Genomic DNA, 56,369 nt, shown 5'->3' with positions numbered 1-56,369 from the left:
CGAGGCCGACTTCGTCGCCCCCGACGACTCGCTCGCGGTCGCCCGCGAGGAGGAGCGCTGGACCGAGCACTGGGACGTCGACGAGGAGGCGTTCCTCGAAGTGACCGAGGGCGACGAGCTGAAGGTAGGCGAGTTCACCGTCCACGTCGTCGAAACGCAGGACGCAGACGCGACGCACCCGGTTGGGTACGTCATCGAACACGACTCGGGTACCCTGTTCCACGCCGGCGACAGCAAGCCTTCGGCGTCGTTCGAGGGGCTCGCCGAGGAGTTCGACATCGATCTCGGGATCTTGGCGTTCGGCTCCGTCGGCAGGATCCCGGACAAGGAGACGGATGACCCCGTCGAGACGAAGTGGTACAGCGACGAAAACGAGATTGCCGCCGCCGCCGAGGATCTGGCGCTCGACCGACTCGTCCCCACCCACTGGGACATGTGGAAGGGGTTGACCGCGGACCCGACCGCGCTCCACGAGCACGTCCGGAGTCGTTCGCACCCGAACCGCTTGGAGGTCGTCGAGATCGGCGACCGGATCGACCTGTAAGCCAACGGCCTCAGACCCGCCGACACCGCGGTATTTCACCGATCGGTGGTTATCAGCGCCGAAACGCGGCCCGTGGATTTTAAGCCCCTGCTCCGGGAGGTTTCCGTATGAGCGAACGGACGGCAGAAGCGACGACGACCGTCGACGAGGACGGTATTCGCGTCGAGAAGTCCTTCACGGACGACGCGTTCCCCGTGCCCGCGGTGATGTACGAGCTCTCCTCAACCCGCGAGGACCCAGTGCGCGTGCGCATCGTCGACCGGATCCCCGAGTCGTTCCCGATGGACCGGATCGGGTTCCACCCGGAGTACGAAAGCGAGAACTGGACCGCCTACAAGGACCACCGGGTGGAGTTCGAGCGCGTGATCGACCCCGGCGAGGAGATCGAGACGGTGTTCGGCATCCGCGACGACGATCCCGACCTCGACGGCTTCCTCGGGACGCCCGTGATCGAGCACGTCCCGGTCGGCGAGGAGATCGAGGACGTTCTCGGCGCCGGCGACACAGACGCCGTCAGAGAGGTACTCTCCGGGGACCGCGCGACGCTGCCGGGAATGGACGAACCGCTCCCCCCCGAAGATGACGCGTCCGAACCGGTCGGTGAGGAACCGATCGGCGAGGGCTCGGTTGACGAGGAACCGATCGACGAGGAGTCGGCCGACGAGGAACCGGCCGTCAGTGCCTCGGAAACCGACGACGGCGACGCCGAGGCGGTCGCTGAAGCGGAACCGTCGCCCGACACGGCGGACGCCGACGCACCCCCGACGGCCACGGAGGAAGACGAGGAGTCCGACCACGCGGAGGCCCCCGAACCGCGAGCAGTCGCCGCCGGAACCGCCGCCGTCACGTCGCGCGACGAGGCGTCGGTAGCGGAGGAGTCCGATACCGACGAGGCTGAAGCCACCGAGCCCATCGACGATAAGCGACACGAACAGACGGACACAACCCCAGCGCCTCCGGCGAAAGAGGGGCTCGCGGCGGCGCTCGCGTCGGAGATCCGCGCGGGCGAGGTGGACGATGACGACCTCGAAACCCTCCGATCCGAACTCGACGTTGGCGTTCCCCGCAGCGTGGACGTGCGGATCGCCCGGCTGCAGTCGAGCGTCGCCGACATCGAGGCGTACGCCGACGCGCTCGCGGAGTTCATCGACGGCGAGGGGACCGCCCGCGAAATCCTCGACGAACTCGACGAGAAAGTCGACGCCGTCGAGTCCGAGATGGCCGCGATCGACGACCGGTTCGCGTCCGCCGACGCGGACCGAGAGGACCTGCGCGAGGAGGTCTCGCAGGTCGACGAGTCGGTGGCGTCGGTGACCGACGAGGTCGATTCCGTCACCGATCGCGTCGACGGCATCGACGACCGGGTCGGTGGCGTGGAATCGGACGTGTCGGAGGTCGAAGAGTCGGTTTCCGGCGTGAAAGAGACCGTCTCCGGCGTCGAGGAATCTGTCGCGACCGTCGAGGAGACCGTCTCCGGCGTGACGGACGACGTGTCCCGGCTGGACGACGAGACGACGGGCCTCGACGAGGCGGTCGACGACCTCGGCGACGACATCGAGACGCTGTACGAGGAGGTCGACGACGCCGCCGCGGGGCTGGAGGCAACGGAGAAGCGCGTGGACGACGTGGAGGGGCGGATGGAGCGGTTCGACGAGGAGTTCGACGACCTCTGGGACGACCTCGCGGAGGTCGACACCCGCCTGACCGACATCGAGGAGCGGCTCGGCGAGGATCTCGACGACGTGGAGGCGGAGCTCGACGCGATCAACGACCACCTCGAAGAGCTCGAAGCCTTCAGAAAGCGGCTCAACGAGGCCTTCGGCCCCTGAATACGGGTCCACCGACCCCTCGAAATCGCACCGAACCGAAAGCGCAACCCGTTTTACTCGCGGCGGCCCAGTTCCGGTAATGAGCGAACCGGTACCGGTCGCCGTGCCGCGGAAAGGCCGCCCGCTCGAGGCGGTCCTCGAACGGATCGCGGCCGTCGGTCCCGACGACCGGCTCGACGCGCTCGCGGACCGCGTGAGCAACACGCTCCGGTACGAGAAGGCCGTCACGAAGGGGCGGGTCGACGCCGATGACGGCCCGTACGAGCGCCTGACCGAGTACTCCGACCCCGACCACCCGGCCCAGCCCGAGTTCACGCTGCTGCGCGACGATCGGGACGGCAAGCCCCGGCGGATCGTCTTCGACGCGGCTACCGTCGACCTCGGAGACGTGACGCTGAAGCTCGTCGGCCGCGAGGAGCCGTTTCGGGCCCTCCGGACCCACGAGTTCGCGATCGGATTCGACTCCGCGGACCTCGTGTTGGAGGAGGTCGTCGGGATCCGATCGAGCGGTCTCGGCCAGATCGCCGACATCAACGAGCGGATCGACCCCGTCGACACCGACGTGCGCGTGGTCAACGGGCTCGGAGATACGGTGTACCATACGCTGATGGGGCGACCGGAGGGGATCGACCCCGGCGTCGACCTCGACCGGGCGTTCGTCGCGGAGCACGAGGGACCGCTCTGTATCTCGCCGCGCTACGAGCGACTCGTCACCGCCGTGCTGGGGACGGATGCGCTGGAGGGCGTCGAGTTCGTTTACCCGAACGCAGACGAGGAGGAGGAGGCCGCTATCGCCCGAACCGGACTCGGCGTCTACCTCACGGTCACCGGCTCGACGGCCCGGGAACACGGGCTCGTCGTCGGCGAGCACCTGTTCCCCAGCGAGACCGTGCTGATGCGGAACGCCGCCGAACGCGACCCGGCCGTCGAACGCGCGCTCGACGCGATCGCGGTCGAGGAGTCGTCCTCCGAGATCCGGGTCTAACCCGGCGACGTGTTGCGAAGATAGGGAATAATGCACAGGTTCGACGCCGACCACTCACCTGATTGAGTGCTCTTATGTGCCTCTTCTCACCAGTAAACAAACCTACTATTCTGCTGAAATTCTATTCTTCAGACATATTCTAGCGTGAAACAGCCGGTCGATGGGAGCTGCTTATTGAATCCGGTTACGCGTCCTGTTCATCTCAAACCTCGCTGAAACCTCGTCCGATCAAGTACCCAACTACTGTAATCACGCCAGAGATGATTGCTCCACTTCCAACTGGGAATATGAAAGCGCCCGGCCCCGCCATGATCGGGATGAACAGATTGAGTGTAAAACCAAAACATGGGCCAAATGCGAGTATCCAATTCCCAACGAGATCTGCGCCCTGAAACGCCCGGAAGCCAACCATGGCGGTAATAAGTAGCGCACCCACCCAAACTATAGCCGATTGTACTGAAGTCGAGGGCTCCAAGTCCCAGACCCGCAACCCAGTCAACGTCCCAAGAACAAAGAGAAAGGCGGCTGTGGCCGCTAAAATCTCACTTGTTCGCTTGTCCAAAATCATATACATTCAAATTGTCCTACATTACGTATGTGCCTTGTGGGTCAAACTGAGATGGTCTAAGCGATCTGCGAGTCTCCTGTACTGTGTGGTTGAAGATGAGAAAACACCAATTGTAGATGATTCAAATAGAAGCGATATTTCTATCGATCCCACTCAAAACGCCTGTGCTTCAGAGGAGTACACGACGGGACCATGTGCCACCGAGAAAGGGCTCACGAATCGCTCAGTACAGATGACGCAACCGCCACTTCGTACAGTTACTCTGTCGCTCGATACGCTTGGCCGCCGCGATGGACGCCAACTACGCCGAGAAGGGAATAGAGAACTGTCGAATTCACGAGACCATGAGACCGGTACGCGAGAATGGCAAGCACAAGTGCGAGAGTTCCCGCTATTAGCATAGTAATCGAGTACGCTCTGTATCGTTTCAACAAAAAGAGCATGCCGGCCCCCGCGAATATCAGAAAGATGCCGGCTAAGTAGTACGCGTCCAGCCCGAAGAACGTCAAAACCGCTCCGAGGAGACTAAGAACGACGACTCCCAATTTCTTAAGATTCTCCCGCGATTCGTGGTTTGTCATTCCGAGTGAATATTATCCGGCCACGAAACGGTTTGGTTTTTTCGCACTCTTCAGCAATCGGCTGTTTCAGACGATAATCTGTCTGATGAATAGAATTTCAACAGAGCCGTTCCCTACTGTAACTGCGCTTTTATATACGAAGACGTATAAATTAACGAGCAGTGATAGCATGCGCAGGAGAAGCCCCAACGGGGTCACGGTGGGAGTACCTCGGTCCACGGAGGAATCTAGACAGCGCGGGCTATGAATCTACACCGAAAGATTACGAGGTAGACGGGCTTTACGCCACGAATTCTGGCGCGCTTGTCGAAGCACAATCCTTCGGCATGACGTTCCGTGAAATGGTTGACGGCGTTCTGTCAACCTTCCCGCGCGAGCAACAAGTCCGACACGATCGCTCAGCCACGCTAGAGGATCTTGTCACCGAAATCCCAGCCCGCTACCTTCGATTTTACGACACTCTTGACCACGAACAGGGCGACCCGAAACCTTGGGAGGCTGTCTTCCGAGCGCACGTGCTCCGCTGCGTGAAGGGCTGGAAGAGTGAAACGACTCTCTGGAAATATCTCAAACAGAAGCCGTTTCTCAGCACGCAGCTCGGCTTCGACGGTATCCCTGATCAGTCAACACTTTGGCGGGCATGGAACGGCCGTCTCGAAAGTGTCCGCGATGCCGTTCGGGATGCCGCTGAGGTCGTCGTGGATATCGCTCGCTATCACGACATTCCTGCGCCCGAACCAGCGTTTCTTCCCAACCAGCCGACGGATACAGTCACACGTTCAAAAAGCAAGGATACGCTCGCTCGTGAGAAGGCCCGCGAGGTTTGGAAGGGTGCGAAGCCCATTGTCGAGGACTGCTTCCACCTTGATCGCAGCGAGAACGCGAGTATTCCCGAAGGCGCATTCTGGGAACAGCAGTCATACCTCGGGATGCGAACTGATATGCATCCCAACGACGGCGCACAGTCCTTTGCCGCAGACTCTACCCGGACGAAGACGCCGTCTGGCGACTCCCACCGGCTTCAGACGAAAGATCTCGGTGTCGAACGTATTCGGACAATGCTCCGGGAGACTAACCAGACACTCGTTAAGCAGGCGAAATCGAAGGACAAGATGGGCCGCAAGCAGATGGCAGCCATCGACCTCACAAAAGGCAACCCGTGGGATGGCGAGATCACCCGAGATCGGAGCGGACAGAATCAGGAACCGTGGATTCTTGGGTACAAAGGTGACGAGGGCCCGTTCTTCCAGTGGGCAGTCATCAAACTCGTCGGTCACGATGTCCCGCTCATACTCGATGCCGTCCCAGTCGAACGCGGCCGGAAGCGAGCAGATCTCGTAGACGAGCTGCTTGATGGTGCGACAGATATTGTCCCCGATCTGGACCTCGTGATGATGGACCGCGAGTTCGCCGATGATGGCGTGAAAGACGCCTGCGAGAAGCACAACGTTCACTACCTGAATCCGGCTGTTGTGCGCTCCAGTAGCGACCACGAACACCAGATTGCTAAGCTCGCCAGCGAGAATAGGGACTTCGACGTGGTCAAGCAAAAGCGTCTGGACGACGGGCCTGCACGAAAGGCAGTCTACCTCCCGAAGCGCGAGTGGGAACGTGAGGACGAAGATGACGATGGGAATGACGTGACGGTTCGGCAGGAACTTATCGAGGAGTTCGAAGACATCGGCGAGACAACGCCGCTCTCAGAGGACCGCGACGGCAACTCACCGCTGGGAAATATCCTTGATGAGGTGCATGAGGAAGAAGAGATCGTGGAACCAGCGCGGATTGAAGCACCGACGGTACCGTTCGAGACGAACCTTCCGTGGATAGAGGTCAATCCTTCGAACGAACGGGAGATGAAACACCAGATTGGGCGGCTGATGGTCCGATACAAGCGGCGGTGGGGCATCGAAAACGGGTTTAAGAAGCTAAAGACGTTCCTCGCGGAGACACAGTCGCCAGACCACCGATTCCGATACTTCAACTTCGCGTTTGCTTGCGTGTTGTACAACTGCTGGCGACTCGTGGATATTCTCGTGCAATTGGAACTCCACGGTGAGGTCGGCGACCAGCCGGCGGTCTCTTCAAACTCGTTCCTGACATTTGCCAAGAAGAACTACGGTCTCGATCCACCCGACTAATTTCTCATCCCCTCTGAGTTTGCTCGATCGTGAGCGGCGGCGCTAGCCTCCCCGGCAATTTTCTATCGTATTTGTGAATACTATGTGATAGGTTTCTCAGAAGTGCGTCTCGAGACTCGCTCGGCTACTTCTTTCAGTTCACTCAGACTCGAAACCTGTGCATCATAGGCCCATCTTCGCAACATCAGTGGGGTGGAGACGATATAGCGAATGACGGTGTAAACGCGACGAGAGCGACAGCGTCGGCGGAGGGGACGAGATGATCGGTCATACGGTCATCCTCCGGTCTGCTGGCGGGATCGTGGAGCAGAACGTCGAGGCTGGGGTGCTGGCGACGGACGCGGCGATCGTCGACATGGCGCGGCGAGAGGCCGGCATCTCGGGAGGTGACTTCGTGAGTGGCGAGGTGGTGGCGAAGTGAGCCACGATCTCGCCGACCCTCGCGATCTCGACCTGCCACCGCGATGGATCAACTGGCGGTTCGGAGCTCGCACCGAGTACCTCACGGTGAACCTGTCGCGGGCCGACCTGTTCCGAGCGATCGTGCTGGAGGTCGACCCCGGCGATCAGGATCCCGAGGAGGTCGACGAGCAGTCTCGTTTCACGAAGAGCGATCTTGCGCAGATCGCGCTAAGACTCGGTCTGTACCGCCCATGAGTAATCTCGAAATCCCGACCCACGCCGATATGTACGCTAATCCCGAAATCACGACCCACGAGTACAGTAATCCAGAAACACAAGACCCCGACTCTCGCCTATGGACGGTCCCAGAACTGTGGATAAATTCACTTATCCCGAATTGTGGGGTAGATTGAAGATGGAGGCCCGAGTAGCCCGGATCGAACGATGAGCGACGACCGGCGCTCGGTGAAGACGTACGTCCCTGAACGGCAGAAGGCGACCTGGCAGGAGCACGCCGACGAGTTGGGGATGTCACAAAGCGAGTTCGTCAGAACGATGGTACAGGCCGGGAGACGCGGGTTTTCGATCGAGGCGAGCGAAACCCCCGCCGAACCCGATCCGACGGGGTCTGACCCCGGGGGTAGCGGCCTCGAAAGACGGGCCGAAGCGGCGCTCGCCGACGGCGTGCTCTCGTGGGAGGAACTCGTCGACGCGGTGTTCGACGACTTCGAGGGCCGGCTGGAAGACGCGCTCGATTCACTCCAGGACCAAAACCGAGTTCGGTACAACGGACGGAAGGGAGGGTACACGCTGATCGATGAGTAGCACGCGAGCCCCGGCCGAGGTCGACGACCCGGTCGCGTACTTCCTCGAGGACCTCACCTACCACGGGAAAACTGAGCGGACGCGCGACTCCTACGAGCGCGTGCTTCGTCGGTTCGAGTCGTTTCTCGATCCCGGAACGACGCCGGCGTCGGCGACCCATCGCGACTGCATGGCGTTCGTCCACTCGCTGCGCGGCGACGTGGCCGACAGCACGGTGGCGACGTACGCCGCGTATCTGCACCGATTTTACGGGTACATGACCGAGGTGGGCGTCTTCGAGGGGAACCCGATGACGCTGGTGATGGAGGAGATGGACGAGACGGTGGATAAGGACCCGGCGCGGCGGGACGTGTCGATCCCGGCGATGCGCGAGTTCGTCGCCGGCGTTCGACACCCGCTCCACCGCGCGCTCGTCGTCACCCTGCTGAAGACCGGCATGCGGGTCGGCGAGCTCTGCAACCTCGATCTCCGCGATCTCGCGATCGACGACGAGGAGGTCGAGGCGGCGTACGCGCTCGGGACGCGACCGGCCCTCGCGGACCGCCCGAATTCGCTGTACGTCACGCCGGACGCCGCCGTCGGCGAGGAGCTGAACGGCGAGGTCCGCACCGCATCGAACAAGCGCAAGCGGGCCACCGTGATCCCGGTCGACGAGGAGCTGGCCCGGACGCTGAAACGGTGGCTCGCCGTGCGACCGGACGGCGCGTCGGCCGCGGACCCGCTGTTCGTCGGCACCGCGGAGGGGTGGGGCGAGCGACTCGACCCGCAAGCCGTCAGACACGTCGTCGAGCGCCACGCCCGAGACGCGGGCTGGTACCGCACGGGCGGCGGCGCCGCAGAGAACGTGACGCCGCACTACTTCCGTCACTTCTTCACGACCCATCTCCGGGACCGAACGGGGGACCGCGGCGTCGTCAAGTACCTCCGCGGCGACGTTGCCGACGACGTGATCGACACCTACACCCACAACTGGGGCGACCAGGTCCGAGAGACGTACGAAGCGAACGTGTACCGGCTGTTGGGATAGGACGGCACCGCAGTTGCGCTCGCACACCTTTCTGTCGTGACGATAGCAACACAGCCGTGTTCGATCGCAGTCGAATAAATCGTATATCGCTATACAGAAATGCCGCCCAGATTTCGAACCGACCGCGTTCATCGCTCGGCGATGGACGCGCTCGCGGTCGGCTTACGCTCGGATGCAGGTGTCAGCGTTTTCCGCGCGTATCGCGGTCCTCGCTGCGGTGTCGGCCATCCGTCGACCGCAGTTGACGGTCTGCCGGAGGGTCGAGAGCGCGTCAGCCAGCGCGACCGCTTCGGGAACGGTGCCCGAAACGGCGCCGTCGTACAGAGCCTGTTCGATCGCCTCGACGCCCTCCGTGGCCTCGTCGCACCGGCGTCTCGCGGCGTGCACCGTTTCCTCGTCGCCGTTGAGAACGGCGGTTACCGCGTCGTCGACGGCGCCCGCGACGTCGTCGGCTACGGCGCACACGTCCGCGGCCGTCCCGCCTGAGAGCGGCTCGGGGAGCTTTTCGCCCGTGCTTGCGATCCGAACGGCGAGGTCGGCGACCGCTTTGAGGCGCGAGGCGAGCACGGAATACGCGAACAGGTCGGGCCGGGAGACGCCCAGCGCGTCGAGTTCGGCGTGCGAGATCAGCGATCGCGAGAAGTGTCGGGTGACCATCTCCGCGGAACGGCGGGCCTCGTCGGCGCGGTCGCGGATGCTCGTGTGCGTGTCCGCGGCGTCGACGAACGCGTCGGTCGCGTCGCGGAGCAGCGCGACGACCACGTACTGCAGCTGGACGATCAACTGGCGGACGGAGACGGACGACGTGTCCAAGAGGTGTCTGATCGTGATCTCCGCGTCCGACTCGCTGAGGATGTTCGTCCCGACAAGGCCCCGCACCGTCGACCTGGCCGCCCTGCGCTCCGCGTCGGAGAAGGCCCCCGTCCGATGGAGCGTGATGGTCTCGAACCCGACCGCGTGAGCCGTCCGGACGGCGCGCTCGACGGCGTCGGCACCGCCGCCGTCGACGTCGACCGTCGCCTCGTTCAGACAGTTGACGTCGGCGTCCGAGGATCGGACGAGGAGCGACCCGTCGCGGTGGGTGTACAGCCGCAGCTCCATCCCGACCTCGAACCCGTGGGTCGTCGCCCATTCCTTCGGAATCGAGACGGTGTAGGTGCCGCCGCCGACCTCCTGCAGCTTTCTGGTCTCCATTGTCAGTAGATCAGCTCGGGGTCGCTCTCGTCCATGTACAGGGTCCGGGCGGCGATGTTGACGGCGTGGTCGCCGACCCGCTCCAAGTCGCGGATCGTGAGCAGCAGTCGCGACACGTCGTCGAGCAGCTGTTCGATCCCCCAGCGGTCGGACTCGCCGGCGATCAGCTCGCGAACGACGGCTTCGCTGGCGTTCTGACACAGCGTGTCGAGTTCGTCGTCGCGGTCGGCGATCGTTCGACACGCCTCGGGATCGGCGTCGGCGTAGGCCTCGATGGCCCTCCGGACCTGACCGGAGGCGGTCTCGCCGATCGTTTGAATCCGGCTCTCGGAGATGACCGTCGAACTGCCGGAGAGCGCGTACCGGGAGAGGTTCGTCGCGAGGTCGCCGATCCGCTCTAAGTCGGTGATGATCTTGAACGACGCGGTGACGAACCTGAGGTCGCTCGCGACCGGCTGTTGGAGCGCGAACAGGTCGACACAGCGGTTCTCAAGCCGCAGGTACCGCTCGTTTATCTCGTCGTCCCCGTCGATGACCGCCCGGGCCAGCGACTCGTCGTGGGTCGCGGCGCTCCGGAGGCTCTTGTCGAGCTGATCGATCACCTGTTCGCCCATCCCGATCACGTTGGCACGGAGCTCGTCGAGCGAGTCCTGATACCGTTCTCGAGGCATGAGATCACCCGAACTTGCCCGTGATGTAATCCTCGACGCGCTCGCTGTGTGGGTTCTCGAACACCTGGTCCGTGTCCCCGTACTCGACGAGCTCGCCGCCCGTGAGGAACACCGCGGTCTGGTCGGAGATGCGGGCGGCCTGCTGCATGTTGTGCGTGACGATGACGACGGTGTACTCCTCTGAGAGGTCGTCGATGAGGTCCTCGATCTTCGCGGTGGCGATGGGGTCGAGCGCGGAGGCCGGCTCGTCCATCAGGATGACCTCCGGGTCGACCGAGAGACAGCGCGCGATACAGAGCCGCTGCTGTTGCCCGCCCGAGAGGCCGAGGGCGTTGTCGTCGAGGCGATCGCTCACCTCGTCCCACAGCGCCGCGTCGCGGAGACACCGCTCCACGAGCCGGTCGCGCTCGTCGGCGTCGCTCCGGTTCAGCAGCCGAGCGAGCAGCCCGGTGTCGAGGTCGCCGTGTTTCTTCGGGCCGTAGGCGATGTTCTCCCGGATCGACTTGGGGAACGGGTTCGGCGACTGAAACACCATCCCGACCCGTTTCCGAAGCTCCACCAGATTGACGCCGTCTTGGTACACCTCTTCGCCGCCGAGGCGGACGGAGCCGTCGATCCTGGCGGAGCTGATCCGGTCGTTCATCCGATTGAGACACCGGAGGTACGTCGACTTCCCGCAGCCGGAGGGACCGATCAGGGCGGTGACGCTCTTTTCGGGAATCTCCATCGAGACCCCCTTCAGGGCGTGGTCGTCGCCGTAGTACACGTCAAGGTCCTCGACGGTCATCTTGGCCTCTCCCTGGAACTCGTAGTTCGTCCACTCGTCTCGGGTCTGCTCGACGGTCTCGCCGGTGGTCGTCGTGAGAGACTGGTCGCTGTCTGTCGTCGCGGTGCCGGTCTGCGGCTGTGGGTTTTGGTTTTCGCTCATTGGTGATCAGTTGTGCCGGAGCCGCCGTCGGAAGTAGTAGCGCGTCGCGATGCCGATCGCGTAGAACGAGAGGACGACGATCAGGAGGATGAGCGCCGTCGCCCAGCGGAAGGCGTTCGGGTCGGAGACGCTGCTCCCGAGTCCGACGCCGGCCGTGATCAGCGCGTACAGCTGGTACGGGAGCGCGGAGGTCGCCTCCAGCAGCGCCGGGTTGGCGACGAACGGCGGCGCCGACGTGAACTGGAAGCTGCCGATGACGTCGACCGTCTGCGACTCCGGAATGAACGTCCCGCCGGCCATCGTCAGCAGGATCGGCGCCGTCTCGCCGGCGATCCGGCCGACGCCGAGGATGACGCCGGTGACGACGCCCGGAAGGGCCGCCGGCAGGACGACGCTCCGGATCGTCTGCCACTTCGACACGCCGAGCGCGGCGCTCGCGTCGCGGTACTCGTCGGGGACCGAGAGCATCGCCTCCCGAGACGTGATCACCACGAGCGGGAGGAGCATGAACCCGAGCGTGATCATCCCGGAGAGCAGCGACTTCCCGTTGCCGAAGCGCGGGATCAGGAAGGCGAACCCGAACAGCCCGAAGACGATGCTCGGGGTGCTCCAGAGCCCGTTGGTAGCGACCTCGACGACCTGCGTGAACCGCCCGCGGTCGGCGTACTCGGTGAGGAAGACGGCCGCACCGACCCCGAGCGGAACCGCCAACAGGACGGCTCCGATCACGAGCCAGACCGTGCCGACGATCGCGGGGAGGACGCCCTGGAAGTCGTTGAAGAGGGCGACACCGTTCATCACGAACGGAACGGACACCGGCAGCGTAACCGACACGCCGAGGATCGTCGTTTCAGGCCCGGTTCCGAGGCCGATATCGGCCCCGTTCAACAGTCCCGGAACGCCCTGTACGACCACGTACGCGACCAGGGTGAAGAGGAAGGCGACGATCGAGATCGCGTTCAGATAGACGAGCACGTACGCGCCCATGTGTCGCCCTCGGGCGCCGAAGCCGCCGTACGCCTTCGCCGACGCCCAGCCGCCGTAGAGGGTGGTGAACAGCGTCGCGACCGGGATGAGGAACTCCGCCGTGATCGCGGCCTGCTGCGCCCAGCCCAGCTCCCACACCCACGTCGGGCCGATGACGCCGGTGAAGAAGACGAGCCCCGTCACGGCGAGGAGGCTCCCGAGGGGCAGCGTCGATCCGACGTCCTCGCGCGGGAGGACGGTGGCCGCGAAGGCGACCGCACCCGCGGCGACGGCGGCGACTGCGCCGACCGCCGTGCCGAACCCGAGCGTCTCGCTCGCCACGGCGCCGCCGATGACGACCCACGGGACCGCGGCCCCGCCCCCGGCGATGATGCCGGCGCTCGGGTCGGGGTCGGTTTCGACGGAGCCGAACCGCGACCCGACGCCGAAGGCGATCACCGCGACGCCCAGCGCGGTCAACAGCCCGCCGAGCAGCGTCACGGTCTCTACCCCCGCGAGCGTTCCGGTGAGGCTGATCCGCTCGAACATCGCCGCGATGGCGAGCGCGAACAGCACCGCCGAGAGCCCGATGGCCACCGCGGCGACGGCGTCCGTCTCGGTGGTCTCCTTCTCGACCAGATTACCGCCGGTTCGGCTCGCGCCCGCCATCAGATCTCACCTCCCAGCCGCTTGTGCATCCGCCACTCGATGTACTGCGCGCCCACGGAGATGACGAGGACGGTGACGAACAGGATCGCGCCCGCGACGAACAGCGCGTCCATCTGGAGGCCGTCCGCCTCGCCGTAGTTGCGCGCGATGATCGAGGTCAGCGTCTCCTGTCCGTAGAAGACGTTGACCAGCGGCTCCGTGAGTCGGGGGACGCCGCGGAGCATCACCGTCGCGGCCATCGTCTCGCCGATCGCCCGGCCGACGCCGAGCAGCACCGCCGCCGACACGCCGGAGAACGCCGCGGGCAGGGTGATCGAGGTCATCGTCTGCCAGTCGGTCGTCCCCATCGCCAGCGACCCGCTCTTCATCGACTCGGGCACGCTGCTCAGCGCGTCCTCCGCGACCGAGACGACCGTCGGGAGCGCCATCAGCCCGACGACGATGCCGACGAACAGGTACGACCCCTGTCCGGTCGTCTGGAACTGGTCGGAGGCCCACGGACCCAAGACGGTGAAGCCGATGAACCCGTAGACGATCGAGGGGATGCCGGCGAGGATCTCGACGCCGGGCTTGACGACCTCGCGAACGGTCGCGGGGGCGATCTCGGAGAGGAACAGGGCCGCCGAGACGCCAAGCGGGGCGGCCACGGTCGACGCGATCAGCGTCACCATCACCGTCCCGTGGATCATCGGAACCATCGAGTACCGGATGGGCGGCGAGACGGCGTCCCAGTTCGGCTGGATGAACATCCGGAGCCCGGGGACCGTGACCCCGTACACCGTCGCGCTCTCGTACCGGATCACCGGGACCGACTCCCGGAAGATGAACACGATGATCAGTCCGAGGATCAGGATCGTCGAGACCGTCATCGCCAGCGCGATGACGTACGCCGTCTCCTCCTGATAGCGGACCCAGCCGATCGCCGCGGTGCCGAGGAAGACGACGAAGGGAACGATGGTCAGGTCCGAGACGGCGAGGAACCCGACGAGCGCGGCGAACAGCGACAGCGTCATCACCGCGATAATCGCCAGCGCGGGCGGCTCTGTCTCGTCGACGAACTCTCGGGTCCGCCGGAGCTGCGTGCTGACCGCACTGGGTATTCCTCCGCTTTCGGAGTCCGTTACCGGCGCCATGAATCTGTTATGAGTGGCATTTTCGTGTTTCGTGTGTCATAGAAGTGGAATGTCGTCGAGAGCGGATCCCGGGTGTCTCGGGGGCGCGGACGACCGCGGGGTCGGTGGACGCCGACCGCGACGGGCGGCAGCGCCACAGCGGGCGACAGAAGATCGGGACCCGGCCGATCTACGGCATGAGGAGGTCTTCCGTCGCGACGGAGGAGACCTGCTCTTTCATCGACTGGAGGTCGCTCGTCGGGAGCGGAATGTAGTTGTTCCCCTCGACGAAGACGCTCTGCCCGAACTCGTTGAGGAACATGTTGACGAACGCCGCCTCGCGCCGGTCGTACCCGCCGCCGTCGGGGTTGTTCTCCTCGATGAGCGTGTACATGTGGAGGTCGCGGTTGAGCGGGTACTCGCTGTCGAAGATCGTGTTCTCCGCGTCGCGGCTGGTCTCGTACAGCGTGCCGTCGAAGTCGATGGCGATCGGCGTGACCTCCGGTCCAGTGAACGCCAGCGCCATGTACGCGATGGCGCCGTCGTTCTGGGCGACCGCCTGGGCGACCTGCTGGTTCTGCCCGAATCGGGTGTCGACGCCGGGCATCGCGGCGTCGGCGCCGCCGAGCATGTTCAGGCGGAACGAGGTGTCGGTGCCGGAGCCCTCGGCGCGGCCGATGACGTAGATCTCCTGGTCGTAGTCGATCCCGTCGATCTCGCTCCAGTTGGTGATCTCGTCCTGGTAGATCCCGCGAATGTCCTCGCCGGTCAACTGGGTGACGCCGGCGTCGGCGACGTCCGAGCTGATGACCACCGGCTGGCCGTCGCGACCGACGACGTTGTCGACGACCGTGTTCTGGGCCTTCTCGTCGCTCCAGCCGAGCTCTGCCGTGATCGGCCCGGAGGAGTTGCCGATGTCGACGAGCCCTTCGGTGACGGCCTCACAGCCGGTCCCCGAGTGGCTCAGGCCGACCGTCGTCGGGAACGGCGGCGAGGAGCGCTGCTCGGTCGCCTCGAAGCCGAACTTCGAGGCGAAGTAGTCGGCGATGAGCATGTCCTCGGCGCCGTCGGACGCGAGCTCGTCCCATCCGGGGACCGAGCTCTCCTCGTTGGCGCCCCAGTACTCGCCGTCGCTCGGCGGGGCGTTGGAGTTCCAGTAGGAGCTCCCCGTGTTCGAGATCGGGTAGACCGTCGAGGAGCCCTCGGCGTTGAGCAGCGCCGTGCTCGGGCCTGCACTGCTGTCGTCGCCGTCGCCGCTGGAGGTCCCGGAGCCGCCGTCGGAACCGTCGGAGTCGTCGGACTCCCCGGAACTGCCGTCGGAACCGTCGCCGCCGCCGCTTCCTCCGCAGCCGGCCAAGCCGGTCGTGCCGAGCGCTCCGGAGGTGATCAGTACTTTCCGCCGAGACACGCCGCCGTCAACCCAGTTACGGTCGGACATCACGCTAAGACAGAAAGAGTAGTTGAAAAGCCGTTTATATTTCTAATATATCTGAACACATATCGATTATATCTACACTATATCGATCTATTGTACAATATGCGGGAACGGACACTATATATCGAGGTATACCTCTCCGTAGCCAACTGTTTACAAACGATCAGATCTGACGGAAGGTATACACCGTCGTGTGAAATACGTCGAGCCATGAGTGAGACCGCGCTCGCGGAGACCCCGCTCGACGAGCTGGTCGACGATGTGGCCGACCGGACGGACGAGGAGCCGGAGTCGATCCGTCGGCGGCTCGACCCGTTCACCGACGACGGCACCGTCACTTCCGCGGCGATCGAATCGACCGTCACCGACGTGTCCCAGATCCTCGCCACCGCCGAGACGCGGGTCGACCTCGCGACGCGCGCACACGAGAAGGCGACGGGGGCCGCCGCCGCCGCCCCGGACCTCGCCGTCGTCGACGCCCGCCGCCGTGGGTTCGACGGGCGACTCAGCGACCTCAGAGCGGGCGTCGACGGGCTCGCCGAAGAGCTGGGGGACGCGAGAGGCGACTTCGACTCCCCGCTGGCGGTGTACCGGGCCGCGGTCGCCCTCCACGAGATCACGACGGACGCACAGCAGATCGTCCGGGTGGCCCACGACCTCGAAACCGACCTCGAGGCGTTCGAGGCGTGGCTCGGCTCCGCGAACCGGCGCCACGACGGACTCCTCGACGACGTGGAGGCCGCCGAGGAGTCCGTCGCGGAGGTCACCGGGACCGTCGATGCGCTTCGCGACGCGGACGACCCCGACCCGGAGCGGTGGTTCGAAGCGGCCGTCCAGGCGCGCGTCCTCGACCTCGTCGTCGACGACCTCCGGGTGGAGGCGGCCGACCTCCGCACGTGGGCGGACCGCCAGGGGCACTCGTTCCCGGACGGCGTCGCGGAGCGGATCGACGCCCTCGACGACGAGGCGGCGGCGACCGCCGAGGCGCTCGCTGACCGTCCGGGTCGGGACGACCGATTCGACGACCGGCTCGACGCGCTCGAGGCGGAGCTGTCGGCCATCGAGCCCCCCGTCGCGTGGGAGCGCGTCGACGAGACGGTCGCGGAGGCGCGCGCGGCGCTTTCGGCCGGCGAGCCGGACGCGGACGGGGGTTCGGTTGACGAGACCGCCGACCGATAGCCGCACCGCCTCCCGCCGAGGCCCGACCACCCGACACGGACGGTCGGCGCTGCTCGGGTCGTCGACGCGGGGCGTCAACAGCTTCATCGCTGAGGCGCGACGAGCGGTCCCACCCCTCCTCCTTCTCGCGGGGTGTGGCGGCATCGCTCCCGGGGGCCGTCGCCAGCGGGGCCCTCGTCGTCGCCCCCCTCGCCGGCCGACTCCTCGTCCGTCTTGACGCTCTCGGTCGCGAACGGGCTCTGTCCCTCCGACCGTGAACACGTTCGGGACAGCGTCCATAGGGGTCGGGCGGAAAGCGTCGACCGAGCCGATGTTCGACGACCTCGACACTGACCGGCGGCCGCTGGTGCTCATCTGGGAGGTGACGCAGGCGTGCGGGCTCGCCTGCCGTCACTGCCGCGCCGACGCGAAGCCGGCGCGACACCCCGACGAGCTGTCGACCGCGGAGGGGAAGCGGCTCCTCGACGACGCGGCGGCGTTCGGGGAGGGGCAGCTCGTCGTGCTCTCCGGCGGCGACCCGCTCGCCAGAGACGACCTGTTGGAGCTGGTCTCGTACGGGGACGACCGGGGGCTCCGCATGACGATCACCCCCAGCGGAACGCGGTCGCTGACGCCCGACCGGGTCGAGGCCCTCGCCGACGCGGGCGTCCGGCGGATGGCGCTCAGCCTCGACGGGGCGACGCGGGAGCGCCACGACCGGTTCCGTGGCGAGGAGAGCTTCGAGAGCACGCTGGAAGCCGCGGAGGCAGCGTCCGAGGCGGGACTGCCGCTGCAGGTCAACACGACCGTCTGCGCGGAGACGGTCGCCGAGCTCCCGGCGATCCGCGACCGCGTGCGGGACCTCGGCGCCGTCCTCTGGAGCGTGTTCTTCCTCGTCCCCGTCGGTCGGGGGCGGATCCTCGACCCCATCCCGCCCGAGCGGGCCGAGGACGTGATGGAGTGGCTCCACGGCGTCGCCGAGGCGGAACCGTTCGGCGTCAAGACGACGGAAGCGCCCTTCTACCGTCGCGTCGGGCTGCAGGCCGACGGCGACCAGAGCGCGATCCGGCGGCGCGGCGGGATCACCGCCGGATGCGGGTTCGCGTTCGTGAGCCACACCGGCGAGGCGTACCCGTCGGGGTTCCTCCCGGAGTCCGCCGGGAACGTCCGCGATCGGTCGATCGTCGACCTCTACCGGAACACCGACCTCTTCGAGTCGCTCCGCGATCCGGACCGGCTGAAGGGGAAGTGCGGCGCCTGCGAGTTCCGGCAGGTCTGCGGCGGGAGCCGGTCGCGGGCGTTCGCGGCGACGGGGGACCCGCTGGAGAGCGACCCCCTGTGTCCGTACGTTCCGGAGGGGTACGACGGTGCGCTGCCGGCGACGCTCGGGGGCGGGCCGAGCGAATCGTCCGGGGCGCCGGACGCTGCCGACTGACCCGCGGCGGCGTCCGACACGCACCGCTGAGTGGGTGTATCGAGTTTACCCCAAACAGACTAATATTATTAACCGTGTACATTACTGTGGCATGGTATCACAAGACAAGTTATGTGAACTGTACGCAGATATGCTCACGGCGCGGTACTACGAGGAGCGGCTCCAAGAGGAGTACCTCGAGGGCAAACAGCCGGCGTTCGACATCTCCGCGGGGCCGATCCCCGGCGAGCTCCACCTCGCGGCGGGCCAAGAAGCGGCCGCCGTGGGCGTCTGTCATCACCTCCGGGCGGACGACACCGTAACGGCACCGCATCGCCCCCACCACGTCGCCATCGCGAAGGGCGTCGATCTGAAGCGGATGTCCGCCGAGATCTTCGGCCGGAAGACGGGCCTCGGGAAGGGGAAGGGCGGTCACATGCATCTGTTCGATCCCGACGTGAGCTTCGCGTGTAGCGGGATCATCGCCGAGGGGTGTCCGCCGGCGGCGGGGGCGGCGCTGGCGGCGACAAAGCGGAACGAGGACGCCGTCGCCGTCGCGTTCCTCGGCGAGGGAGCGATCGACCAAGGGGCGTTCCTCGAGTCGCTGAACTTCGCGAGCGTTCACGACCTCCCCGTCGTCTTCGTCGTCGAGGACAACGACTGGGCGATCAGCATGCCCAAGGAGCGCGTCACCGACGTGGAAGACGGATCTGACAGGGCCGCCGGATTCGACATGCCGGGGATTCGCGTCGACCAAGACGACGCCATCGCCGTCTACGAGGCCGCCGGAGAGGCGATCGGCCGTGCGCGGGACCGGAACGGCCCCACGCTGTTGGAAGTGCAGGTCCACCGCCGGATGGGACACTTCATGGGCGACCCGCAGACGTATCGGTCCGACGCCGATGAGGAGGCGGCGCTCGCCCGCGACTCGATCGACAGGCTCGAAGCGGAGCTGCGAGATCACGGCGTCGACGACGACGAGCTCGACGCGATCCGCGACGAGGCGGAATCGCGGGTCGACGAGGCGATCGCGTGGGCGAAAGAGCAGCCGCACCCCGACCCCGACGACGCGTACGACGACGTCTTCGTGAACCCGCCATCGGGCGTGACGACGGAGGAACCGGAGTTCGAGCTCGCGGAGGTGAACGCCGATGAGTGAGACGGACGAGGTCATCGACCGCGAGCTGACGATGAGTCGGGCGATGGTCGAATCGATCGCCCACGAGATGCGCGAGGACGAGGAGGTCTTCTACATGGGCGAGGACGTCGCCGACTACGGCGGCATCTTCGACAGCACGCAGGGGTTACTCGACGAGTTCGGTCGCGATCGGATCATGGACGTACCGATCAGCGAGACCGCGTATCTCGGGGCGGCGGTCGGCGCCGCACAGGAGGGGATGCGTCCCATCGCGGAGCTGATGTTCGCGGACTTCTTCGGCGTCGCGATGGACCAGATCTACAACCAGCTCGCGAAGAACACGTACATGAGCGGCGGCAACGTGAACGTGCCGCTCGTGCTCACCGCCGCGGTCGGCGGGACGTACAACGACGCCGCCCAACACTCACAGACCCTGTACGGGACGTTCGCACATATCCCCGGGCTGAAGCTCGTCGTGCCGTCGACCGCATACGACGCGAAGGGGTTGATGCACAACGCGATACGGGACGACGATCCGGTGATGTACCTGTTCCACAAGCGGCTGATGGGGATCGGGTGGATGCCGGCGCCCTCGGGTCCGAAGACGCCGGTCCCGGAGACGGACTACACGATCCCCTTCGGGTCGGCGGACATCAAACGAGAGGGCGCCGACGTCACCGTGGTCACGCTCGGACTCCACGTCCACCGGGCGCTCGCCGCGGCCGAATCGCTCGCGGCAGAGGGGATCGACGTGGAGGTCGTCGATCTCCGGACGCTGGTGCCGCTCGACACCGACACGATACTCGAATCGGTTCGGAAGACGGGCCGGCTCGTCGTCGTCGACGAGGATTACCGCTCGTTCGGCGTCACCGGCGAAGTGATCGCGAGGGTCGCCGACCGCGACCTCGGGGCGCTCGATGCCGTCGAGCGGGTCGCCGTCCCGGACGTTCCGATCCCGTACGCCCGACCGATGGAGAACGAGGTGATCCCGGACGCCGACGACATCGAAGCGCGCGTGCGGGCGGTCGCGTCAGAGTGATGCCGGACCGACAGCGCGCGGCCGACGGCGGCTCCGGAGTGCGGGTCGCGGTCCGTGCGACCGGCGACTGGGAGGCGGACGTCGACGAGGACGAGGGGATCCTCGTCGACTGGTTCGCCCGCGAGGGGCGCTCGGTCGAGGCGGGCGACACCCTCTGTGAGATCCAGGTCGAGAAGGTGAGCGTCGACATCCAAGCGCCCGCGGCGGGGACGCTCGACGAGATCGTCGTGGGAGAGGACGACGCGTTCGCGATCGGGGAGACGCTCGGGTGGATCCAGTCCGAGTGACTCCCTCCTGCTTCGTTCGATGAAAACGTACCCTCGCGGGGGCGTTCTCGGGTGATACGAGCCACGGCTCCTCCGAGCGCGTCCGACCGCTACTCTCCGAGCGTGTCCGGGCGATAACCCTCTCTTGTCGGATCGGATTTTGGAATAGTGGAATTACCACACAATACTAATAGGGTCCGCCGTCAACTACCACTGTGAGACATCTATGACTACCATTGAACCCGACGAGACCGTCGATGCCAGAGGCGCGGCCTGCCCCGGACCGCTGATGGACCTCATCGGAAAGGTTCGGAGTGTTGACTCCGGTGACGTGGTCAGGCTCCTGAGCGACACCGACCAGTCGCACACCGACGTGCCCGAATGGGTCGAGGAAGCGGGCAACGAGCTGGTGGCCGTCGAAGAGCTTGACGACTACACCGCGTTCTACGTGGAGAAAGCATGACCGACCACGTCGTCATTGTCGGCGGTGGGACCGGGGGAACCGTCCTCGCGAATAACCTCGCGAACCGGCTCGAACCGGAACTCGACGCCGGCGACGTTCGCGTGACGCTGGTCAACGACGACCCCGATCACGTCTACAAGCCGGTCTGGCTGTACGTGCCGTTCGGGCAGCGCGAACCGGCAGACGGTCGTCGCGCGCTCGACGAGCTGGTCGACGACGCGATCGACCTGACGATCGACCGCGTGTCCGACATCGACACCGAGTCCCAGCGGCTCCAGTTCGAGGGTCGCACCCCGTCGGTCGACTACGACTACCTCGTGTTGGCGACCGGATCGACGCTGGAGCCCGACCAAATTCCGGGCCTCGCGGAGGGCGGGCACGACTACTACAGCGAGTCGGGCGCCACCGCCCTCCGCGACGAACTGCTGACGTTCACGGAGGGCGAACTGGTGTTGAGCGTCATCGGCTCTCCCCACATGTGTCCGGCGGCGCCACTCGAGTTCGTCTTCATGGCCGACGACTGGTTCCGCGAGCGCGGGCTCCGCGAGGATGTCGACATCACCTACACGTACCCGATCCAGCGGGTCCACGGCAACCCCCACATCGCGGAGTGGGCGCGCCCCATCATGGAGGAGCGCGACATCCAGGTGGAGACGTTCTTCAACGCGGACGCGGTCGACCCCGAGGCGGAGACCATCACGTCGATGGAGGGGACCGAACTCGACTTCGACCTCCTCGTCGGGATTCCGCCGCACGGCGGCGTCGACCTGGTCGAGTCGGTCGGACTCGGCGACGACGGCTGGGTCGACGTCGACAAGCACACGCTCGAGGCCGAGGCCGCCGAGCACGTGTACGCGCTCGGTGACACCGCCGACACCGGCGTCCCGAACGCGGGCAGCGTCGCGCACTACCAGGCCGGCGTCGTCGGCCAGCGCCTCGCCAGCGAGATCCGCGGTCGTCCGCCGACCGCGACCTACGACGGCAAGACGCTGTGCTTCATCGAGACCGGAATGGACGCCGCCTCGTTCGTCGAGTTCGATTACGAGAACCCGCCGTCGCCGGCGCCGCCCTCGGAGAAGCTCCACTGGTCCAAACTGGCGTACAACGAGTCCTACTGGCTCACCGCGCGGGGGTTACTCTGACCATGTCCGATACGCAGCAGTCCGAAGCGACCGACCTCGAGGAGGCGATCGAGCAGAACCCCGAGGCGGTCGCCGAGTTCGTGGAGCACCTCGACGCCGTCAACGAACTGCTGGGGGTGCTCTCGCTGGGTGAGAGCGCGCTCACCGACGAGATGGTCCGCGAGCTCTCGGCCACCGGATCGACACTCGCGGAGTCCGCGGACGGGCTGGCGACCGACGAAACCGCGGAATTAGCCGAGACGATCGGGGAGAACGGCGACGATCTGCGGGAGGCGATAGAGACGCTGATCCGCCTCCAGCAGAGCGGGGCGCTCGACGAGCTGGCCGATCTCGCGGGGGTCGCGTCGCTGGGGACCGCGGCGCTCGACGACGAGATGGTCGCGTCGCTGGCCGGCACCGGCGCTGCGCTCGGCGAGGTCGCGCAGACGGCGTCCGACGACGACACGCGTGACGGCATCGAGACGCTGCTGGCGAGCGTCGGCGAAGCGGAGCGAGAGCCCACTGAACGGGTCGGTCCCGTCGGATTGGTGCGGGAGCTCCGCGATTCGGATGTCCAGTACGGGCTCGGCTTCCTGCTGGCGATCGCGGGCGCGATCGGGCGGGAACGTACCGATGGCCGCGCAGAATAGCGAACGACTGCCGTTTCGCGCCCCGTCGGCGGTGTTTTCGTGCCGGGTGTTGCGCTCACGAACCCGCCTCGGGTCCGTGCGGTGACGCTGGTACTCTCGACCCCCGGCGCGTCGAGTTAACAACTCCAACTCCGAGTGTGCGTCACACGAGCAGTTGGATGTCGGCTTCCGCCATGTCCTGGAGGGCGGTGGCGGCGCCGACGCCGGTGGTGACGCCGTCATAGAAGTTGTCCTCGTCGTAGCCCATTAGATCGATGGTCATCTGACAGGCCTGGAACTCCACGCCCATGTCGAGGCTGGTTTCGATGAGCTCCTCGATGGTGGCCGTGTCGTTGTCGTCGATCTTTCGCTCCATCATCATCGTCGTCACGCGGTCCATACCGGGCAGCGCGGCGACGGCGTTCGGCACCGGCATGTTGGGGTTGCCGACGGAGCTCAGTTTGAGGTTCTTCGAACGCTCCTCGTGCAGGATGTCCAGCCCCCAGAACGTGTGGAAGACGGTCACCTCGTAGCCGAACGCGGCGGCGGTGCTGGCGAGGATGAGCGGGGGGTACGCCATGTCCAGCGTCCCCTTCGTCGCGATGATGCTCATCTTCTTGGTATCGTCCCCGTCGGTCGCCTCGGCGAGCGCGTCCTCGAGCTCGTCGACGCGCGCGGCTAGCTCCGCACGCGAGGGCGCGTCGTCAGCCGACCCGCCGGGGGTGTCCGTACTCATCGTTACTCCGTCTTCCGGACGTAGTGTTTGTACACGTCGTCGCCTTCCTCCTGATCGAGGAGTTCGACGCCGTCAGTTCCAGACGCCCAGCCGTCGATGTCGCTCATGCTTCCCGGATCGGTCGCCACCACTTCGAGGACCGCGCCCTCGGCGAGGTCGTCGATGGCGGACTTCGTCTTGACAACTGGCATGGGACACGATGCACCTGTGACGTCGAGCGTCTCCGTGATGTCGAATTCAGCACTCATTGGTAATCTGCTCCGGTAGTCTGTATTGGAGCTATCACACAATACCCCCTGGCTAAGTAAAAGATTGTCGATTCTTGTAGAAACTACAAACAACTACTCACGCGCGTATCCCGTCATCTGGCCCTAATGACTTCATTTTACGGGTTTGGGCGGTAATAGCGCAGGCGACATTGGCGACAGTATTGCCTAGAATAGGAATTACTATGCGAATGCTTTTGTACGTCCACCCAGTAGGGATGATTGCACAACATGAACGCCGACGACTTCCCGACTCCGGATGTCGACGTGGACTCTGTCGACCCGGAAACGCTGAAGGACCGTATCGACGCCGGCGAGGAGATCTCGATTCTCGACGCGCGCATGCAATCCGATTACGAGGAGTGGCGCATCGACGCCGCAAACGTGACGTCGATCAACGTCCCGTACTTCGAGTTCCTCGAAGACGACATCGACGAGAGCGTCCTCGAACAGATCCCGGACGACCGCGAGGTGACCGTCCTGTGCGCGAAGGGCGGCGCGAGCGAGTACGTCGCGGGCACGCTCGCCGAACGCGGCTACGACGTGAACCACCTCGAAGATGGAATGAACGGCTGGGCGAGCATCTACGAGGCCGTCGAAGTCGAACGCTACGACGGCGCCGGCACGCTGCTGCAGTACCAGCGCCCGTCCTCGGGCTGCCTCGGCTACCTCGTCTACGACGACGAGACGGCCGCCGTCATCGACCCCCTGCGCGCGTTCACCGACCGCTACCTCGACGACGCCGCGGAGCTCGGCGTCGAGCTCGAGTACGCGCTCGACACGCACATCCACGCCGACCACATCTCGGGGGTGCGCGACCTCGCCGACGAAGGCGTCGAGGGCGTCATTCCCGACGCCGCCGTCGACCGCGGCGTCACCTACGCCGACCAGCTGACGACCGCCGCTGACGGCGACACCTTCGAAGTCGGCGACGCCACCATCGAGACCGTCTACACGCCCGGTCACACGACCGGGATGACCTCGTACCTCGTCGACGACGGCCTGTTGGCCACCGGCGACGGGCTGTTCGTCGAGAGCGTCGCGCGTCCCGACCTCGAAGAGGGCGACGACGGCGCCCCCGACGCTGCCCGCATGCTGTACGAATCCCTGCAGGAGCGCGTCCTGACGCTCCCGGACGACACCCTGATCGGCGGCGCGCACTTCAGCGACGCGGCCGAGCCCGCCGCCGACGGCACCTACACGGCGCCGATCGGCGAGATCGTCGAGGAGATGGACGCACTCACGATGGACGAGGACGACTTCGTCGACCTCATCCTGTCCGACATGCCGCCCCGGCCGGCCAACTACGAGAAGATCATCGCGACCAACCTCGGTCAGAACGCCGTCGATGACCAAGAGGCGTTCACGCTGGAGCTCGGGCCGAACAACTGCGCCGCCAGCCAGAACTCCCTCGCGGGTGACTAACGACGCCGATGGTTGCTGACCCAGTACTGCTCCAGGCGGTCGCCGACTTCTTCCCGAACGGGATCAGTCGCTACGCCGTCGGCGGCCTGCTCGTCGGCCTCGGGACCGTCCTGATATACGCCGGCACGGGCATCCCGGCCGGGGCGAGCACGTTCCTGGAGTCGACGCTGTCGTACGTCTCCGACCAACCGCGGTTCCGGCGGTACGTCGCCTCCCGGGACTGGCGGGTCGTCTTCACGGTCGGCATCATCCTCGGCGGCCTGGCGTTCGCCGCGACGTTCCAGTCCGGCCTGGTCACGAGCTCGCTGTACGAGCCCGGAACGACCGGCCAGCTCTACGAGGTCGCCGGCGTGACCCTGTGGATGACCGACGTGCAGCCGTGGCGGCTGTTCTTCGGCGGGATCCTGGTCGGCATCGGGACCCGGGTCGGGAAGGGCTGCACCTCCGGCCACGGCGTCTGCGGCGTCGGCTCGGCGTCGAAGACATCGCTCGTCGGGGTGGTAACGTTCCTGGCGGTCGCTATCGGAACCGCACAGGTCGTCGCCGCGCTGGGGGTGAGCCCGTGACGGACCGTCATCCGCTGTTCAAGCCGCTGGTGTTCGTCGGCGGCCTGGTGTTCGGGTTCGGGCTCGGGTTCAGCCACATGGCGCGCCCGGAGGTCGTGTTGAACTTCCTCACGTTCGAGGACCTCGGCCTCCCGTTCGTGATGTTCGGCGCCGCCATCGTCTCCGGGATCGCGTTCACGCTGCTGCCTCGCATCCGGGACGCCGCGCCGCTCACGGGCGACCGCTACGAGCGCCGCCTGAAGCCGTTCGATCGGAACGTCCTCATCGGCGGCGCCGTCTTCGGCGTCGGTTGGGGGCTCTCGGGCATCTGCCCGGGCGCGGCGTACGCGAGCCTCGGCGTCGGTAACGTCACCATCCTCTGGGCGCTCGCCGGGATGTTCCTCGGCGCCTACGCGCAGGGGTACTGGCGAAGCCGGAGCCAGGTGCGCAACAGTAGCGCGACGGGCGCGGACTAACGACCCGCCATGGACCCCGCTCTCGTCGCCCTCTTCATCGGTGCAGCGCTCGCCAGCCTGTTTATGGCGTGGGTCATCGGCGCCGGGTCGAGCGGGGCCACCCCGTTTGCGCCCGCCGTCGGCGCCAACGCCATCGCGACCATGCGGGCCGCATTTTTCGTCGGCATTTTCGGCTTCGCCGGCGCCGTCACGCAGGGCGGGAACGTCTCGGAAGCCATCGGCAGCGGCCTCGTCGGCGGTATCAGCCTGCCCGTTACCGGCGTCATCCTCGTGCTCGTGTTGGGTGCGGGGTTGATGGCGGTCGGGATCACGACCGGCTACCCGATCGCGACGGCGTTCACCGTTACCGGGGCCGTCATCGGCGTCGGCCTCGCGCTCGGTGGGACGCCGGTCTGGCCGAAATACCGGCAGATCGCCGCCGTCTGGGTGCTCACCCCCTTCGTCGGGGGTGGCATCGCGTTCACCATCGCGAGCCTGCTTCCGCGTCCCGACGTCCCCGAACGGTACAGCATTCCGTTTCTCGCCGGCCTCGTCGGAGCCGTCCTCGTGAACGTCCAGTTCAGCTTCCTCGGGGCGGGCGGCACGTCGGGGACCATCCGCGGACTCGGACAGCGGACGCTGGGGGTCGACGGTGTCGCGTCGGCAGTCGGCGTGACGGCCCTCGCGGCGCTGGCCATCGCGGTGGTCGTCTGGCGGGACATCCGGCGCGACGAAGCCGGCGGCCTGCGGCGCGTGCTGCTCGCGCTCGGGTCGCTCGTCGCGTTCTCCGCGGGCGGAAGCCAGGTCGGTCTCGCCATCGGGCCGCTGCTGCCGCTGCTCGACGACGTGGAGATGGTCTCGACGTTCGCCGTCCTCGTTGGCGGCGGCCTGGGGATGCTCGTCGGGTCGTGGACGGGTGCGCCGCGGATGATCAAATCGCTCGCCCAAGATTACTCGTCGCTCGGGCCGCGACGCTCGATCTCGGCGCTCGTCCCGTCGTTCCTGATCGCGCAGCTGGCCGTCCTGTTGGGCGTCCCGGTCTCGTTCAACGAGATCGTCGTCAGCGCCATCATCGGGAGCGGCGCCGCGGTCGGCGGCCGCGAGGCGGTGGACGCGCGAAAGCTCCTCCTGACGGTCGGGGCGTGGGCGGGATCGTTCCTCCTCTCGTTTTCGCTCGCGTACGCTGCCGGCTCGATCCTCTTCTGACCACTCTGTCGCGGCTGTCCCTTCTCTAACCACAACCACATTGTGCGCAACTCCGTGGTTACTCCGGGAAGCAGTGTACAGAATTGGAGCCGATCTCTCGGCCATCACCGGTTTATGAGTCGATCGCACGCGAGGGTGCCGTATGTTCTCTGTAAGTTATCGGTACTCCGGCGGAAGTTACCCGGATATAGTATTGTACAGTAAGCCCAAAACCGTTATAGGCACGAAGCAGGTAGAGGGTACTGAGTAGAAATGTGCCAACAGCGAATTTCCGCGTTCGGTAATCGGAGTGAGAATCGATGGCAGGATTAGAGATACCGACTTGGGACCCCGAGACGGCCTTGCTCATCGGGGCGATCCTCCTCGAAGCGGTCGTGCTGTACGTGGGGTACGGTGGCTTCGAACGGCTCTTTCAGCCCTACATCATGAAGCTCCTCATCGGAGGTGAATCGAATGCTCAATAGCGTTCTCGACTGGGCCGGGATCCTGGGAACGAGCCCCGAGATGTTGGGGCTGTTCGTCGGGTTCGGCCTCGTGGTCGGGGTCCTGTTCGGGTTCTTCGGCATGGGGGGATCGTTCCTCGTCACTCCCGCCCTGCTGATGCTGGACTACCCGGCGCCCGTCGCGGTCGGTAGCGGGATGGCGTTCGTCTTCGGGACGGCCGTCATCGCGACCCTGAAACACCACGACCTCGGGCAGGTCGACTACAAGCTCGGCGTAATCATGATCACGGGGACGACCATCGGCATCGAGGCCGGGCGCGCGAGCGTCTACTACCTCGAGTCGCTGGGACTCGCCGGCGGCATCATCAGCGTCGCCTACGTGGTTCTGCTCGGCGGCGTCGGTGCGATGGTGACCCGTGACGCCATGAAGGGTGACGGCGGGGGCGGGGTCGACCACGAGGCGGCCGACAAAGACCTCGACGAGTACGAAATCCCCGAGATCGCGAAGAAGATTCAGCAGACCGTTCGGATTCCGCCGATGGTGACGCTCCGCGGCGACGTCCGCGTCTCCGCGTGGGTCATTACGGCCGTCGCCTTCGCGACCGGCCTCCTGTCCGGCTTCCTCGGCGTCGGTGGCGGCTTCATCCGGATGCCGGCGATGATCTACGCCATCGGCGTCCCGGTGCCCGTCGCCGTCGGGACTGACCTCTTCGAGATCGTCTTCTCCGGTGGTCTCGGGAGTTACCTCTACGGCCAGGGCGGCGGCGTCGATCTCGGGATCGTCGCCCCGCTGCTGTTCGGGAGCGCACTCGGTGCGCGTATCGGGTCCGCCGCGACCGCCGTCGTCGACTCCGACGGAATTAAGATCTACTTCGGCGGGATGCTGTTGATCGGCGCTGTTGCAGTGGGCATCGGCGAGATCGGCTCCTACATCGGCAGCCCGGCTCTCGAACTGCTCGGACTGGTGCTCGTCATCGGTGCGGCAGTCGTCGTCGCCTTCGCAATCCTCTACACGACGGTCACGTCGCTCCGTAAGACGCAACGTCAGGGGACTGCGATGGCGGACTGAACCGCGGTACTCCGTTCGGGTCGCGTGTTCGTCGTCTGACTGGTTTTGTCGTGTTAATAGGCGGATGACTGCGCGTGCGTCGTCCGTCTGCTCAGCGAGGCTCTGTGCAGAATTGTGCGAACCGTACAAAGTCTTTTAACCGCCCAACGCCTACGAGACAGCGATACCAATGCCTGATTCGATGTCTGAACAACTCCATCGGGATATGACGTGTGACGGACTGTTGGGGTGCTTCCACGGTCTCACGGAGCTCGACAAGGAGTGTTTCCGAGCCCTCGTCGAGGCCGAAGAACCGCTGACCGTCGACGAAATCGCCGAGGCCGTCGATCGCGAACGCTCGACCGCCTACCGTGCCGTGCAGCGGCTGCTGCAGACCGGGTTCATCGAGAAAAACCAGATCAACTACGACCAGGGCGGCTACTACCACGTCTACTCCCCGACGGACCCCTCCAAGATCGCCGATGACATGCAGCGGCTGCTCAACGACTGGTACGCGAAGATGGGACAGCTCATCCACGAGTTCGAGGCCACGTACGACCAGTCCGAGACTGCGGCCCCCGCCGCCGAAAGCTGACGCTCTCTTCTTGGCTGACGCTGCGACGAGTCGACTGCGTGCCGCCGCTGTCGCGATCGACCCGCAATTCGGCCCCGCGTCTCCGAGCGGTTCGCGCCGCGACCGGCGCGGCTCTCGACGAACCGTCGGCGACCGAGGGTTGCGACGAGGTCGTCTCGTTTTATTCACCCGTCCCACGCGTCTGTGGGGGCCGTTGACTATTGACGCCCTAGGTGATGGCGGTAGCAGATGGCGATTGATCGTGTGATTGTCTCGCTTGATGAGGATGCGAACGAGGCGATCGATGATCTCACTGAACGGTCGAGACGCGGACAGAGTGAGGTGTTCCGACCTCGTCCGGCACTATACGGGATTCATGCGTGTTCATACGAGTGCTCGAGCGAGCACGCCCGAGCCGCGTACGGCGACGCAGTGGGTGACAAGATTACCGGGAGGGACACTGACTCAGTGAACAACGGTGGACGATCCGATGAATGAGTCACACCACCCCCCCGCTCGGCCTGCGGGTCGCGCCCCACCTCGCGATCGTAAGCATGGGGTACGTGATGTTCGGATACGCCGGCGTCCCGGACTTCTACTTGAGCCAGTACGACATCGGCTACACGTCGTTCGGCCTCATGCTCTCGGCGATCCTGCTTCCGCTCGTCCTCGCGCAGTGGCCGGCGAGCAGACTCGTCGAGCGGACCACGACGACCCGGCTGTTGATCGTCGCGACGGTCGCCCAGGCGGGGCTCGCGTCGACCGTGGACTTCGCCCCGACGTTTCCGACGGTGCTCGCGCTCCGGTTCCTGTGGGGGATCGCCGCCGGGCTGGTGCTCAGCGTCGGCGCCACGCACATCGCGCGCCTCTACAGCGGCGACGCCGCGAGCCGCCAGCAGGGCGTGTACGGTGGGATGTTGACCCTCGGTGGGGCGTTCGGCTTCCTGATCACGCCGCGGCTCGTCACGGCGACCGGGGGGATCGGTATCCACGCACTCGGTACCCTCATCGCGGTGCCCGCGGTGGGCGCACTCTACCGCAACCGGCACGACCGACTGACGGGTCCGTCAGAGTCGGCGTCCGAAACCGCCGGCGGGTCGGTGCTGACGAATCCGGTCGTCATCCTCGCGTCGCTCTGCTACGTGGCCGCCATCGGGTCGTACCTGACGCTCTCGGCGTTCATCACCTCGTACTTCGAGGACCTCGGCGTCTTCGGCCCGTTAAACGCACTCGTGCTCGGCGTCGCGACCCTCGGCCGAGCCTCCGGCGGGAGCGTCGTCGTCAGGTTTCCGGTGACCGATCCGAAGATCATCGCCGGCGCGTCGGCGGTCGCCGTGCTCGGGTTCGGCACGCTCGCCGCGGCGCCCGCGGGGCCGCTCCGCGTCGTACTGCCGCTCCTCGTCATGCTGGCGGTGTCGCTTCCGTTCGGCGCGATCTACAACGTCGCCGCGGACGCGACCGCCAGCGAAGGCAGCGCGCTCGCGATGGTCATCGCGATCGGCAACCTCGTCGCGCTGGTGTTGCCGGTCGTCACCGGCTCCATCCGCGACGCCACGGGCGGCTACGAGGGCGCCTTTCTGGTACTGGTCGGGCTGAACACGGTCGCAGTCGGGTCAGCGGTCCTCATCACGCGGACACGCCAATGAGACCGATTCCGCCGCGACCGACCAACTGCTCCGGGGTGACGGGTTACTCCACCCAGACGGTCTTCTCGTTGACGAACTCCTTGATCCCCGCCTCCGAGAGCTCTCGGCCGTAGCCGGAGTCTTTGACGCCGCCGAACGGCACCCGGGGGTCGGATTTGACGAACTGGTTGATGTAGACGCAGCCGGCGTCGATCTGGGAGGCGACCGCGGCACCCCGGTCGCGGTCCTCGGTCCAGATGCTCGCCCCGAGCCCGAACCGAGTATCGTTGGCGATCCGGACCGCTTCCGCCTCGTCTTCGGCGCGGAACACGGCGGCGACCGGGCCGAACAGCTCTTCGTCGTCCGCCGGACAGCCGTCGGGCACGTCCGTCAGAACGGTCGGCGGATAGAACGAGCCGTCGCGCTCGAGCGGCTCGCCGCCCAGCTCGATCGTCGCGCCGGCGTCGACGCTCGCCTCGACCTGCCCGTGGAGCTCCTCCATCAAGTGGCGCTGCGCCTGCGGACCGATGTCCGTCTCTTCGCGCAGCGGGTCACCGACAGTGAGATCGCGCAGTTCCGCCAGCAACGCCTCGAGGAACTCGTCGTACACGGCGTCGTGGACGACGAACCGCTTCGCGGCGATGCAGGACTGGCCGCCGTTCATGCTCCGGGCCCATGCCCCCGTCTCCGCGGCGTCCTCGACGTCGGCATCGTCCAAGACGATGAACGGGTCGCTGCCGCCCAGCTCGAGGACGGTTTTCTGGAGGTTCTCACCGGCCTTCGCGGCGACCGACCGACCGGCGGGCCCGCTGCCGGTGAGCGTCGCCGCGCGCACTCGGTCGTCGTCGAGCACGTCGTCGACCCTCTCGGACCCGACCAGGAGCGTCTGGAACGCGCCGTCGGGGAAGCCGGCCTCCTCGAACACCTCCTCGATGGCCAGCGCGCAGCCGGGCACGTTCGAGGCGTGTTTCAGCAGCCCGACGTTGCCCGCGGTGAGGTTCGGTGCCGCGAACCTGAACACCTGCCAGAGGGGAAAGTTCCACGGCATGACCGCGAGCACCGGGCCGATCGGCTCGTACTCGGTCCGAACGGTTGTTCCCGGGGGACTGGGGTGGCCGTCCGAGGTGAGATAGCTGCTCGCGTGCGTCGCGTAGTGGTCGCAGACCCACGCGCACTTCTCGACTTCGCCCAGCGCCTGCGAGATGGGTTTCCCCATCTCCTCGGTCATGATCTCGGCGTACCGTCGGTTGTTATCGCGGAGGACGTCGGCGGCGTCGGCCATCAGCTCCGCTCGCTCCCGGATCGGGCGCTCGGCCCACGACGCGAATTCGCTGGCAGCAGCGTCGAGCGCGTCCGCCACCTCCTCGTCCGTGTGTTCGTCGTACGTTGCCACGACTTCGCCGGTCGCTGGGTTTGTAGCGTTCATGATCGGATGCGCAACGCGGTGCCGCGAGTGCGTGAGTAGTGACGCGTCTCAGACCATCAACGTATGGGTGTAGGGTATCGCCCTCGAACGCTGAACTGGGTGGAACCGGTCGGACCCAGGCTCCGTACAACACGGGGCACGCTGCGAAAGAGACGGCATCTCCGTCTCGCTCGCGCTCGCGAATACGCAGACAGCCACCGTAATAGTGTAACTGATTCCGGTTAACTCCGCGTATTCACCCCGGTCATTTATGATATTGCGGGTTAAGTGTCCTGACAGACGGTATCAAATGACACTACTCACCGCAGACGACGGTCCAGTGCTCCGGGTCGCTGGTCCGAGTCGCCTTCCTGAGTCGGTTTCGGGGGCCGACAGCGCGGTCGCGTTAGTCGGACCCACCGGGGTACCGGCAGTCGAACCACTCGTCATGGTGACGCTCGGTGGCCGAACCGCGTTTCACGCCCGGTGTCCGACCGATCGGATCGACGAGATCGCCACGCGCGTCGGCGACGCCGGCGATGTCACCGCCGGCGATCCGGACGACGTCCGCGACCACGAGCCGGGGCGGTCCCGGTTGCCGACGCCGGACCTCCCGGGACTGCGAACCGGCGTTCGCGACGCGCTCGGCGCCTGCGGCTGGCGGCGACCGACCGATCCCGACGATCACGAGGCGGCGGGGGGGTTCACCGATCCGGACCCGGAGACCGTGATGGAGGTCGGGGCGGAACTCGACGGCCGAGGGTGGGGAGATCTCCGGCAGGATGCCCCGCTCGCGGAGCCGTGGCGAGACGTGCGCGAGGGTGACGGTGATCCGGCCGTCGTGGTGAACGCCCACGGGAACCCGGCGGACGCGCTGTTGCTCGAAAGCGCGCCGCTCGAGGTGTTGGACGGCGCCGCCGGACTGGCGGGGTCGCTCGGTGCCGAAGAGGTCATCGTGTACGCGTCGAGCGACGACGAGCGCGCCGTCCAGACGGCGCGGGAGGCGGCGGCGAACTACCCGGCCCCCTCGGTCCCGGTCGACGTCGTGACCGGGCCCGCGACGTACCGGGCGGCCGAGCCGTCGATGGCGATCGAAGCCATCGAGGGGAACCACCGGCTGGAAGCCCGGATCCGCCCGCCCGATCTCGACGCGGTCGGCCTCCACGGCCGACCGACCGTGGTTCACACCCCGCGAACGCTCGCGCAGCTCTCCGTCGCGCTTCGAGAGGGAGCGCCCCCGGAGACTCGAGCGCTGTCGGTCACGGGAGACGTGGACCACCCGGCGACCGTCGAGGTCCCGGAAACCGAAACGCTGGAGACCGTCGTCGACGCGGCCGCCGTCGCCGGCGAGCTCAAGGCGGTCTCGGTCGGCGGGCAGTTCGGCGGTGTCACGGACGACCTGTCGGTGGGCGTCGCCCCGGCCGAACTGGGCGCCGCGCAGTTGGGTTCGGACGGGGTCGTTCGCGTGCTGTCCGCCGACCGGTGCGTCGTCGAATTCGTCGGGCAGCGGACGCAGCTCGCCGCGGAGGAGAACTGCGGTCGTTGCGTTCCCTGTCGGGAGGGGACGACGCAGCTCGCCGGACTCCTCCGGGAGGTGTACGACGGGGGGTACGACCCGGACGCGATCGACGAGCTGATCGAGGTGATGACGTCATCGAGCATCTGTGCGTTCGGCGTGCAGGCCGGGCGGCCGGCCCGGACCGCCCTCTCGGCGTTCGGAGACGAGTTCGAGGCGCACGCCGACGGCCGGTGCCCGGCCGGGAGCTGTCTCGAGCCACTGGAGGCCTGATACCATGAGTTCACAACGACAGGAAACGGCTGACGCACCGCCCCTGACGGAGGAGATCGCCCCGGGAACCGCGTCCGATCCGCCGGTCGAACGCGACGCGCCGGCGACGGTGACCGTCGACGGGACGACGGTGACGGTCGGCGTCGGTGAGACGCTGATCGACGCCATCGAGCGGATCGAGACCGACGAGAACGTCCCGGCGCTGTGTCACTACGGTCGAGAGGGAATCGGTCCCCGCAGCGAGTGTCGGACCTGCATGGTCGAGACCGACGACCACGGCGTCGTCCCCGCCTGTAGCTTCCCGGTAGAGGACGGGATGACGGTCCAAACGGGCGCCGCCGACGCCTCGCAGGCGCGGGACGTGAACCTCGACCTGGTCCTCTCGAACCACAACCTCCGGTGTACGACCTGCGGCAAGAACGGTCGCTGTGAGCTCCAAGACGCCGCCATCGACGCGGAGGTCGAGGAGCCGCGCTACGGCGTGCTCGACGATCGCGACGAGTACGAGCCGATCGACGACTCGTCGTCGTTCATCCAGATCGACCGCAACAAGTGTATCCTCTGTAACCGGTGCGTCGAGGCGTGCAACGACGTCCAGGTCGAGGGGGTGCTTCGGCTGGAGGGGTCCGGGAGCGACACCCGGATCGGCTTCCAGAGCGACGCCGAGACGATGGAGGACTCCACCTGCGTCTCCTGCGGGCACTGCGCGACCGTCTGTCCGACCGGGTCGCTCGTCGAGAAGGGGATCGAGGACGCGACGACGATCCCGCTGCCGGGGTTCACGCAGAAGAACAGCGTCGGCAAGTCGTACGAGAACACCGGGAAGACGAAGGGCCCGATGACGGCCAAAAAGCGGGGAGACGCGTCGGGGGGCGACCGCTCGCGGACCGACGGTGGGGGCGGAGCGGCGACGGGCGGCGGAGAGACGGCGGAGTCCGACCGAGCATCCGGCGACTGGGGAGACGCCGCCGAACGAGGGGGTGAGTGGCCGTGAGCGACGACGAGATGGACGGCGTCGCGGGGTACATGCAAGCGGCGAAACGGCAGGCCCTCCAGAACGTCGAGCACGTCGCCGAGGGCGTCGCCGCGGAGACGCTGTCGGAGGGCAAGCTGTTCGAGATCGCCCAGTCGATCGGCGACAAGCGGTTGGAGGAGCTGAACGTCGCCGACACGACCTGCGGCTACTGCGCGGTGGGGTGTCGGTTCGATCTCTACTCGGACGGCGAGGAGATCCTGGCCGCGCGACCCACCGAAGCCGAGGACGCGCCGGTCAACGGCATCTCCACCTGCGTCAAGGGGAAGTTCGGGTACGACTTCGTCAACTCCGACGACCGCCTGACGACGCCGCTCGTGCGGGACGAGCGCGGCGAGTTCCGCGAGGCGACGTGGGACGAGGCGCTCTCTCGCGTCGTCGAGGGGCTCGGGTCGATACAGGAGGAGCACGGCGGCGAGGCCCTGTCCGTGATCGCCTCCTCGAAGGCGACCAACGAGGAGAACTACCTGATGGGGAAGTTCGCCAGACAGGTGCTCGGCACCAACAGCGTCGACAACTGCAACCGGCTGTGCCACTCCTCGACGGTCGCCGGGCTCGCGAAGACGTACGGCTACGGCGCCGCCTCGATAAGCACCGACGACCTCGAGATCGCCGACTGCGTCCTCCTCACGGGGTCGAACACGACGGAGGCGCACCCGGTGCTCGCGACGCGGATCAAACAGAACGTTCGAGACGGGGCCGACCTCCTCGTCTTCGATCCCCGCGAGGTCCAGATCGCGGAGTACGCGACCCAGTACACCCGGGTGAACCCGGGATACGACGCGGTCTGGATCAACGCGATCACGCGCCACATCGTCAACAACGACCTGTACGACGAGGCGTTCGTCGAGGAGCGGACGACCGGGTTCGAGGCGGTGAGAGAGGCGGTCCAGGAGTTCACCCCCGAACGCGTCGAGGAGGTCACCGGCGTTCCGCACGAGGAGATCGTCTCCGCCGCCGAAACGATCGCCGACGCCGATCGCTGCGTGTTCGGCTGGACGCTCGGGCTCACCGAACACTCCCACGGGACGGAGAACGTGATGGCGATGGCCAACCTCGCCGCGGTCACCGGCAACCTCGGGAAGCCGGGGACGGGCGTCTCGCCGTTCCGCGGCCAGAACAACGTGCAGGGCGGCGGCGGTGATATGGGGCCGCTGCCGGACAACTTCCCCGGCTACCAGGACATCGCCGACGACGAGATACGCGCGAAGTTCGAGGAGGCGTGGGAGTGCGAGATCTCGCCGGAGTACGGCTACTACACGACCCAGATGTTCCTCGCGGCCGACGACGACGACCTCAGGGGGATGTACATCATCGGCGAGAACGCCGCGCTCTCCGAACCCGGCGTCAACCACGCCGAGGACATCCTCGAAGAGTTGGAGTTCCTCGTCGTCCAGGACCTGTTCGTCAACGAGACCGCGCAGTACGCCGACGTGGTGCTTCCCGCGTGTTCGTTCGTCGAGAAGACGGGGACGTTCACGAACACGGACCGCACGGTACAGATGGTCAACGAGGTGATGGAGCCGAAGGGCGACTCCCAGCCCGACTGGGAGATCCTCCAAGCCCTCGCGAACCGCATGGGACGGGAGTGGTCGTACGACTCGACCGCCGAGATCATGGAGGAGGTGAACTCGCTGACGCCGCTGTACGGCGGGGTGACCCACGACCGCGTCGAGTCGGAGGGCGGGCTCCAGTGGCCCTGCTGGGACGAGGACCATCCCGGAACCGAACGGCTCTACGCGGACGCGTTCAACACCGACGACGGCAAGGCCCACCTCCAGGCCGTCGGCTACAGCGAACCGGCGGAGACCCCGGACGAGGAGTACCCGTTCACGCTCACGACCGGGCGCGTCCTCTACCAGTACCACACCGGCACGATGACGCACCGCGAGGAGGGGATCATGCAGTACACGCCGAGCGACTTCATCGAGATCAACCCCGACACCGCCGCAAACTACGGGATCGAAAGCGGCGACATGGTTCGCGTCACCTCGCGCCGCGGTGAGATCGTCGTCTCCGCGCAGGTGACGGATCGGGTCGGCCCCGAGAGCGTCTTCATCCCGATCCACTTCGCCGAGAGCGCCGTCAACCGCCTCACGGACGAGGAACACCTCGATCCCGCCGCCGCGACGCCGGAGTTCAAGGTGTCCGCGGTTCGGATCGCTCCGGACGAGGGCGATCCGGAAGCCGTTACGGCCGCCGACGCCGCCGCCGGGGGTGACGACTGAGATGGCGAAACCGACCGAGAGCTACCCCGAGACGGCGACGCACGGGTCGACGAAGCGGGAGACGAACGGCGAGGGCGACGCCGCGTTACAGGAGGCGCTCTCCACGCACGGCGAGGCGCTCGCGGAGGCCGTCGACAGCACCGACGAACTCCAAGACGTCCTCTCGACGGCCGTCCTGATCGCGGCGAGCGCCGACGAGGACGAGCTCGAGCACGTCACCGCTTCGGCCGCCAACCTCGTGGCGGCCGCTGACGGCCTCTCGACCGACGGAGCGGCGACGCTCGCGACCGACCTCGGCGACAACGCCGAGGAGCTGTCCGCGTCGCTGGACACTGTTCTCGTCCTCCAGCGGGAGGGACACCTCGACGACCTCGTGGCCATCGCGACGGCGTTCACCGAGTCGCTCTCCGCGGCGGAGGTCGAGGAGCTGTCGACGACGCTCGAAGACAACGGGACCGAGATCGTCGAGGCGTTGGACCTGGTGCTCGAACTGCAGCGCGGCGGCCAACTCGAGGAGCTCGTCGATCTCGCGAACACGCTCTCGGCCCTCGAGATCGACGAGGACACCGCGGAGGGGCTGAACAACCTCCTCGGCGCCGTCGGCGAGGCGCAGCGCAGCTCCGAACGCGTCGGGGTCCTCGGCCTCCTCCGCGAGCTCCGGAGCCGCGACGCCCGCGACGGCCTCGGCTACCTCGTCGAGTTCCTGAAGGCCCAGGGACGCGGCCTCAGGCGCTGAGAGACACCGTGTCCGATCGAACGCCCGATGAGACGGTATGCCCGCTCTGCGGCGTCGGCTGCCGGTTGAAACCGACGGCCGACGAATCGCGTGCGCAGGGCGTCGCCGCCCCGGCGAACCCCGACGGGCGGCTCTGCCGGAACGGCGTCACCGCGTTCGACACGCCGGACGATCGCCTCACGACGCCGCTCGTTCGGCGAGGCGGGGAGCTGCGACCGGCGTCGTGGGAGACCGCCTACGAGCGCGTCGAAGCGTCGTTCGGATCCATCTTGCGCGCAGACGGCCCGGACGCGCTGGCGTTTCTCGGCGCGCCCCACTGCACGAACGAGGAGAACTACCTCCTCCAGAAGCTCGCCCGGATGCTCGGGACGAACAACGTCGACAACCGCTCCCGGCTCTGTCACGCCTCGACGGCGCGGATCCTCGAAGACCGGGTGGGGTGGCCGGCGACGACGAACAGCCTCGCCGGTCTCCGGGAGGCGGATGTCATCCTCGTCGCCGGGGCCAACCCCGCCGAACGACAGCCGGTCGCGTTCAACAGCTTCGTCAGGCCGGCGGTCAACGACGGGGCCACGCTCGTCCACATCGAGCCGGCCGGAAACCGGACGACACGGCTGGCCGACATCCACGTCACGCCGCGACCGGGGACGGACGCGCTGGTGTTCGACTGTCTGAGCCGGCGGCTCCTCGCGGCCGAAACCGGCGTCGATCGGTCCTTCGTCGACGCCCGGACACGGGGGTTCGAGCGGTTCGCGGCGTCGATGGCCGACGCGGAACCCGCCGCCGCCCTCACGGCCGCGGGAGTCACGGGAGAGACGATCGAAGCGGTGGCGTCCCGGCTGGCGGACGCCGACCGGATCGCCGGGCTCGTCGGGACCGGGATCGAGGGTGGCACGGGCGCGCTGAACGCGCCGGAGGCGCTGCTCAACATGCTGCTGCTGACGGGGAACGTCGGGCGACGTGGATCCGGCCTGTACGTGCTCCGCGGGCTCGCCAACGAGCAGGGCGCCGCCGACGCCGGCTGCGTCCCCGACAGGTTGCCGGGGCACCAGCCGGTGACGGCGGCGACCGCGCGCGAGCGGGTCGAGTCCGAGTGGGGCGTCGCGCCGCCGCCGACGCCCGGCAAGACGGCGACGGCGCTGCTCGAATCTTTCGGCGGGGAGATCCGGGGCGCGCTCGTGGTCGGCGAGAACCCCGCGATATCGAAACGCGACCGGGAGTGGGTGCAGCGCCGACTGGACGCGATCGATTCGCTGGTCGCCGTCGACCTCGTCGCGAACGAGACCACGCGACACGCGGACGTCGTGTTGCCGGCCGCGGCCGGAACCGAAAAGGCGGGGACCTTCACGAACCTGGAGCGCCGGATCCAGCGGAGCCGACCGGTCCAGACGCCACCGGGCGAGGCGCGCCCCGACCGGGACATACTCGCCGACCTCGGGACGCGGTTGACCGACCGCCCGTCCGCGTTCGAGTACGCGGACGCCGGAGCGGTGTTCGACGAACTGTGCCGTGTCGCGCCCACGCACGCTGGGCTCTCCGATGCGGCGATCGGGGAGGGAGGCCGCCAGTGGCCCGCCGGCGAGGGCGGGGAAGACGCCGACCCGCTCTATCGCGAGCGGTTCGAAACGCCGGACGGGTACGCGCGGTTCGGAACGGCACAGCCGTTCGTCGAGCCCGACGCGACCGACGAGCTGCGGCTGGTGACTGGCGGGCGGACCACCGACCGCTCCGCCCAGGGGCCGGCCGCCCCGGTGCTCCGGATCAATCCGAGCGACGCCGAGGAACGCGGCCTCGACGACGATGTCGACGAGGCCGCCGAAGCGCTCGTCGTCGTTTCCAACGGCGACGTGTCGGTTCGGGCCACCCCCGAGTTCGATCCGGGCGTTCGACGGGGGACGGCGTACCTCTCCGCAGACGCCGCGGATCCGCTTCTTCGTCGCGGGATCGAGGTCGTAAGCGTTCGGTCGGCCGACGCCGAGCGCTGATCGAACTCCCCGCCGGGGCGGCGGTCAGAGCGCCTCGGTGTACACTCTCACCTCGCCCTCGTTGGTGATTCCGACGTCGATGGTCGTCTTCAGCTCGCTCTGGTTCGTACAGCCTTCGAGGGCCCCGTAGAGGTGGGTGTACAGCTCCGGACGGCAGTACGCGATTTTGACGCCGGCTTCGTTCCCGTGATCGTAGACGCTGGCGACCAGATCGTCGAAGCTCGTCCCCGGGGAGACGGAGAACTGGATCGGCGATCGGATCGTCCGAGCGAGTTCCAGCGTGCGGCGCGCCTTCTCGATGTTCTGTTCCGCGGCTCGTTCGATCGCGCTGACGTTCGCGTCGGTCGTTCCCAGCCGATCCGCGACCTCCTGTTGTGTCCGCCCCTGCTCTCGGAGTTCGAGCACCGTCACCTGTCGTTCGGTCAGCGCGGTCGAGTCGGCAGAGACCATGCCGTAGTTAAACAGATGTGTTTGAGTTAAGCTTTTGGCTCAAACACTTCTGCACATCATATGGCGAATCGCTCCCCGACGACGCGACGACGGTTCCTCCTGACTGCCGGGACCGCGGCCGTCGCCGGTGTCGCGGGCTGTACGGGCGGGAGAAGCGAAGCGGGCAGTCAGTCGCCGACGATCGCTATCCTCGCGGCTGGCAGTCTGCAGAACGCGATGGCGAACGGACTCGCGCCGGCCGTCGACGTTCCGGTCGAGATCGAAGCGCACGGCTCCGCGACCGTCGCCCGAATGATCGCCGAGGGGCAGCGCGACCCCGACATCGTCTCGGTCGCCGACGTGGCCCTCTTCGAGGAGCCGCTTTCGCCGCCGTGGCACTCGGTGTTCACCAGCAACTCCGTCGTCATCGCGTACAACCCGGAGACGGACGGCGGCGCGCGCCTGGCCGAGGCCGGCTCCGAGCGCTGGTATGAACCGCTGCTCGACGGACGCGTAACGATCGGTCGCACCGATCCCGACCAGGATCCGCTCGGGTATCGCACCCTCTTCATGTTCGAGCTCGCCTCGCGGTACTACGACGACGCGCCGAACCTCAGGGAGCAGATCCCGCGACAGGACCAGATCTATCCCGAGACATCGTTGATCAGTCAGTTCGAAACCGGCTCCGTCGACGCCGCGATCGCGTACCGAAACATGGCCGTCGAACGCGACTACGAGTACATCGCACTCCCGGACCAGATCAACCTGAGCAATCCTCGGTACGCGGCGGAGTGGTATGCGACGACCTCGTACGCGCTGCCCAGCGGCCGGGAAATACGCGGCGGACTCATCAGCTACGGCTCGACCATTCGACACATGAGCGACGCTGCGGTCGCCGTGTTCGACGCCCACACGACCGGGAGCTATCTCGCGGAACACGGGTTTCTCCTCCGCGACCAGTTCCCCGCCTACACGGGCGCCGTCCCCCAGCGCGTGCGACAAACAGCAGGCCGGTCGAACGAGACGCAGTCCCGACTCGGCGGCCCAACCGAACCGCTGTCCTCAACCGTCTCGGATGTCACCGTCCTGATCTGAATGGCGGTGGGCTCGAACACGGAGCGATCGGGGACGGTGACGGTGGGATTCGACTGGCTCAGCGTCGCGCTCGTCCTCGGCGGGGTGCTCCTCCTGTACTACGTGGTGCCGTTGGTGTCGCTGTTTCTCTCGGTCCCGGCCGGGGATATTCTCGCACAGATAACCAATCCGACCGTCGTCGACGCGGCGACCACGTCGCTGCTGTCGGCGTCGGTCAGCACCGTCATCGCCACCCTGTTCGGCCTACCGCTCGCGTACTGGCTCGCGCGCACCGACGGGGCCGTGATGAAGGGCGTCCTCGCGGTCGTGATCCTCCCGTTAGTGCTCCCCCCGACGGTCGGCGGCATCGTGCTGCTCACCGTTTTCGGCCCCGGATCGCCGCTCGGGGAGGCCGCGGTTGCCGCCGGGTTCCCGCTCACGCGGTCGCTCGCCGGCGTGGTGCTCGCCCAGACATTCGTCGCGTCGCCGTTCGTGGTCGTGACCGCCAAAGCGGCGTTCGAGAGCGTCGACCAGACGCTCGAGTACGCCTCTCGATCGCTGGGGGAAGGTCGGTTGACGACCGCTCGACGCGTAACGCTACCCCTGGCCGGCCCCGGTATTCTCGCCGGCGTGACCCTCGCGTTCGCGCGGGCGATCGGCGAGTTCGGCGCGACGATGATGATGGCGTACTACCCCCGAACGATGCCGGTACAGATCTGGGTGGCGTTCATCGAGCTCGGCTTGGATAACGCGTATCCGGTGGCGATACTCCTGGTCGGGATCGCCGTCGCGGCGCTCGCGGTGCTCAACACGGTCGCGTCGAACCCATGGGAATGACGCTCGAACTTTCGCGACTGCGCAAGAGCTACGGCCAGTTCGACTTCGGCCCGGTGGACCTGACGGTCGACGACGAAGTGCTCGCCGTCTTGGGACCGTCCGGCAGCGGGAAGACGACGCTGCTCTCGCTGGTGGCCGGTATCGCGGTCCCGGACGCCGGATCGATGCGGCTCGACGGTCGCGAACTGGTCGGCCTGCCGCTCGAAGACCGGCGCGTGGGGATGGTCTTCCAGGAGGGGGCGCTCTTCCCCCATATGACCGCCCGAGAGAACATCGAGTACGCGGCTAGGGACGGCGATCGCGTCGGTTCGCTCGCGACGCTGCTCGAACTCGACGGCGTGCTGGAGCGGAAGCCCGCGACGCTCTCCGGCGGGGAGCGACAACGCGTGGCCCTCGCGCGAACGCTCGCGACCGACCCGGACGCGCTGCTCCTCGACGAGCCGCTGTCGAGCCTCGACGCACCGATCCGGAAACGGCTCCGCGACGAGCTGTATCGCCTGTTCGAGTCGCTCGATATCCCCGTTCTCTACGTCACGCACGACCAGCGCACGGCGACGGCGCTCGGCGACCGACTCGCCATCGTTCGAGACGGGGGGATCGAACAGGTTGGTCCGCCCTCGACGGTGATCACTCGACCGACGAGCCGCTTCGTCGCCCGCTTTACGGGGACCGAGAACGTCTTCGACGGAACGGTGACCGACCGACCGTCGACCGGAGCGACCGTGTCGGTCGGCGACGTTCGGCTCCAGACGACCGTTTCGGATGTGCCCGCCTCAGCCGTGACGGTCTGTATCCACCCGTCACGGATCACCGTCGAAGCCCCCGACGAAGCCGACGAGAATCGACCCGCGAACGCGGTCACGGGGACGGTCGCCCGGTGGCTGAACGAGGGGAGCGAATACCGAATCGACGTCGAGTGCGACGCCGGTTCGATCACGCTCACGACGAACGTCCGGCCGCCGACGTTCGAACGGCTCGCGCTCGCGAACGGCACGGAGCTCAGCGTGCTGATCCCGCGGGAGTCGATCCACCTGATTCCGGAGCACGAGTAGCTCCGAGCACCCCGCCGAACCCGACCGATCGCAGACGACGCACGACGCCGGTCCGACGGCCCCGCGTCGGGCGCCGTAGGGGAGAGGTGCCTACTCGATCGTGCGGAAGGCCGGATCGAAGCCGTTGAGCTCGTCGATCCGCTCTTGGATCTGTCCGCGGATCCGGTTGACCTCCCTGCGTAAATCCTCCAGCGCGGCTTCCGTCCCGGCCGTGCTGCTGGTCTCGATCGCGACGATCTTCGAGGTCAACCTGAAGTAGCGCTGGAGTTCGTCGTCCAACTGCGACCGCAGCTGGAGCTCGTTGACGGTCTCCCGAAGCTCGGCCTTCGTCAGCGGCTTCGTGAGGTACTCGTCGCAGGGGATGTCGACCAGATCGCAGCCGGGTTCGGTGCTGGTGAGCATCGCCTTTTGGTCTTCGATGTCCCGCTCGTTCATCTTCTGAATGACCGTCGACCCCGGAATGTCCGGCATTCGGCGGTCGAGGATCACGACGCTGACCTCCGAGTCGTACCACGTGAGCGCGCCGGACCCCGAGTTGGACGTCCGGACGTCGTACTCCGGCTCGAGCCACCGCGAGTACGTCGCGGCGAGGTCTCTGTCGTCCTCTACCACCAGCACCGTCGGATCTGCGGAGTCGGATTCGTTTGACATAGTCGTGAACCCCCGTGATCTGGGCTCGGAGCGTCCCGGAGCGGTCTCGGAGCGTCGCCTTCGATCGGAGTCGTCTGCGGACACGCGTTCGTGCCCCTCTACCACGGGATGTCGCCAGCGAAGCGATATAAACCGTCGACCAATTCCCGGCCCGATCGCGGCGGAGCGGTCGGACGCGGGCCCGCGGAGTCCGACCGGATTTACGGGGTGGGGGCTCGTAGGTCGAGGCGACCGATGGAGTACGACGCGCTCCGCTCCCGCCTGACGGGAGGGCTCGACTACCGCGACGTGATCGCCCTCCCGGACGGGAGCGTCGACCGATACTACGGCGTCGCCGACGCGACCGGCGAGCGGATCCGAACGCTCCCGGCGTTTGTCGACCGCCTCTCCGGCGGGGTGCGGTCGCTGAAACTGGTCTCCGAGGCGGTCCGACCGGGAGGGCAGGCGGTGAACGCGGCCCGGCAGGCGTCGGTTCTCGGCCCCGACGTGACGCTGTACGGCCACCTCGACGACCCCCATCTCGGGTCGTTCCCCTTTCGGACGATCTCGATGGGCGCGCCCGCGACGGTCCAGGTGCTCTCCTTCGACGAGGAGGAGATGATGCTCGCCGTCGAGTCCGAGGATATCCGAGAGTGGCGCATCGAGGACCTCTTCGCGGCGGTGCGCACGGAGCCGGACGCGTGGCTCTCCGACGAGGTGGTCGTCCTCCAGAACTGGGTCGGCGTCGACGGGATGACGGACGCCATCGGAACGCTCGCCGACCTCGACCTCGGCGCGGCGACGGTCGTCTTCGACCCGGGAGACGTGACCGCCTCCAGCGCGGAGCCGCTCAGGGCGCTCTGCCGGGCGCTGGGTGCTCTCGCCGCCGAGACCGAGGTCGTCCTGACGGCGAACGACCGGGAGATCGGTCGCCTCGCAGCGGTTCTCGGCGTCGAGGCGACCGGGACGGAGAGAGAGCTGGCCCTCCGCGACCGTTTGGGTATCGACGCCGTCGTCCTCCACGACGAGCGCCGCGCCGCGGCCGCGACCGACGAGCTGACCGTGGTCCAGAACTTCGAGGCCGAGCGCGTCCGTCGGCGGACGGGCGCTGGCGACCGATTCGACGGCGCGCTCGCGACGGGGATCGCGGCGGGCCTCCCGTGGGGGGAGTGCCTCGCGCTCGGCAACGCGTGCGCGACCTACTTCGTCGAGCAGGGGGAGACGGCGACGCGCGATGACGTCCGCGAGCTGCTCGACCGTCGGAGCGACCGGTGAGCCGACTCGCCCGCGCGGATCACGCTTCGTCGCCGTGGACGACGGTCACCGGGACCGGCGCCCGGCGGAGCACCGTCTCGGCGACGCTTCCGAGGGCGATCCGCGAGAGGCCCGTGCGACCGTGGCTCCCCATGACGATCTGATCGGCGTCTCGCTCCTCGGCGGCGTCGACGATGGCCCGAGCCGGCGGTCCGATCTTCGATCCGACCTCCGCGCTGACGTCGGCGTCCCTGACGCGCCGTTCGGCGGCTCCGAGGATCGCTTCGCTCTGCGTTTGAGCGGCCGCGATGCGCTGCGACCAGAACTCCTCGGTGACGGCCTCCGGGCTGCTGTCGAGGGCCGTCTCCAAGGGGTTGATCACGTGGAAGAGCACGTGGTGGGCGTCCGGGAACGTCTCGAAGGCGAACGACACCGCTGCGTCGGCGGGATCGGAGCCGTCGATCGGCACGAGGACGGTTTCGGACACGGGCCGGTGTGTGACCGACGGAGGCTTCACTCGTCGCCCTAATCGCCGCCGTCGGGCGCGCTGAGACGCGCGACGGTCAGGGTCGTGTTAGGCTCGCTAATTATGTGGGTCGGACGGAAATTCGGAGACGATCGAGGCATGTTCAACGACGAGACATCCGGGGGGACCACCGATCGACACATGTTCGAGGACAAGACGTCCGCGGGAAAGCGCCTCGCCGAACGGTTCGTCGATCACGATCTCCGGCCCGATACCGTGTTCGCCGTCCCGACGGGGGGCGTGGCCGTGGCCGAACCGATCGCCGACCGGTTCAACGCCGATCTGGGGCTCCTCGTGGCCGAGCCGGTCCGACCGCCGTCGGAGGACATCCCGCTCGGCGCCGTGACCGACACCGGGTCGACCTGGATCGACGGCCGGCTGGTCGAGGCGTTCGACGTCGACAAGGAGAAGCTGGAGGTCGAAAAGCAGCGGGCGTTCCGGGAGGCGCGGAACAAACACGAGACGTTCGACGAGATCGGCAGCGACCCGACGCCCGAGGGGGTCGTCGCCATCGTCGACGACGGGATCGTCACCGGCACGACGATGAAGGCCTGTACGACGGCGATGGCCGAGGTCGCCGACACCTACACCATCGCGGCCGCCCCGGTGGGCGCCCCCGACTCCGTGGCCGAGCTCCACGCCATCGCCGATGACGTCTTGGTGGAAGAGGACCCGCCGTCGTTCAAGCTCCTCGAACAGTTCTACGAGAGCTTCGACCCGGCGGTCGTCCCCCAGTGGTCGGAGTAGGCGGCGGTTCCCGCCCCCGGCGCGACGTCCCCAGGCGATCACTCGCCGACCCCCCACTCCTCGTCGACAGCGTCGAGACGGACTCCAGCTCTGTGCCAAGAACCCCCACGTCGATCGACCGGGTGTTCGTCGGGTGACGTTCTGGCACGCGGTCGGGGCCGTCGTCGGGCTCGCGTGCCTGATCTACGGCGGCGAACGGGCGGTGGAGGCCGCGGTCACCGTGGCGATGGCGTTCGGCCTGCCGACGCTCCTCGTCGGCGGGACGCTCGTCGCCGTCGGGAGTTCGATCCCGGAGATAACGACGGCCGTGTACGCCGGGCTGTACGGCGCCGGCGACTTCGTCGTCAGCCACATCATCGGCTCGATCACGTCACAGATCACCCTCGGCGTCGGCATCGTCGCGCTGCTCTCGCCGCTCCGACTGGAGCGGGGTGAGGTTCGGTTCTACGGGACCGGAATGATCCTCGCGATGGCGCTGATGCTCGCGGCCATCAGCTCGGGGGCGGTCTCTCGCGTCCAGGGCGGGGGGCTCGTCGCGGCCTACCTCTGCTTTCTGGGGGTCCGGCTTCGGGGGGAGAGCCACGCCGCGCTGGTCGAGCGTCACGCGGGCGGCGACCGCTCGCTTCCGCAGGCGGCGGGCTGGATCGTCGTCGGCTTCGCCCTCGTCGCCGTCGGCGGGCACCTCCTCGTCGTCCACAGCAAGGCGCTCGCCGTCGCGCTCGGGGTTCCGGAGTACCTCTTGGGGCTCGTCACGGGCCTCGGAACGACCGCGCCCGAGATCGCCATCGCCGCACTCGCCATCGACCGCGGCGAGGCCGACATCGCCGTCGGGACGCTGTTCGGCAGCAACGTGACCGACCCGCTGTTCTCGCTGGGCGCGGGCGCCCTCGTCGGCGGGATCGCGGTCGACCGCGTCGGCCCGACGGTCGCGTCCGCCGGCTACACGATCGCCGCGTCGGTCGTCGTCGTCGGGCTCTTCTACCTGAACGGCGGGATCGACAGGCGGGCGGCCGTGGGCTGTATCGCGATGTACGTCCCGACGTTCCTGCTGTGAGCGGGACGGCCGCGATCACTCCTCGCGCTGCGGCCGCTCGTCCTCGGAGAACTTCCCGGTCTCGGCGAAGAACGTCTCGATCAGCTCTTTCTGTGCGCCTCGGAGGTGCTCGTGGAGTGTCGGCGGCGCCACGTCGAGAGAGTTCGCGATCTCCTTGGCCGTCGACTCCCGCGGCCAGTCGAAGTACCCCGCCGAGTAGACGGCCTCGAGAACGGAGTACTGGCGGTCAGTGAGCCGGTTCTCCAGCGACTGACGGAAGTCCTCGACCGACTGGACGTCGCGTTCGGTCTCGCGCTTCGCGACGAGGTCGACGTCGTCGAACCGCGTCTCGATCGCTTCGACGACCGTCCGCACGTCGACCTCGGGCGCGACCGTCGCCGTGAGGTGGCCGTGGCCCGCTTCGGCGTACATCGACTCGACGGAGGCGCCGGCCTCGATCAGCGAGAGGACGATCGTCGAGTCCGCGATCCGGAGCTCACAGAGGTTCTCGTCGCCCGAGTCCCCGATGCCGCGGACGATCTGGACCGCGGGGAACTCCGTGGCGGCGTCGAGGAAGGATTCCGTCGACGCGCCGGTGACTTCGAGGTAGGAGATGAGCTCTCCGTCAGCGGCCGGGACGAACCCCTTCAGGTCGATGCGGGAGTCGGTCTCTCGGGAGAGCGCGACGAAGACGTCGTCGGGGTCTTGGATGTCAAACTCCAGTTCGACGACGGTGTCCGAGAGGATCAGCTTCTTCGTCTCGACCGAGTGGATCGCGTGTGCGATGCTGTCTCCGAGCTCCGACAACACCGAGACCTCTCGGTCGTCGAAGAGGTCCTCTCGGTCGGTGTACACGTTCAGAACGCCGTAGACGGTGTCTTGGTAGCAGATCGGAACGATCGCGCCGGCGGAGATCTGCTGGTCGTCGGCCGAGAGCCCGAGCGGTTCGAGCAGCTGCGCCCTGTCGTCGGCGGTGAGGTCGTCGACCACCTGCACCTCGCCGGTGTCGACGGCGGCGCGGCGAGATACCCGGGTGTCGTCTGCTGGAAACTGACGGTGTAGTCGCCGATCCACGCCAGTTCGTAGGGGTCGGACTCGACGAGCCGCTCGCAGACGGTCCGTTCGATCTCCTCGCGCTCGGAGGCGACGACGAGCTCCTTGTCGATTTCGCGGATGATGGAGGTGAGCCGTTGGAGCCGCTCGAGCCGGGACTTCAGCTCGCTGACCCGCTCCGACTCCGTGGCGCGTTCGGCCTCCGTCTGGAGTTCGGCCGCGGCCTCGGAGTCGCGGAGGTTCTCTTCGTCCCGCGACGCCAGCGCCTCCGCCTTGGACTCCATCGCGAAGAGGTCCCGAGCGTCCGGCTCGAACCCCCGCCGGAGCAGGAGTTCGTCGACGGTGTCTTGAAGCTTCTTCTGCGTGATCGGTTTGACGAGGTACTCGTCGAACTTCAGGTCGATAATGTCGGTGTCGGGCTCGACGGCGGTGAGCATCGCCACCGGGCAGTCGATACCCTGCTCCCTGATATCCTCCAGGATCTTGTCGCCCGGGATGCCTGGCATCCGGCGGTCGAGCAGGACGAGGTCGAGGTCGTCGTCGATGCGCTTGCGCGCCTGGACCCCGCTGTATCTGATCTCGACGTCGTACTCGTCGGGCAGCCACATCGCGTAGGTGTCCGCGAGGTCCTTGTCGTCGTCGACGATCAGTATCGTCGGCGCCTCGGCGGAATCATTCGCCGACGCCGCGGCGATGGATTCACTCATACCGACCCCCGCCCGCGCGTCGCCACACCCGATACAGGAGTAATATGCCAGATAGATCGTCGCTGACTCGGGTGTCTATTCGTGAGTTCGATCATTCTTTTAGAGAGAGTGGAATATTATCATATAAAACCTTTAGCCTAATTGGCGCCGAAGTCGGCGGCGAGAAACGGCCGCGCGCCGTTAACAGAGTAGGCCCCCGTTCGATAACGTCGCCGCCGAGACATCCCCCCGCCGATGACCGACGATCCATACCATCCCGAACCGCCGTTCGTGTACGAGTGCGCCGACTGCGAGAGCCGCTTCGAGGCCGACGACATCTCGGGGTTGGAGCCGACGGACGAGCTGGTCGAGTGCCCCGACTGCGGCGGCGATCTGTGGAACCTCACGACCCCCTCGCGGGAGTGATCCGCGGTCGGGGTCGGCTCCGAGAGGAAGCGTGAGCCGCCGTCGCGACCGGGCCACTCGCTACGGGAATCGCATCGATCGGGCTCTCACTCGGCCAGCGGCGCGGCCAAGACCGGGACCTCGCTCTCCCGAACCGTCCGCTCCGTCACGCTGCCGAGGAAGAGCCGCTTGACGCCCTCCCTCCCGTGGGTCCCCATCGCGATGAGGTCGGCGTCGCGGTCGTCGGCGTAGTCGCGGATGGCCGTCTGCGGAGTCCCCTCGACCACCGCCGACTCGCACGGGACCCCGCGCGCTTCGGCCCGCTCGCAGACCGCCTCGACGTGGTGCTCGCGCTGCGCTTCCAGCGAACTGACGAGATCGGAAATGGCGACGCCGCCCTCGCTGACCGCGGCCAGCGACTGCACGTCGACGACGGCGAGGGCGTGGACGGTCGCGTCGTACGCGTCCGCGACCGCGCAGGCGTGCTCCGCCGCGCGCTCCGAGCCGGGCGAGCCGTCGGTCGGAACCACGATGTCGTCGATATCGGCGCCGGCCGCCTCGACGCCGGGGATGGTCAGCACCGGGATCTCGAGGGTCCGGAGGGTGCGCTCGGTGACGCTCCCGAGCAGCAGTCTGTCGATCCCCGTCCGACCGTGGGTCCCCATCGCGACGAGGTCGGCGCCGACCCGGTCGGCGTGGGCCGCGATCTCCGTGTGGGCCACCCCCGACTCGATCGCGGTCTCACAGGGGACGTCCGCCTTCGACGCAGTGGCCGCCGCGCGGTCGAGCGTCTGCAGCCACTGACTGCTGAGGTCGTCGCGACCGGGAGCGTCCGGCAGCGACTCGGTGGGCGAGCTGTCCGAGGGCTCCACCACCGCGAGCAGCGAGACGTCGGCGTCGAAGGTGTCTGCCAACTGTACAGCCGTCTCAGCGGCGGCCTGCGCCGGAGCGCTGCCGTCGACCGGAACGACGATCGTATCGTACATCTCCTCAGTCGGCACGCTCGCCGGGCGCGCTCAAAAAGGGCTCACCTATCCTCCTTCAGCCGACCGCGTTAGCGCGACTCGGCTCGGTCGAACCGCAGGCGGAAGACGGCGCCCTCGGGGTCGTTGTCGTCGACTTCGATGTCGCCGCCGTAAGAGGAGATGATCTCCTTGACGAGGTGGAGGCCGAAGCCGGAGCCCGGGTCCTCGAACTCCTTGGTCGTCCGGTCGAACACGGTCGACTTGCGCTCGTCGGGGATCCCCGGCCCGTCGTCGGCGACGGACACCACGACCGACTCGTCGTCGACCGTCGCGTCGACCCACACCGCCGGGTCGGTGTCGGCGTTGTGCTGCACCGCGTTGATCAGGACGTTGTCGAGGACCTCGCCGAGCAGGTCGTCGGCCACGATGTCGACCGACGGGGCCGATTCGAGGTGGTAGGTGGCCCCGGGATACGTCTGCTGGGCGCGAGCGACGCGGCGTTCGAGCACCGATCCGAGGTCGCAGGGTCTGAGCTGCTGGTCCTCGCCGCGCCCGATCACGTCGGTTACTCGCCGCACCGTCTCGACGAACTCGATCATCTCCTGGGTGCGCTGGGTCGCGGTCTCCAAGTCAGACGAGACCTCGTAGTCGACCCGGCCGTCGAGCAGATCGAGGCGCGCCTTCACCACGTTGAGGCTGTTGAGGAGGTTATGACGCAGCAGGCGGTTCATAAACTCCAGGCGGTTTCGCTCCTGCTGGAGCTCGCGGTCGCGCTCGACCGACTCCAGCGCGTAGGCGATGATCGAGCCGAGACGCTGTAACGCCTCTTGCTCCTCGTCGTCGAATGCGTTCGCCCGGTGAGAGTAGAGGTTGAGCGTCCCGTAGAGGCTGTCGTTGACGATGGGCACCGCCGCCGACGAACGGTAGCCGAACTCCCGTGCGTGGGTCTGCCAAGGCTCGTATCGGTCCTCGGACAAGACGTCTTGGACCGTCTGTACCTCTCCGGTCAGGAACGCCTGCGCGGTCGGCCCCTCGGTCGTCGGTCCCTCATCGAGCCGGATCGTGGTGTCGTCGAGGTATCCCTCGACGCCGGCCTCGGCACTCACTCGCACCTCGTCGTCCTCCGCGGTCCCGATCCACGCGAACTCGTAGGAGCCCGAGGAAGCGAGCCGTTCGCAGACGAGCTCTTCGATGTCTGAGTGGGAAGATAACCCGAACATCGACTCCGCGAGGCTGTGCACGAGCAGGTTCAGGTCGTTGAACGCCGACAGCCGCTCGTGCTGGTCGCGGAGCATCTGCTCGCGCTCGACCCGGTTGAACGCGGCAGCGACGGCGGTCGAGACGATTTCGAGCAGCTGCCGCGTCCGCTCGTCGAACGCGCCGACTGCCGGTGAGCCGGCGACGAGGACGCCGCGGTTGCCGACCGGCGAGAGGACGGCCGACCGGAGGTCGGCATCCCGATCGAAGTCGTCGTACTCGGGCGTGTTACGGATGTCGTCGATCCGGCGGCTCTCGTCCTCGACGAACGCCGACCCGACGACGGTCTCCGACTGGAGCGTGAGTTCGGGGAGCTCGAAGTCCAGGATGTCGGCGCTGTCGGAGGCGGTTCGGGGCGCGAGGACGCCCTCCGCGGCGTCGTAGTCGAAGTACCACGCCGCGGGCGCGTCCAGGACGTTGCGGACGGCCCGCATCGCGGTCTCGGCCACCGTCTCCTCGGAGTCGGCCCGGAACAGTTCGCTTGTGACCCCGTGGAGCGACACCAGCCGCTCTTCGAACAGCTTGCGCTGCGTGATATCCCTGACGACGCCGCAGCGGCCGATACCCTCTTGGAACTCGAGGGGCTCCAACCGGGCCTCGACCGGGAGGTCGGCGCCCGCCTTCGTGTGCAGCGTCAGTTCGACTTTCGCCTCGTCGCGGCCCTCGTTGATGATCTCCTCGGCGAGCCGCTCGGCCTTCGAGGAGACGGTTTCGTCCTTGAGGACGGTCACGGGTTGACCGAGGAGGTCCGTGCGATCGTAGCCGGTCAACTCACAGAACGCGTCGTTGACCATGATGAAGCGGTTGTTTTGGTCGACCGCGTAGACGCCGTCGTTGGTCGTTTCGACGACGCGCTCGTACAGTTCGAGATCGCGCACGCGCTCCTTGCGCTCGGTGATGTCCTGGGCGGCGCCTCGGAGTTTCGTGACCTCGCCGTCCGCCGTCACCGGCACGCCCTGCACGTGGAGCCACCGGGTCTCGCCGTCGCCGACGACGAATCGCGCTTCGATATCGAAGGGCTCGGCCGATTCGATCGCCTCCGTAACGGCGTCTTCGGCGAGCGGTCGGTCGTCCTCGTGGCAGAGATCGAAGGAGTCGTCCAGCGACGGCTCCTCCTCGACGTCCACGCCGAGGAGGTCGAAGAGGTGGTTCGACCAGAACATCTCCAGCGTCTCGGCATCGATCTCCCAGCCGGCGACGTCGGCGATCCGCTCGGCCTGTTCGAGCAGTTCCCGCGTCCGGGCGAGTTCCCGCTCGCGCTCTCGCTGTTCCGTGACGTCGCGGACCACGCCGACCCGGTCACCGCTCGGCAGCAGCGAGAACGTCGCGACGGCGGAGAACGTCTCGCCGTCGGCCCGTTCGAGCGTCGCCTCCAGACTCGCCGAGGAGCGCGCCCCCTCCCGTAGCTCCGCTTCGAACGCGGCCGCGGTCTCGGCGGCCTCTTCGTCGGCGACCATCGTGACGTCGTTTCCGAGCAGCTCCGCCTCCGAGTAGCCGACCATCTCGGTGTAGGAGCGGTTGACCATCTGGAAGACGCCATCCTCGTCGACGACGTAGATGCCCTCCTGGGCCGTCTCGACGATCCCCTCGTAGCGCTCGAGTTCCCGCTCGCGCTCGACCCGGTCCGTCACGTCCCGGAAGTACACGGAAAGCCCGGTTTCCGACGGGTAGGCGCTGACCTCGAACCACGTGTCCAGCGGCGGGTAGTACTCCTCGAAGGAGACCGACTCCTGTTCGTTCATCGCGTGTTCGTACTCGCGCTGGAAGCTCGTTCCGGTGGCCTCGCTGAACTCGTCCCAGAGGACCGCGCCGACGACGGCGTCGCGATCGACTTCGAGCATCTCGGCCGCGCGGGCGTTGAGATAGGTGAACCGCCACTCTTCGTCGATCGCGAAGAACGCGTCCTCGATCCGCTCTAACACCTCTTTCGGGTCGGCGGAGACGAAAGACATTAGATATCTCGTCTATCTCGAACCGGTGATTTATTGTTTACGCCCAGGAACGCCGTTTCCGCGTTTTTACCTCGCCGACCCCGCGTGCAGTCATGCGGTTTCACCGATGTCTGCGGGCCGCTGGGGCGGAAGCGGCGGGACACCGGGGAGCGCGAGGGATTAGGTCGGGTTATTATCTGTGCCATCAGGAAAGGTTCCCGCATAATGGGCCCACCTTCGGGGGGGAGACTTCGCCGGTGGCTCGCCGGCGGGAGCATCAGCCTTCTCGGAGCGATTCTGCTCGTCATTCCGCTGTACGACGTCTGGGACGACTTCACCGCCCTGTCGTGGAGCATCGCTTTGACGCTGGTCGAGAACGCCCTGTTTTTCCTGCTCGCGGGCGGGCTCGTGACCGGCGGGATCTGGCTGATCCGGACCGATTGGGAGACGGAGCAGGTCACGACGGTCGCGCGTCGCACCCTGCTGACGGCGTTCGCCGTGACGTTCGTGCTCGCGTGGGCGATGGCGCTCCAGTGGTATATCCTCGGGCGTCTCAAACCCATCGTGTTGGCGCTCGACGGCGTTCTCGTCGGGGCGACGGCGTCGTTCGCCCTCAGCGTCTCGACCGTCCGGAACAACATCTTCCAGGAGCAGATCAGCCGCGAGCAGGAGCTGAACGAGCGGCTGGAACTGCTCTACGAGGACGCCAGCAGGCTCGCGTCGGCGACGTCACACGAGGAGGCGTACGAGGTCCTCGAAGAGGCGATCGCGAGTGCCGTCCCCGGAACTCCGTTTCGCGTCGTCGTCGACGGCGACGTGGTCATCGAGCACGACACGTCACCAGACCCGAGCGAGCGTTCCGAGCCCGCCCAGACGGTCGCGATCGGCGACCGCGGGCGGATCGACCTCTGCTCGGAACGCCTCGAGAGCCACGAGCTCTCGACCGCGGAGCTGTTCGGCTCCTACGTCGGTGACACGATCCAGCGCATCGAGCGCGAGGAGCGCGTCCGGGAGGAGCGGAACGTGCTGGAGTTCGTCAACCGGACCCTCCGGCACGACCTGATCGGCGACATCTCGCTCGTCCAGGCGCGGCTCAGGATGCTCGACCGGAACGTCGAGTTCGAAGCCGACGTTCACGAGGAGCACCTCGCGGTCGCGATGGACCGGACGGAGGAGATGGAGGAGTTCGTTCGGACGATGCGGACGTACATGCAGTCGGTGTTGAACGAGGAGCACGACCTGACCACCGTCGCCCTCGAACCGGTCATCGACGAACAGATCGAGGCGATAGAGGAGGCGTATCCGACGGTCGAGGTCGAGAAACGAGATATTCCGGAGGGATCCGTCCGCGCTGACGACCTGCTCGACCGGGTGCTCGCGAACCTGTTCGAGAACGCCGTCGAGCACAACGACGCCTCGCCGCCCCGCGTGGTCATCGACGGAGAGCGCGCGGGCGACGTCCTGCGGCTTCGCGTCGCCGACAACGGCCCCGGCATCTCGGCGTCCCGTCGAGAGTCCGTCTTCGCCCAGGAGGAACGCGGAGCCAACAGCGACGGAACCGGGTTCGGACTCTACCTCGTCAAAGACATCATCGAGGGGTACGGCGGAACGGTGCGCGTCCGCGACAACGATCCGCGCGGCGCCGTGTTCGAACTGGAGTTCCCGATCGCCGACGGGGAGTGACTCCCGAACTTCTGGGCGGTTCGGGGCATCACCCGGTACGGCGGCGGCTGGCGCCGAAGTGGGAAGGGATCCCGCGAAAGGGAAGAGAGAGGGAGAGGGGGTGGGTGGGGTTCGGCCCCGTCGCGATCCCCCGGCGGTGTCACGACCGTGAGGACCGTCCGGGAACCAGACGGCGGGTTGGGTGCCTTGACACAGCGTTGCCG

Annotated in this window: 53 protein-coding genes and 1 pseudogene (1 of these 54 running past the window's edge); 37 read left to right on the top strand and 17 right to left on the bottom strand. The window is 66.9% G+C overall.

Features of this window, described 5'->3' with window-relative positions:
* From DJ69_RS17350 to DJ69_RS17340, 3 genes are all read left to right on the top strand, one after another.
* On the top strand, positions 1-544 hold the 3' portion of the coding sequence (locus tag DJ69_RS17350) for an MBL fold metallo-hydrolase (protein WP_099256821.1). 290 nt of this gene lie to the left of the window's left edge; 544 of the gene's 834 nt are visible here — the last part of the coding sequence; the start codon falls outside the window, past its left edge; the stop codon is at positions 542-544.
* A gap of 107 nt (positions 545-651) precedes the next feature.
* Positions 652-2,373, top strand: a complete 1,722-nt coding sequence (locus DJ69_RS17345) for a coiled-coil domain-containing protein (RefSeq protein ID WP_099256820.1) — start codon at positions 652-654, stop codon at positions 2,371-2,373.
* Between the two features lie 79 nt (positions 2,374-2,452).
* Positions 2,453-3,358 (top strand): hypothetical protein, encoded by a 906-nt coding sequence (locus DJ69_RS17340; RefSeq protein WP_099256819.1) that lies wholly within the window; start codon positions 2,453-2,455, stop codon positions 3,356-3,358.
* Positions 3,359-4,183: 825 nt separating this feature from the next.
* On the opposite strand, the gene DJ69_RS17330 is transcribed toward DJ69_RS17340, so the two are convergent.
* A complete protein-coding gene (locus DJ69_RS17330) occupies positions 4,184-4,507 on the bottom strand; it encodes a hypothetical protein (protein WP_099256817.1) in 324 nt (107 codons plus the stop codon).
* Positions 4,508-4,833: 326 nt separating this feature from the next.
* Here DJ69_RS17330 and DJ69_RS17325 point away from each other — a divergent pair, with 326 nt between their 5' ends.
* From DJ69_RS17325 to DJ69_RS17310, 5 genes are all read left to right on the top strand, one after another.
* The gene (locus tag DJ69_RS17325; protein WP_099256816.1) at positions 4,834-6,648 is read left to right on the top strand and encodes a transposase; all 1,815 of its coding nucleotides are present in this window, start codon (positions 4,834-4,836) and stop codon (positions 6,646-6,648) included.
* A gap of 259 nt (positions 6,649-6,907) precedes the next feature.
* Positions 6,908-7,069, top strand: coding sequence for a hypothetical protein (locus DJ69_RS18620; protein WP_180271871.1), 162 nt, complete (start codon positions 6,908-6,910; stop codon positions 7,067-7,069).
* A complete protein-coding gene (locus DJ69_RS17320; protein ID WP_099256815.1) occupies positions 7,066-7,305 on the top strand; it encodes a hypothetical protein in 240 nt (79 codons plus the stop codon). The genes DJ69_RS18620 and DJ69_RS17320 overlap by 4 nt, the downstream gene beginning before the upstream one ends.
* Before the next feature lie 189 nt (positions 7,306-7,494).
* A complete protein-coding gene (locus DJ69_RS17315; protein WP_099256814.1) occupies positions 7,495-7,875 on the top strand; it encodes a DUF5805 domain-containing protein in 381 nt (126 codons plus the stop codon).
* Positions 7,868-8,902 (top strand): tyrosine-type recombinase/integrase, encoded by a 1,035-nt coding sequence (locus DJ69_RS17310; protein WP_099256813.1) that lies wholly within the window; start codon positions 7,868-7,870, stop codon positions 8,900-8,902. The genes DJ69_RS17315 and DJ69_RS17310 overlap by 8 nt, the downstream gene beginning before the upstream one ends.
* 162 nt (positions 8,903-9,064) lie before the next feature.
* Here the strand turns inward: DJ69_RS17310 and DJ69_RS17305 are convergent, their stop codons facing one another.
* From DJ69_RS17305 to DJ69_RS17280, 6 genes are all read right to left on the bottom strand, one after another.
* Positions 9,065-10,096, bottom strand: coding sequence for an AbrB/MazE/SpoVT family DNA-binding domain-containing protein (locus DJ69_RS17305; protein WP_099256812.1), 1,032 nt, complete (start codon positions 10,094-10,096; stop codon positions 9,065-9,067).
* 2 nt (positions 10,097-10,098) lie between these two features.
* Positions 10,099-10,767 (bottom strand): phosphate signaling complex protein PhoU, encoded by a 669-nt coding sequence (gene phoU / locus DJ69_RS17300; protein WP_099256811.1) that lies wholly within the window; start codon positions 10,765-10,767, stop codon positions 10,099-10,101.
* Between the two features lie 4 nt (positions 10,768-10,771).
* Positions 10,772-11,695 carry a phosphate ABC transporter ATP-binding protein PstB gene (gene pstB, locus DJ69_RS17295; RefSeq protein ID WP_099256810.1) on the bottom strand — a complete coding sequence of 308 codons (924 nt, stop codon included), beginning with the start codon at positions 11,693-11,695 and terminating at the stop codon, positions 10,772-10,774.
* Positions 11,696-11,701: 6 nt separating this feature from the next.
* Entirely contained in the window at positions 11,702-13,330 is a 1,629-nt protein-coding gene (gene pstA / locus DJ69_RS17290; RefSeq protein ID WP_099256809.1) for a phosphate ABC transporter permease PstA, read from the bottom strand.
* Entirely contained in the window at positions 13,330-14,463 is a 1,134-nt protein-coding gene (gene pstC, locus DJ69_RS17285; protein WP_099256808.1) for a phosphate ABC transporter permease subunit PstC, read from the bottom strand. The genes pstA and pstC overlap by 1 nt, the downstream gene beginning before the upstream one ends.
* A gap of 169 nt (positions 14,464-14,632) precedes the next feature.
* On the bottom strand, positions 14,633-15,880 hold the full coding sequence (locus DJ69_RS17280) for a PstS family phosphate ABC transporter substrate-binding protein (RefSeq protein ID WP_099256807.1): 1,248 nt from the start codon (positions 15,878-15,880) through the stop codon (positions 14,633-14,635).
* A 207-nt stretch (positions 15,881-16,087) separates the two neighbouring features.
* On the opposite strand from DJ69_RS17280, the gene DJ69_RS17275 reads away from it, so the two are divergent.
* The 8 genes from DJ69_RS17275 (at position 16,088) to DJ69_RS17240 (ending at position 23,126) form a co-directional block, all read left to right on the top strand.
* The gene (locus tag DJ69_RS17275) at positions 16,088-17,056 is read left to right on the top strand and encodes a halo transducer protein (protein WP_099256806.1); all 969 of its coding nucleotides are present in this window, start codon (positions 16,088-16,090) and stop codon (positions 17,054-17,056) included.
* A gap of 310 nt (positions 17,057-17,366) precedes the next feature.
* Positions 17,367-18,470, top strand: a complete 1,104-nt coding sequence (locus tag DJ69_RS17270) for a radical SAM protein (protein WP_099256805.1) — start codon at positions 17,367-17,369, stop codon at positions 18,468-18,470.
* A gap of 91 nt (positions 18,471-18,561) precedes the next feature.
* Complete coding sequence (locus tag DJ69_RS17265) at positions 18,562-19,608, top strand: thiamine pyrophosphate-dependent dehydrogenase E1 component subunit alpha (RefSeq protein ID WP_180271870.1); 1,047 nt, start codon at positions 18,562-18,564, stop codon at positions 19,606-19,608.
* Positions 19,601-20,626, top strand: coding sequence for an alpha-ketoacid dehydrogenase subunit beta (locus DJ69_RS17260; protein WP_099256804.1), 1,026 nt, complete (start codon positions 19,601-19,603; stop codon positions 20,624-20,626). The genes DJ69_RS17265 and DJ69_RS17260 overlap by 8 nt, the downstream gene beginning before the upstream one ends.
* A complete protein-coding gene (locus tag DJ69_RS17255) occupies positions 20,626-20,913 on the top strand; it encodes a lipoyl domain-containing protein (RefSeq protein WP_099256803.1) in 288 nt (95 codons plus the stop codon). The genes DJ69_RS17260 and DJ69_RS17255 overlap by 1 nt, the downstream gene beginning before the upstream one ends.
* A 205-nt stretch (positions 20,914-21,118) precedes the next feature.
* A complete protein-coding gene (locus DJ69_RS17250) occupies positions 21,119-21,355 on the top strand; it encodes a sulfurtransferase TusA family protein (protein ID WP_099256802.1) in 237 nt (78 codons plus the stop codon).
* The gene (locus tag DJ69_RS17245) at positions 21,352-22,497 is read left to right on the top strand and encodes an NAD(P)/FAD-dependent oxidoreductase (protein WP_099256801.1); all 1,146 of its coding nucleotides are present in this window, start codon (positions 21,352-21,354) and stop codon (positions 22,495-22,497) included. Before DJ69_RS17250 ends, DJ69_RS17245 begins: the two co-directional genes overlap by 4 nt.
* Positions 22,498-22,499: 2 nt before the next feature.
* Positions 22,500-23,126: a DUF1641 domain-containing protein gene (locus DJ69_RS17240; protein WP_099256800.1), complete on the top strand. Its 627-nt coding sequence runs from the start codon at positions 22,500-22,502 to the stop codon at positions 23,124-23,126.
* A gap of 142 nt (positions 23,127-23,268) precedes the next feature.
* Here the strand turns inward: DJ69_RS17240 and DJ69_RS17235 are convergent, their stop codons facing one another.
* Positions 23,269-23,841 carry a DsrE/DsrF/DrsH-like family protein gene (locus DJ69_RS17235; protein WP_099256799.1) on the bottom strand — a complete coding sequence of 191 codons (573 nt, stop codon included), beginning with the start codon at positions 23,839-23,841 and terminating at the stop codon, positions 23,269-23,271.
* Positions 23,842-23,843: 2 nt separating this feature from the next.
* Complete coding sequence (locus DJ69_RS17230; protein ID WP_099256798.1) at positions 23,844-24,089, bottom strand: sulfurtransferase TusA family protein; 246 nt, start codon at positions 24,087-24,089, stop codon at positions 23,844-23,846.
* A gap of 249 nt (positions 24,090-24,338) precedes the next feature.
* On the opposite strand from DJ69_RS17230, the gene DJ69_RS17225 reads away from it, so the two are divergent.
* From DJ69_RS17225 to DJ69_RS17190, 8 genes are all read left to right on the top strand, one after another.
* Complete coding sequence (locus DJ69_RS17225; RefSeq protein WP_099256797.1) at positions 24,339-25,532, top strand: MBL fold metallo-hydrolase; 1,194 nt, start codon at positions 24,339-24,341, stop codon at positions 25,530-25,532.
* Positions 25,533-25,540: 8 nt separating this feature from the next.
* Positions 25,541-26,098 (top strand): YeeE/YedE family protein, encoded by a 558-nt coding sequence (locus tag DJ69_RS17220; RefSeq protein WP_099256796.1) that lies wholly within the window; start codon positions 25,541-25,543, stop codon positions 26,096-26,098.
* Complete coding sequence (locus tag DJ69_RS17215) at positions 26,095-26,553, top strand: YeeE/YedE family protein (RefSeq protein WP_099256795.1); 459 nt, start codon at positions 26,095-26,097, stop codon at positions 26,551-26,553. Before DJ69_RS17220 ends, DJ69_RS17215 begins: the two co-directional genes overlap by 4 nt.
* A gap of 9 nt (positions 26,554-26,562) precedes the next feature.
* Complete coding sequence (locus tag DJ69_RS17210; RefSeq protein WP_099256794.1) at positions 26,563-27,738, top strand: inorganic phosphate transporter; 1,176 nt, start codon at positions 26,563-26,565, stop codon at positions 27,736-27,738.
* Positions 27,739-28,037: 299 nt separating this feature from the next.
* Positions 28,038-28,202 carry a DUF7512 family protein gene (locus DJ69_RS18615; protein ID WP_180271869.1) on the top strand — a complete coding sequence of 55 codons (165 nt, stop codon included), beginning with the start codon at positions 28,038-28,040 and terminating at the stop codon, positions 28,200-28,202.
* Positions 28,192-29,250, top strand: a complete 1,059-nt coding sequence (locus tag DJ69_RS17205; protein WP_099256793.1) for a sulfite exporter TauE/SafE family protein — start codon at positions 28,192-28,194, stop codon at positions 29,248-29,250. Before DJ69_RS18615 ends, DJ69_RS17205 begins: the two co-directional genes overlap by 11 nt.
* A 169-nt stretch (positions 29,251-29,419) precedes the next feature.
* On the top strand, positions 29,420-29,824 hold the full coding sequence (locus DJ69_RS17200; RefSeq protein ID WP_099256792.1) for a helix-turn-helix domain-containing protein: 405 nt from the start codon (positions 29,420-29,422) through the stop codon (positions 29,822-29,824).
* A 473-nt stretch (positions 29,825-30,297) separates the two neighbouring features.
* Positions 30,298-31,449 carry an MFS transporter gene (locus DJ69_RS17190; protein ID WP_245851755.1) on the top strand — a complete coding sequence of 384 codons (1,152 nt, stop codon included), beginning with the start codon at positions 30,298-30,300 and terminating at the stop codon, positions 31,447-31,449.
* 43 nt (positions 31,450-31,492) lie between these two features.
* Here the strand turns inward: DJ69_RS17190 and DJ69_RS17185 are convergent, their stop codons facing one another.
* Positions 31,493-32,854 (bottom strand): NAD-dependent succinate-semialdehyde dehydrogenase, encoded by a 1,362-nt coding sequence (locus DJ69_RS17185; RefSeq protein WP_099256790.1) that lies wholly within the window; start codon positions 32,852-32,854, stop codon positions 31,493-31,495.
* A 289-nt stretch (positions 32,855-33,143) separates the two neighbouring features.
* Here DJ69_RS17185 and DJ69_RS17180 point away from each other — a divergent pair, with 289 nt between their 5' ends.
* The 5 genes from DJ69_RS17180 to DJ69_RS17160 are packed head-to-tail and all read left to right on the top strand — an operon-like array spanning position 33,144 to position 40,604.
* A complete protein-coding gene (locus DJ69_RS17180; RefSeq protein ID WP_099256789.1) occupies positions 33,144-34,622 on the top strand; it encodes an NADH-ubiquinone oxidoreductase-F iron-sulfur binding region domain-containing protein in 1,479 nt (492 codons plus the stop codon).
* 4 nt (positions 34,623-34,626) lie between these two features.
* The gene (locus tag DJ69_RS19265; RefSeq protein ID WP_218962336.1) at positions 34,627-35,616 is read left to right on the top strand and encodes a 2Fe-2S iron-sulfur cluster-binding protein; all 990 of its coding nucleotides are present in this window, start codon (positions 34,627-34,629) and stop codon (positions 35,614-35,616) included.
* A 32-nt stretch (positions 35,617-35,648) separates the two neighbouring features.
* Complete coding sequence (fdhF, locus tag DJ69_RS17170) at positions 35,649-37,883, top strand: formate dehydrogenase subunit alpha (RefSeq protein WP_180271873.1); 2,235 nt, start codon at positions 35,649-35,651, stop codon at positions 37,881-37,883.
* A 1-nt stretch (position 37,884) separates the two neighbouring features.
* A complete protein-coding gene (locus DJ69_RS17165; protein WP_099256845.1) occupies positions 37,885-38,619 on the top strand; it encodes a DUF1641 domain-containing protein in 735 nt (244 codons plus the stop codon).
* Positions 38,620-38,627: 8 nt separating this feature from the next.
* Entirely contained in the window at positions 38,628-40,604 is a 1,977-nt protein-coding gene (locus tag DJ69_RS17160) for a molybdopterin oxidoreductase family protein (RefSeq protein WP_099256788.1), read from the top strand.
* Positions 40,605-40,628: 24 nt separating this feature from the next.
* Here the strand turns inward: DJ69_RS17160 and DJ69_RS17155 are convergent, their stop codons facing one another.
* The gene (locus tag DJ69_RS17155) at positions 40,629-41,054 is read right to left on the bottom strand and encodes a Tfx family DNA-binding protein (protein WP_099256787.1); all 426 of its coding nucleotides are present in this window, start codon (positions 41,052-41,054) and stop codon (positions 40,629-40,631) included.
* Between the two features lie 60 nt (positions 41,055-41,114).
* Between DJ69_RS17155 and DJ69_RS17150 the strand changes: the two genes are divergently transcribed.
* From DJ69_RS17150 to DJ69_RS17140, 3 genes are read left to right on the top strand one after another with little or no spacing between them, the layout of a single operon-like run.
* The gene (locus tag DJ69_RS17150; RefSeq protein WP_099256786.1) at positions 41,115-42,128 is read left to right on the top strand and encodes an extracellular solute-binding protein; all 1,014 of its coding nucleotides are present in this window, start codon (positions 41,115-41,117) and stop codon (positions 42,126-42,128) included.
* The gene (locus tag DJ69_RS17145) at positions 42,129-42,944 is read left to right on the top strand and encodes a molybdate ABC transporter permease subunit (protein WP_099256785.1); all 816 of its coding nucleotides are present in this window, start codon (positions 42,129-42,131) and stop codon (positions 42,942-42,944) included. It abuts the gene before it with no gap.
* A complete protein-coding gene (locus tag DJ69_RS17140) occupies positions 42,941-43,996 on the top strand; it encodes an ABC transporter ATP-binding protein (protein ID WP_099256784.1) in 1,056 nt (351 codons plus the stop codon). The genes DJ69_RS17145 and DJ69_RS17140 overlap by 4 nt, the downstream gene beginning before the upstream one ends.
* Positions 43,997-44,086: 90 nt before the next feature.
* Here DJ69_RS17140 and DJ69_RS18610 read toward each other — a convergent pair whose 3' ends face one another.
* Positions 44,087-44,647 (bottom strand): response regulator transcription factor, encoded by a 561-nt coding sequence (locus tag DJ69_RS18610; protein WP_180271868.1) that lies wholly within the window; start codon positions 44,645-44,647, stop codon positions 44,087-44,089.
* A 234-nt stretch (positions 44,648-44,881) separates the two neighbouring features.
* Here DJ69_RS18610 and DJ69_RS17130 point away from each other — a divergent pair, with 234 nt between their 5' ends.
* A complete protein-coding gene (locus DJ69_RS17130) occupies positions 44,882-45,901 on the top strand; it encodes a carbohydrate kinase family protein (RefSeq protein ID WP_180271867.1) in 1,020 nt (339 codons plus the stop codon).
* A 19-nt stretch (positions 45,902-45,920) separates the two neighbouring features.
* Here DJ69_RS17130 and DJ69_RS17125 read toward each other — a convergent pair whose 3' ends face one another.
* Positions 45,921-46,367: a universal stress protein gene (locus tag DJ69_RS17125; RefSeq protein WP_099256843.1), complete on the bottom strand. Its 447-nt coding sequence runs from the start codon at positions 46,365-46,367 to the stop codon at positions 45,921-45,923.
* A 138-nt stretch (positions 46,368-46,505) separates the two neighbouring features.
* Between DJ69_RS17125 and DJ69_RS17120 the strand changes: the two genes are divergently transcribed.
* The gene (locus tag DJ69_RS17120) at positions 46,506-47,153 is read left to right on the top strand and encodes a phosphoribosyltransferase (protein ID WP_245851753.1); all 648 of its coding nucleotides are present in this window, start codon (positions 46,506-46,508) and stop codon (positions 47,151-47,153) included.
* 133 nt (positions 47,154-47,286) lie between these two features.
* On the top strand, positions 47,287-48,207 hold the full coding sequence (locus DJ69_RS17115) for a sodium:calcium antiporter (protein WP_180271866.1): 921 nt from the start codon (positions 47,287-47,289) through the stop codon (positions 48,205-48,207).
* A gap of 15 nt (positions 48,208-48,222) precedes the next feature.
* On the opposite strand, the gene DJ69_RS18605 is transcribed toward DJ69_RS17115, so the two are convergent.
* Together DJ69_RS18605 and DJ69_RS19080 are read right to left on the bottom strand one after the other, a co-directional pair.
* Complete coding sequence (locus DJ69_RS18605; protein ID WP_180271865.1) at positions 48,223-49,176, bottom strand: bacterio-opsin activator domain-containing protein; 954 nt, start codon at positions 49,174-49,176, stop codon at positions 48,223-48,225.
* Positions 49,177-49,589: 413 nt separating this feature from the next.
* Positions 49,590-49,946 (bottom strand): annotated as a pseudogene (locus DJ69_RS19080) (response regulator transcription factor); the annotation flags it as partial.
* Between the two features lie 234 nt (positions 49,947-50,180).
* On the opposite strand from DJ69_RS19080, the gene DJ69_RS18600 reads away from it, so the two are divergent.
* The gene (locus DJ69_RS18600; RefSeq protein ID WP_180271864.1) at positions 50,181-50,351 is read left to right on the top strand and encodes a DUF7129 domain-containing putative zinc-binding protein; all 171 of its coding nucleotides are present in this window, start codon (positions 50,181-50,183) and stop codon (positions 50,349-50,351) included.
* Positions 50,352-50,437: 86 nt separating this feature from the next.
* Here DJ69_RS18600 and DJ69_RS17085 read toward each other — a convergent pair whose 3' ends face one another.
* Both DJ69_RS17085 and DJ69_RS17080 read right to left on the bottom strand, forming a co-directional pair.
* Complete coding sequence (locus DJ69_RS17085; protein ID WP_099256778.1) at positions 50,438-51,316, bottom strand: universal stress protein; 879 nt, start codon at positions 51,314-51,316, stop codon at positions 50,438-50,440.
* Positions 51,317-51,384: 68 nt separating this feature from the next.
* Entirely contained in the window at positions 51,385-54,504 is a 3,120-nt protein-coding gene (locus DJ69_RS17080; protein ID WP_099256777.1) for a PAS domain S-box protein, read from the bottom strand.
* Between the two features lie 204 nt (positions 54,505-54,708).
* On the opposite strand from DJ69_RS17080, the gene DJ69_RS17075 reads away from it, so the two are divergent.
* On the top strand, positions 54,709-56,166 hold the full coding sequence (locus tag DJ69_RS17075; RefSeq protein WP_099256776.1) for a sensor histidine kinase: 1,458 nt from the start codon (positions 54,709-54,711) through the stop codon (positions 56,164-56,166).
* Positions 56,167-56,369: the final 203 nt, after the last annotated feature.

It is taken from the genome of Halorubrum persicum (assembly GCF_002727125.1).
GTDB classification, from domain to species: Archaea; Halobacteriota; Halobacteria; order Halobacteriales; family Haloferacaceae; genus Halorubrum; species Halorubrum persicum.
This window is presented reverse-complemented; position numbering and strand designations above follow the sequence as displayed.

What these genes read in the sequence shown, in the direction of transcription:
- DJ69_RS18620 (WP_180271871.1), top strand. Translation starts at nt 6,908, where the DNA reads ATGATCGGTCATACGGTCATCCTCCGGTCTGCTGGCGGGATCGTGGAG.
- DJ69_RS17315 (WP_099256814.1), top strand. Translation starts at nt 7,495, where the DNA reads ATGAGCGACGACCGGCGCTCGGTGAAGACGTACGTCCCTGAACGGCAG.
- pstA (WP_099256809.1), bottom strand. Translation starts at nt 13,330, where the DNA reads ATGGCGGGCGCGAGCCGAACCGGCGGTAATCTGGTCGAGAAGGAGACC.
- DJ69_RS17340 (WP_099256819.1), top strand. Translation starts at nt 2,453, where the DNA reads ATGAGCGAACCGGTACCGGTCGCCGTGCCGCGGAAAGGCCGCCCGCTC.
- DJ69_RS17230 (WP_099256798.1), bottom strand. Translation starts at nt 24,089, where the DNA reads ATGAGTGCTGAATTCGACATCACGGAGACGCTCGACGTCACAGGTGCA.
- DJ69_RS17130 (WP_180271867.1), top strand. Translation starts at nt 44,882, where the DNA reads ATGGAGTACGACGCGCTCCGCTCCCGCCTGACGGGAGGGCTCGACTAC.
- DJ69_RS17145 (WP_099256785.1), top strand. Translation starts at nt 42,129, where the DNA reads ATGGCGGTGGGCTCGAACACGGAGCGATCGGGGACGGTGACGGTGGGA.
- DJ69_RS17275 (WP_099256806.1), top strand. Translation starts at nt 16,088, where the DNA reads ATGAGTGAGACCGCGCTCGCGGAGACCCCGCTCGACGAGCTGGTCGAC.
- DJ69_RS17080 (WP_099256777.1), bottom strand. Translation starts at nt 54,504, where the DNA reads ATGTCTTTCGTCTCCGCCGACCCGAAAGAGGTGTTAGAGCGGATCGAG.
- DJ69_RS17270 (WP_099256805.1), top strand. Translation starts at nt 17,367, where the DNA reads ATGTTCGACGACCTCGACACTGACCGGCGGCCGCTGGTGCTCATCTGG.
- DJ69_RS17190 (WP_245851755.1), top strand. Translation starts at nt 30,298, where the DNA reads ATGAGTCACACCACCCCCCCGCTCGGCCTGCGGGTCGCGCCCCACCTC.
- DJ69_RS17075 (WP_099256776.1), top strand. Translation starts at nt 54,709, where the DNA reads ATGGGCCCACCTTCGGGGGGGAGACTTCGCCGGTGGCTCGCCGGCGGG.
- DJ69_RS17260 (WP_099256804.1), top strand. Translation starts at nt 19,601, where the DNA reads ATGAGTGAGACGGACGAGGTCATCGACCGCGAGCTGACGATGAGTCGG.
- DJ69_RS17200 (WP_099256792.1), top strand. Translation starts at nt 29,420, where the DNA reads ATGCCTGATTCGATGTCTGAACAACTCCATCGGGATATGACGTGTGAC.
- DJ69_RS17205 (WP_099256793.1), top strand. Translation starts at nt 28,192, where the DNA reads ATGCTCAATAGCGTTCTCGACTGGGCCGGGATCCTGGGAACGAGCCCC.
- DJ69_RS17085 (WP_099256778.1), bottom strand. Translation starts at nt 51,316, where the DNA reads ATGTACGATACGATCGTCGTTCCGGTCGACGGCAGCGCTCCGGCGCAG.
- DJ69_RS17155 (WP_099256787.1), bottom strand. Translation starts at nt 41,054, where the DNA reads ATGGTCTCTGCCGACTCGACCGCGCTGACCGAACGACAGGTGACGGTG.
- phoU (WP_099256811.1), bottom strand. Translation starts at nt 10,767, where the DNA reads ATGCCTCGAGAACGGTATCAGGACTCGCTCGACGAGCTCCGTGCCAAC.
- DJ69_RS17235 (WP_099256799.1), bottom strand. Translation starts at nt 23,841, where the DNA reads ATGAGTACGGACACCCCCGGCGGGTCGGCTGACGACGCGCCCTCGCGT.
- DJ69_RS17225 (WP_099256797.1), top strand. Translation starts at nt 24,339, where the DNA reads ATGAACGCCGACGACTTCCCGACTCCGGATGTCGACGTGGACTCTGTC.
- DJ69_RS17120 (WP_245851753.1), top strand. Translation starts at nt 46,506, where the DNA reads ATGTTCAACGACGAGACATCCGGGGGGACCACCGATCGACACATGTTC.
- DJ69_RS17345 (WP_099256820.1), top strand. Translation starts at nt 652, where the DNA reads ATGAGCGAACGGACGGCAGAAGCGACGACGACCGTCGACGAGGACGGT.
- DJ69_RS17140 (WP_099256784.1), top strand. Translation starts at nt 42,941, where the DNA reads ATGACGCTCGAACTTTCGCGACTGCGCAAGAGCTACGGCCAGTTCGAC.
- pstB (WP_099256810.1), bottom strand. Translation starts at nt 11,695, where the DNA reads ATGAGCGAAAACCAAAACCCACAGCCGCAGACCGGCACCGCGACGACA.
- pstC (WP_099256808.1), bottom strand. Translation starts at nt 14,463, where the DNA reads ATGGCGCCGGTAACGGACTCCGAAAGCGGAGGAATACCCAGTGCGGTC.
- DJ69_RS18610 (WP_180271868.1), bottom strand. Translation starts at nt 44,647, where the DNA reads ATGTCAAACGAATCCGACTCCGCAGATCCGACGGTGCTGGTGGTAGAG.
- DJ69_RS17220 (WP_099256796.1), top strand. Translation starts at nt 25,541, where the DNA reads ATGGTTGCTGACCCAGTACTGCTCCAGGCGGTCGCCGACTTCTTCCCG.
- DJ69_RS17250 (WP_099256802.1), top strand. Translation starts at nt 21,119, where the DNA reads ATGACTACCATTGAACCCGACGAGACCGTCGATGCCAGAGGCGCGGCC.
- DJ69_RS17305 (WP_099256812.1), bottom strand. Translation starts at nt 10,096, where the DNA reads ATGGAGACCAGAAAGCTGCAGGAGGTCGGCGGCGGCACCTACACCGTC.
- DJ69_RS17210 (WP_099256794.1), top strand. Translation starts at nt 26,563, where the DNA reads ATGGACCCCGCTCTCGTCGCCCTCTTCATCGGTGCAGCGCTCGCCAGC.
- DJ69_RS17255 (WP_099256803.1), top strand. Translation starts at nt 20,626, where the DNA reads ATGCCGGACCGACAGCGCGCGGCCGACGGCGGCTCCGGAGTGCGGGTC.
- DJ69_RS17245 (WP_099256801.1), top strand. Translation starts at nt 21,352, where the DNA reads ATGACCGACCACGTCGTCATTGTCGGCGGTGGGACCGGGGGAACCGTC.
- DJ69_RS17180 (WP_099256789.1), top strand. Translation starts at nt 33,144, where the DNA reads ATGACACTACTCACCGCAGACGACGGTCCAGTGCTCCGGGTCGCTGGT.
- DJ69_RS17185 (WP_099256790.1), bottom strand. Translation starts at nt 32,854, where the DNA reads ATGAACGCTACAAACCCAGCGACCGGCGAAGTCGTGGCAACGTACGAC.
- DJ69_RS17325 (WP_099256816.1), top strand. Translation starts at nt 4,834, where the DNA reads ATGACGTTCCGTGAAATGGTTGACGGCGTTCTGTCAACCTTCCCGCGC.
- fdhF (WP_180271873.1), top strand. Translation starts at nt 35,649, where the DNA reads ATGCAAGCGGCGAAACGGCAGGCCCTCCAGAACGTCGAGCACGTCGCC.
- DJ69_RS17150 (WP_099256786.1), top strand. Translation starts at nt 41,115, where the DNA reads ATGGCGAATCGCTCCCCGACGACGCGACGACGGTTCCTCCTGACTGCC.
- DJ69_RS19265 (WP_218962336.1), top strand. Translation starts at nt 34,627, where the DNA reads ATGAGTTCACAACGACAGGAAACGGCTGACGCACCGCCCCTGACGGAG.
- DJ69_RS17265 (WP_180271870.1), top strand. Translation starts at nt 18,562, where the DNA reads ATGGTATCACAAGACAAGTTATGTGAACTGTACGCAGATATGCTCACG.
- DJ69_RS17310 (WP_099256813.1), top strand. Translation starts at nt 7,868, where the DNA reads ATGAGTAGCACGCGAGCCCCGGCCGAGGTCGACGACCCGGTCGCGTAC.
- DJ69_RS17240 (WP_099256800.1), top strand. Translation starts at nt 22,500, where the DNA reads ATGTCCGATACGCAGCAGTCCGAAGCGACCGACCTCGAGGAGGCGATC.
- DJ69_RS17165 (WP_099256845.1), top strand. Translation starts at nt 37,885, where the DNA reads ATGGCGAAACCGACCGAGAGCTACCCCGAGACGGCGACGCACGGGTCG.
- DJ69_RS18615 (WP_180271869.1), top strand. Translation starts at nt 28,038, where the DNA reads ATGGCAGGATTAGAGATACCGACTTGGGACCCCGAGACGGCCTTGCTC.
- DJ69_RS17330 (WP_099256817.1), bottom strand. Translation starts at nt 4,507, where the DNA reads ATGACAAACCACGAATCGCGGGAGAATCTTAAGAAATTGGGAGTCGTC.
- DJ69_RS17280 (WP_099256807.1), bottom strand. Translation starts at nt 15,880, where the DNA reads ATGTCCGACCGTAACTGGGTTGACGGCGGCGTGTCTCGGCGGAAAGTA.
- DJ69_RS18600 (WP_180271864.1), top strand. Translation starts at nt 50,181, where the DNA reads ATGACCGACGATCCATACCATCCCGAACCGCCGTTCGTGTACGAGTGC.